Source organism: Lelliottia jeotgali, assembly GCF_016771845.1.
Classification (GTDB): Bacteria; Pseudomonadota; Gammaproteobacteria; order Enterobacterales; family Enterobacteriaceae; genus Enterobacter; species Enterobacter jeotgali.
In genome coordinates this window covers 403,413-460,017 of sequence record NZ_JAENMQ010000002.1, presented here as the reverse complement: position 1 = coordinate 460,017, position 56,605 = coordinate 403,413, and the positions used below count along the sequence as shown (strand labels likewise).

The 56,605-nt window shown below is 54.8% G+C and carries 55 protein-coding genes (1 of these 55 running past the window's edge); 35 read left to right on the top strand and 20 right to left on the bottom strand.

Features of this window, described 5'->3' with window-relative positions; all coding sequences use genetic code 11:
* The 9 genes from hfq to rlmB form a co-directional block, all read left to right on the top strand.
* Window positions 1-232, top strand: partial view of an RNA chaperone Hfq gene (hfq, locus tag JBO43_RS08580; RefSeq protein WP_095280480.1) — the 3' portion only. Its footprint begins 80 nt before the window's first position; the window shows 232 of its 312 coding nt (coding positions 81-312); its start codon lies off the left edge, out of view; its stop codon occupies window positions 230-232.
* 75 nt (window positions 233-307) lie between these two features.
* Entirely contained in the window at window positions 308-1,588 is a 1,281-nt protein-coding gene (gene hflX, locus JBO43_RS08575) for a ribosome rescue GTPase HflX (RefSeq protein ID WP_095280481.1), read from the top strand.
* Window positions 1,589-1,648: 60 nt separating this feature from the next.
* Window positions 1,649-2,911, top strand: a complete 1,263-nt coding sequence (hflK, locus tag JBO43_RS08570) for an FtsH protease activity modulator HflK (RefSeq protein WP_103947871.1) — start codon at window positions 1,649-1,651, stop codon at window positions 2,909-2,911.
* A gap of 2 nt (window positions 2,912-2,913) precedes the next feature.
* Complete coding sequence (hflC, locus tag JBO43_RS08565; RefSeq protein ID WP_095280483.1) at window positions 2,914-3,918, top strand: protease modulator HflC; 1,005 nt, start codon at window positions 2,914-2,916, stop codon at window positions 3,916-3,918.
* A 71-nt stretch (window positions 3,919-3,989) separates the two neighbouring features.
* Window positions 3,990-4,187 (top strand): DUF2065 domain-containing protein, encoded by a 198-nt coding sequence (locus tag JBO43_RS08560; RefSeq protein WP_095280484.1) that lies wholly within the window; start codon window positions 3,990-3,992, stop codon window positions 4,185-4,187.
* A gap of 101 nt (window positions 4,188-4,288) precedes the next feature.
* Window positions 4,289-5,587, top strand: coding sequence for an adenylosuccinate synthase (locus JBO43_RS08555; RefSeq protein ID WP_095284157.1), 1,299 nt, complete (start codon window positions 4,289-4,291; stop codon window positions 5,585-5,587).
* A gap of 201 nt (window positions 5,588-5,788) precedes the next feature.
* Window positions 5,789-6,214, top strand: a complete 426-nt coding sequence (nsrR, locus tag JBO43_RS08550) for a nitric oxide-sensing transcriptional repressor NsrR (protein WP_095280485.1) — start codon at window positions 5,789-5,791, stop codon at window positions 6,212-6,214.
* A 38-nt stretch (window positions 6,215-6,252) separates the two neighbouring features.
* Complete coding sequence (gene rnr / locus JBO43_RS08545; RefSeq protein WP_103947872.1) at window positions 6,253-8,700, top strand: ribonuclease R; 2,448 nt, start codon at window positions 6,253-6,255, stop codon at window positions 8,698-8,700.
* Window positions 8,701-8,771: 71 nt separating this feature from the next.
* A complete protein-coding gene (rlmB, locus tag JBO43_RS08540) occupies window positions 8,772-9,503 on the top strand; it encodes a 23S rRNA (guanosine(2251)-2'-O)-methyltransferase RlmB (protein ID WP_095280487.1) in 732 nt (243 codons plus the stop codon).
* A gap of 115 nt (window positions 9,504-9,618) precedes the next feature.
* Here the strand turns inward: rlmB and JBO43_RS08535 are convergent, their stop codons facing one another.
* Window positions 9,619-10,908: an MFS transporter gene (locus JBO43_RS08535; protein ID WP_103947873.1), complete on the bottom strand. Its 1,290-nt coding sequence runs from the start codon at window positions 10,906-10,908 to the stop codon at window positions 9,619-9,621.
* A gap of 191 nt (window positions 10,909-11,099) precedes the next feature.
* Between JBO43_RS08535 and JBO43_RS08530 the strand changes: the two genes are divergently transcribed.
* On the top strand, window positions 11,100-12,722 hold the full coding sequence (locus tag JBO43_RS08530) for an isovaleryl-CoA dehydrogenase (RefSeq protein WP_202674117.1): 1,623 nt from the start codon (window positions 11,100-11,102) through the stop codon (window positions 12,720-12,722).
* Here the strand turns inward: JBO43_RS08530 and JBO43_RS08525 are convergent.
* From JBO43_RS08525 to bsmA, 3 genes are all read right to left on the bottom strand, one after another.
* Window positions 12,719-14,650, bottom strand: a complete 1,932-nt coding sequence (locus JBO43_RS08525) for a methyl-accepting chemotaxis protein (RefSeq protein ID WP_202674116.1) — start codon at window positions 14,648-14,650, stop codon at window positions 12,719-12,721. The two genes, JBO43_RS08530 and JBO43_RS08525, sit on opposite strands and share 4 nt — an antisense overlap.
* A gap of 172 nt (window positions 14,651-14,822) precedes the next feature.
* Window positions 14,823-15,110: a DUF1471 family protease activator YjfN gene (gene yjfN, locus JBO43_RS08520; protein ID WP_095280491.1), complete on the bottom strand. Its 288-nt coding sequence runs from the start codon at window positions 15,108-15,110 to the stop codon at window positions 14,823-14,825.
* 136 nt (window positions 15,111-15,246) lie between these two features.
* Window positions 15,247-15,576 (bottom strand): biofilm peroxide resistance protein BsmA, encoded by a 330-nt coding sequence (gene bsmA, locus JBO43_RS08515; protein ID WP_095284158.1) that lies wholly within the window; start codon window positions 15,574-15,576, stop codon window positions 15,247-15,249.
* A 138-nt stretch (window positions 15,577-15,714) separates the two neighbouring features.
* Between bsmA and yjfP the strand changes: the two genes are divergently transcribed.
* The gene (gene yjfP / locus JBO43_RS08510; protein WP_202674115.1) at window positions 15,715-16,443 is read left to right on the top strand and encodes an esterase; all 729 of its coding nucleotides are present in this window, start codon (window positions 15,715-15,717) and stop codon (window positions 16,441-16,443) included.
* Here the strand turns inward: yjfP and ulaR are convergent.
* A complete protein-coding gene (gene ulaR, locus JBO43_RS08505) occupies window positions 16,440-17,195 on the bottom strand; it encodes an HTH-type transcriptional regulator UlaR (RefSeq protein ID WP_103947877.1) in 756 nt (251 codons plus the stop codon). The two genes, yjfP and ulaR, sit on opposite strands and share 4 nt — an antisense overlap.
* 112 nt (window positions 17,196-17,307) lie before the next feature.
* Window positions 17,308-18,372 carry an L-ascorbate 6-phosphate lactonase gene (ulaG, locus tag JBO43_RS08500; protein WP_095280494.1) on the bottom strand — a complete coding sequence of 355 codons (1,065 nt, stop codon included), beginning with the start codon at window positions 18,370-18,372 and terminating at the stop codon, window positions 17,308-17,310.
* Window positions 18,373-18,732: 360 nt separating this feature from the next.
* On the opposite strand from ulaG, the gene ulaA reads away from it, so the two are divergent.
* From ulaA to JBO43_RS08470, 6 genes are read left to right on the top strand one after another with little or no spacing between them, the layout of a single operon-like run.
* Window positions 18,733-20,130, top strand: coding sequence for a PTS ascorbate transporter subunit IIC (ulaA, locus tag JBO43_RS08495; protein ID WP_103947878.1), 1,398 nt, complete (start codon window positions 18,733-18,735; stop codon window positions 20,128-20,130).
* Window positions 20,131-20,145: 15 nt separating this feature from the next.
* Window positions 20,146-20,451, top strand: coding sequence for a PTS ascorbate transporter subunit IIB (gene ulaB, locus JBO43_RS08490; RefSeq protein ID WP_095280496.1), 306 nt, complete (start codon window positions 20,146-20,148; stop codon window positions 20,449-20,451).
* Window positions 20,452-20,460: 9 nt separating this feature from the next.
* Complete coding sequence (gene ulaC, locus JBO43_RS08485; protein ID WP_095280497.1) at window positions 20,461-20,928, top strand: PTS ascorbate transporter subunit IIA; 468 nt, start codon at window positions 20,461-20,463, stop codon at window positions 20,926-20,928.
* Between the two features lie 13 nt (window positions 20,929-20,941).
* Window positions 20,942-21,592 carry a 3-keto-L-gulonate-6-phosphate decarboxylase UlaD gene (gene ulaD / locus JBO43_RS08480; RefSeq protein ID WP_095280498.1) on the top strand — a complete coding sequence of 217 codons (651 nt, stop codon included), beginning with the start codon at window positions 20,942-20,944 and terminating at the stop codon, window positions 21,590-21,592.
* 9 nt (window positions 21,593-21,601) lie between these two features.
* Window positions 21,602-22,468 (top strand): L-ribulose-5-phosphate 3-epimerase, encoded by an 867-nt coding sequence (locus tag JBO43_RS08475; RefSeq protein ID WP_095280499.1) that lies wholly within the window; start codon window positions 21,602-21,604, stop codon window positions 22,466-22,468.
* On the top strand, window positions 22,455-23,141 hold the full coding sequence (locus JBO43_RS08470) for an L-ribulose-5-phosphate 4-epimerase (RefSeq protein ID WP_202674114.1): 687 nt from the start codon (window positions 22,455-22,457) through the stop codon (window positions 23,139-23,141). The genes JBO43_RS08475 and JBO43_RS08470 overlap by 14 nt, the downstream gene beginning before the upstream one ends.
* Before the next feature lie 79 nt (window positions 23,142-23,220).
* Here JBO43_RS08470 and yjfY read toward each other — a convergent pair whose 3' ends face one another.
* Window positions 23,221-23,496: a DUF1471 family protein YjfY gene (yjfY, locus tag JBO43_RS08465; RefSeq protein ID WP_095280501.1), complete on the bottom strand. Its 276-nt coding sequence runs from the start codon at window positions 23,494-23,496 to the stop codon at window positions 23,221-23,223.
* Between the two features lie 343 nt (window positions 23,497-23,839).
* On the opposite strand from yjfY, the gene rpsF reads away from it, so the two are divergent.
* The 5 genes from rpsF (at window position 23,840) to JBO43_RS08440 (ending at window position 26,368) form a co-directional block, all read left to right on the top strand.
* Window positions 23,840-24,235: a 30S ribosomal protein S6 gene (gene rpsF / locus JBO43_RS08460; protein WP_011915632.1), complete on the top strand. Its 396-nt coding sequence runs from the start codon at window positions 23,840-23,842 to the stop codon at window positions 24,233-24,235.
* Window positions 24,236-24,241: 6 nt separating this feature from the next.
* The gene (priB, locus tag JBO43_RS08455) at window positions 24,242-24,556 is read left to right on the top strand and encodes a primosomal replication protein N (RefSeq protein ID WP_014068638.1); all 315 of its coding nucleotides are present in this window, start codon (window positions 24,242-24,244) and stop codon (window positions 24,554-24,556) included.
* Between the two features lie 4 nt (window positions 24,557-24,560).
* Window positions 24,561-24,788, top strand: a complete 228-nt coding sequence (gene rpsR / locus JBO43_RS08450) for a 30S ribosomal protein S18 (RefSeq protein ID WP_000135199.1) — start codon at window positions 24,561-24,563, stop codon at window positions 24,786-24,788.
* A 41-nt stretch (window positions 24,789-24,829) separates the two neighbouring features.
* On the top strand, window positions 24,830-25,279 hold the full coding sequence (rplI, locus tag JBO43_RS08445) for a 50S ribosomal protein L9 (RefSeq protein WP_095280502.1): 450 nt from the start codon (window positions 24,830-24,832) through the stop codon (window positions 25,277-25,279).
* Window positions 25,280-25,432: 153 nt separating this feature from the next.
* Window positions 25,433-26,368 (top strand): DMT family transporter, encoded by a 936-nt coding sequence (locus tag JBO43_RS08440; protein ID WP_103949833.1) that lies wholly within the window; start codon window positions 25,433-25,435, stop codon window positions 26,366-26,368.
* Window positions 26,369-26,403: 35 nt separating this feature from the next.
* On the opposite strand, the gene JBO43_RS08435 is transcribed toward JBO43_RS08440, so the two are convergent.
* Window positions 26,404-27,048, bottom strand: coding sequence for an OapA family protein (locus tag JBO43_RS08435; RefSeq protein WP_095280504.1), 645 nt, complete (start codon window positions 27,046-27,048; stop codon window positions 26,404-26,406).
* 233 nt (window positions 27,049-27,281) lie between these two features.
* On the opposite strand from JBO43_RS08435, the gene fklB reads away from it, so the two are divergent.
* Together fklB and cycA are read left to right on the top strand one after the other, a co-directional pair.
* Window positions 27,282-27,902, top strand: a complete 621-nt coding sequence (gene fklB / locus JBO43_RS08430) for a BamJ family beta-barrel-assembly machinery protein (RefSeq protein ID WP_174348693.1) — start codon at window positions 27,282-27,284, stop codon at window positions 27,900-27,902.
* A 307-nt stretch (window positions 27,903-28,209) separates the two neighbouring features.
* Window positions 28,210-29,619, top strand: coding sequence for a D-serine/D-alanine/glycine transporter (cycA, locus tag JBO43_RS08425; RefSeq protein WP_095280506.1), 1,410 nt, complete (start codon window positions 28,210-28,212; stop codon window positions 29,617-29,619).
* Between the two features lie 97 nt (window positions 29,620-29,716).
* On the opposite strand, the gene ytfE is transcribed toward cycA, so the two are convergent.
* A complete protein-coding gene (gene ytfE / locus JBO43_RS08420; protein ID WP_095280507.1) occupies window positions 29,717-30,379 on the bottom strand; it encodes an iron-sulfur cluster repair protein YtfE in 663 nt (220 codons plus the stop codon).
* Between the two features lie 248 nt (window positions 30,380-30,627).
* Between ytfE and JBO43_RS08415 the strand changes: the two genes are divergently transcribed.
* On the top strand, window positions 30,628-32,277 hold the full coding sequence (locus JBO43_RS08415) for a methyl-accepting chemotaxis protein (RefSeq protein ID WP_202674113.1): 1,650 nt from the start codon (window positions 30,628-30,630) through the stop codon (window positions 32,275-32,277).
* Window positions 32,278-32,396: 119 nt separating this feature from the next.
* On the opposite strand, the gene JBO43_RS08410 is transcribed toward JBO43_RS08415, so the two are convergent.
* The 4 genes from JBO43_RS08410 to JBO43_RS08395 form a co-directional block, all read right to left on the bottom strand.
* Window positions 32,397-33,359 carry a DMT family transporter gene (locus tag JBO43_RS08410; RefSeq protein ID WP_202674112.1) on the bottom strand — a complete coding sequence of 321 codons (963 nt, stop codon included), beginning with the start codon at window positions 33,357-33,359 and terminating at the stop codon, window positions 32,397-32,399.
* 75 nt (window positions 33,360-33,434) lie between these two features.
* The gene (locus tag JBO43_RS08405; protein WP_202674111.1) at window positions 33,435-34,259 is read right to left on the bottom strand and encodes an AraC family transcriptional regulator; all 825 of its coding nucleotides are present in this window, start codon (window positions 34,257-34,259) and stop codon (window positions 33,435-33,437) included.
* Between the two features lie 81 nt (window positions 34,260-34,340).
* Window positions 34,341-35,189, bottom strand: a complete 849-nt coding sequence (locus JBO43_RS08400; protein ID WP_202674110.1) for an SDR family oxidoreductase — start codon at window positions 35,187-35,189, stop codon at window positions 34,341-34,343.
* 90 nt (window positions 35,190-35,279) lie between these two features.
* The gene (locus JBO43_RS08395) at window positions 35,280-35,837 is read right to left on the bottom strand and encodes a hypothetical protein (protein WP_202674109.1); all 558 of its coding nucleotides are present in this window, start codon (window positions 35,835-35,837) and stop codon (window positions 35,280-35,282) included.
* A 220-nt stretch (window positions 35,838-36,057) separates the two neighbouring features.
* On the opposite strand from JBO43_RS08395, the gene JBO43_RS08390 reads away from it, so the two are divergent.
* From JBO43_RS08390 to JBO43_RS08370, 5 genes are read left to right on the top strand one after another with little or no spacing between them, the layout of a single operon-like run.
* On the top strand, window positions 36,058-36,417 hold the full coding sequence (locus JBO43_RS08390; protein ID WP_095280513.1) for a copper resistance protein: 360 nt from the start codon (window positions 36,058-36,060) through the stop codon (window positions 36,415-36,417).
* Window positions 36,418-36,465: 48 nt separating this feature from the next.
* Window positions 36,466-38,514 carry a protein-disulfide reductase DsbD family protein gene (locus JBO43_RS08385; protein ID WP_202674108.1) on the top strand — a complete coding sequence of 683 codons (2,049 nt, stop codon included), beginning with the start codon at window positions 36,466-36,468 and terminating at the stop codon, window positions 38,512-38,514.
* Between the two features lie 2 nt (window positions 38,515-38,516).
* Complete coding sequence (locus JBO43_RS08380) at window positions 38,517-39,101, top strand: DsbA family protein (RefSeq protein WP_202674107.1); 585 nt, start codon at window positions 38,517-38,519, stop codon at window positions 39,099-39,101.
* Window positions 39,091-39,594 (top strand): protein disulfide oxidoreductase, encoded by a 504-nt coding sequence (locus JBO43_RS08375; RefSeq protein ID WP_202674106.1) that lies wholly within the window; start codon window positions 39,091-39,093, stop codon window positions 39,592-39,594. The genes JBO43_RS08380 and JBO43_RS08375 overlap by 11 nt, the downstream gene beginning before the upstream one ends.
* Before the next feature lie 49 nt (window positions 39,595-39,643).
* Entirely contained in the window at window positions 39,644-40,030 is a 387-nt protein-coding gene (locus tag JBO43_RS08370) for a winged helix-turn-helix transcriptional regulator (protein ID WP_095280517.1), read from the top strand.
* A 103-nt stretch (window positions 40,031-40,133) separates the two neighbouring features.
* Here the strand turns inward: JBO43_RS08370 and JBO43_RS08365 are convergent, their stop codons facing one another.
* The gene (locus JBO43_RS08365) at window positions 40,134-42,077 is read right to left on the bottom strand and encodes a bifunctional 2',3'-cyclic-nucleotide 2'-phosphodiesterase/3'-nucleotidase (protein WP_095280518.1); all 1,944 of its coding nucleotides are present in this window, start codon (window positions 42,075-42,077) and stop codon (window positions 40,134-40,136) included.
* 190 nt (window positions 42,078-42,267) lie between these two features.
* Here JBO43_RS08365 and cysQ point away from each other — a divergent pair, with 190 nt between their 5' ends.
* Window positions 42,268-43,008 (top strand): 3'(2'),5'-bisphosphate nucleotidase CysQ, encoded by a 741-nt coding sequence (cysQ, locus tag JBO43_RS08360; protein ID WP_202674105.1) that lies wholly within the window; start codon window positions 42,268-42,270, stop codon window positions 43,006-43,008.
* Here the strand turns inward: cysQ and JBO43_RS08355 are convergent.
* Window positions 43,002-43,559 (bottom strand): YtfJ family protein, encoded by a 558-nt coding sequence (locus JBO43_RS08355; RefSeq protein WP_095280520.1) that lies wholly within the window; start codon window positions 43,557-43,559, stop codon window positions 43,002-43,004. The genes cysQ and JBO43_RS08355 overlap by 7 nt on opposite strands.
* Window positions 43,560-43,886: 327 nt before the next feature.
* On the opposite strand from JBO43_RS08355, the gene JBO43_RS08350 reads away from it, so the two are divergent.
* Entirely contained in the window at window positions 43,887-44,093 is a 207-nt protein-coding gene (locus JBO43_RS08350) for a stringent response modulator YtfK (protein ID WP_012015808.1), read from the top strand.
* Window positions 44,094-44,166: 73 nt separating this feature from the next.
* Here JBO43_RS08350 and JBO43_RS08345 read toward each other — a convergent pair whose 3' ends face one another.
* Entirely contained in the window at window positions 44,167-45,504 is a 1,338-nt protein-coding gene (locus JBO43_RS08345; RefSeq protein ID WP_095280521.1) for a polyamine export protein PaeA, read from the bottom strand.
* 207 nt (window positions 45,505-45,711) lie between these two features.
* Window positions 45,712-46,353, bottom strand: a complete 642-nt coding sequence (gene msrA / locus JBO43_RS08340) for a peptide-methionine (S)-S-oxide reductase MsrA (RefSeq protein ID WP_095280522.1) — start codon at window positions 46,351-46,353, stop codon at window positions 45,712-45,714.
* A 225-nt stretch (window positions 46,354-46,578) separates the two neighbouring features.
* Here msrA and tamA point away from each other — a divergent pair, with 225 nt between their 5' ends.
* From tamA to JBO43_RS08325, 3 genes are read left to right on the top strand one after another with little or no spacing between them, the layout of a single operon-like run.
* Window positions 46,579-48,312, top strand: a complete 1,734-nt coding sequence (tamA, locus tag JBO43_RS08335) for an autotransporter assembly complex protein TamA (protein ID WP_202674104.1) — start codon at window positions 46,579-46,581, stop codon at window positions 48,310-48,312.
* Window positions 48,309-52,085: an autotransporter assembly complex protein TamB gene (gene tamB / locus JBO43_RS08330; protein ID WP_202674103.1), complete on the top strand. Its 3,777-nt coding sequence runs from the start codon at window positions 48,309-48,311 to the stop codon at window positions 52,083-52,085. The genes tamA and tamB overlap by 4 nt, the downstream gene beginning before the upstream one ends.
* Before the next feature lie 2 nt (window positions 52,086-52,087).
* Window positions 52,088-52,432, top strand: coding sequence for a gamma-glutamylcyclotransferase family protein (locus tag JBO43_RS08325; protein WP_095280525.1), 345 nt, complete (start codon window positions 52,088-52,090; stop codon window positions 52,430-52,432).
* A 187-nt stretch (window positions 52,433-52,619) separates the two neighbouring features.
* On the opposite strand, the gene JBO43_RS08320 is transcribed toward JBO43_RS08325, so the two are convergent.
* From JBO43_RS08320 to ppa, 3 genes are all read right to left on the bottom strand, one after another.
* Window positions 52,620-54,602 carry a TonB-dependent receptor domain-containing protein gene (locus JBO43_RS08320; protein WP_095284159.1) on the bottom strand — a complete coding sequence of 661 codons (1,983 nt, stop codon included), beginning with the start codon at window positions 54,600-54,602 and terminating at the stop codon, window positions 52,620-52,622.
* A 72-nt stretch (window positions 54,603-54,674) separates the two neighbouring features.
* Entirely contained in the window at window positions 54,675-55,745 is a 1,071-nt protein-coding gene (yncE, locus tag JBO43_RS08315; protein WP_202674102.1) for a 7-bladed beta-propeller protein YncE, read from the bottom strand.
* Window positions 55,746-55,930: 185 nt separating this feature from the next.
* Window positions 55,931-56,461, bottom strand: coding sequence for an inorganic diphosphatase (gene ppa / locus JBO43_RS08310; RefSeq protein WP_064324598.1), 531 nt, complete (start codon window positions 56,459-56,461; stop codon window positions 55,931-55,933).
* Between the last annotated feature and the right edge of the window lie 144 nt (window positions 56,462-56,605).

The following is a 56,605-nucleotide window of genomic DNA, read 5'->3' as shown; positions in this document are numbered from 1 at the left end:
GAATGGTATTAAGCTGCAAGGCCAGATTGAGTCTTTCGATCAGTTCGTGATTCTGTTGAAAAACACGGTCAGCCAGATGGTGTATAAGCACGCTATTTCTACTGTTGTTCCGTCCCGTCCAGTATCTCATCACAGCAACAACGCTGGCGGCGGCACCGGTAGTAATTTCCATCATGGCAGCAACGCACAGGGCTCTTCTGCACCTGCGCAGGACAGCGAAGAAACCGAGTAAGGTAACGGGCTGTTTTTCCACACGGGGAGCCAGGTTTTCTGCGTTCCCCGCTGATTTATTTTGAGGATAATACGCTTGTTTGACCGTTATGATGCTGGTGAGCACGCGGTACTGGTACACATCTATTTTACGCAAGACAAAGATATGGAAGACCTCCAGGAGTTTGAAGCTCTGGTCTCTTCCGCCGGTGTCGAAGCATTGCAGGTGATTACCGGTAGTCGTAAAGCACCGCACCCAAAGTTTTTTGTTGGTGAAGGTAAAGCAATCGAAATTGCGGAAGCCGTAAAAGCAACTGGCGCGTCAGTCGTGCTCTTTGACCATGCGCTATCTCCGGCTCAAGAGCGTAACCTGGAAGCTCTGTGCGAATGTCGTGTTATCGATCGTACAGGACTGATATTAGATATTTTTGCTCAGCGTGCACGTACCCACGAGGGGAAATTGCAGGTTGAGCTGGCGCAATTGCGTCATCTTGCCACACGCCTTGTGCGTGGCTGGACCCACCTTGAAAGGCAAAAAGGCGGGATTGGTTTGCGCGGTCCGGGTGAAACCCAGCTCGAAACCGACCGTCGACTGCTGCGTGGCCGTATTACCCAGATCCTCTCACGTCTGGCAAGAGTTGAAAAACAGCGTGAGCAAGGACGTCGTTCGCGAACCAAAGCTGACATCCCAACGGTGTCGCTGGTGGGGTATACCAACGCCGGTAAATCCACCCTGTTTAACCAGATTACTGAGGCCAAGGTTTATGCCGCAGACCAGTTGTTTGCGACCCTTGATCCTACGCTGCGTCGCATTGATGTCGCAGATGTCGGTGAAACAGTGCTGGCGGATACCGTAGGGTTTATTCGTCATTTGCCGCACGACCTGGTGGCTGCGTTTAAAGCAACCTTGCAGGAGACGCGTCAGGCGACGCTGCTGCTGCACATTATCGATGCTGCGGATGTACGCGTGCAGGAGAACATCGACGCGGTCAATACCGTGCTTGAAGAGATCGAAGCGCATGAAATCCCTACGCTTCTGGTGATGAATAAAATCGATATGCTGGAAGATTTTGAACCACGTATCGACCGAGATGAAGAGAACAAACCGATTCGGGTCTGGCTTTCTGCCCAGACCGGGGCCGGTGTGCCACTGCTTTTCCAGGCTTTGACAGAACGTCTTTCTGGTGAGGTGGCTCAGCATACGCTGCGTCTGCCGCCACAGGAAGGCAGGCTGCGCAGCCGGTTTTATCAGCTTCAGGCGATAGAAAAAGAGTGGATGGAGGAGGACGGCAGCGTGGGGATGCAGGTGCGTATGCCGATCGTTGACTGGCGTCGCCTCTGTAAACAAGAACCTGCGCTGGTGGACTACGTCGTCTAACCAGGTAAAGGTGCACGAGCCTGAAAATTCGCCCTTGCATAACAAATATGGAGCATATACATGGCGTGGAATCAGCCCGGTAATAACGGACAAGACCGCGACCCGTGGGGAAGCAGCAATAATCAAGGCGGCAACTCTGGGGGAAATGGCAACAAAGGTGGTCGCGAGCAGGGTCCTCCTGATCTGGACGATATCTTTCGCAAACTGAGCAAAAAGCTGGGTGGTTTTGGCGGAGGTAAAGGTTCTGGCTCGGGTGGGAATTCCACTCCAGGGCCGCGCCCGCACATGGGTGGTCGCGTAGTGAGCATTGTTGCCGCTGCCGTGGTCATCATTTGGGCTGCCAGCGGGTTCTACACCATTAAAGAAGCCGAGCGCGGTGTGGTCACTCGTTTCGGTAAGTTTAGCCATCTGGTTGAGCCAGGTCTGAACTGGAAGCCAACCTTCGTCGACAACGTGACGGCCGTTAACGTCGAATCGGTACGTGAACTGGCAGCGTCCGGTGTGATGCTGACTTCTGACGAGAACGTAGTGCGCGTTGAGATGAACGTCCAGTACCGCGTGACCGATCCGGAACACTATTTGTTTAGCGTCACCAGCGCCGATGACAGTCTTCGTCAGGCAACCGACAGCGCCCTGCGTGGTGTGATCGGTAAATACACCATGGACCGTATTCTGACTGAAGGTCGTACCGTTATCCGTAGCGATACCCAGCGCGAGCTGGAAGAGACCATTCGTCCATACAACATGGGTATTACTTTGCTGGACGTCAACTTCCAGGCCGCTCGTCCGCCAGAAGAAGTGAAAGCCGCATTTGATGATGCGATTGCCGCGCGTGAAAACGAACAGCAATACATCCGTGAAGCCGAAGCCTACACCAACGAAGTTCAGCCACGTGCTAACGGCCAGGCGCAGCGTATTCTCGAAGAGGCGCGTGCGTATAAGACACAGACCATCCTGGAAGCACAGGGTGAAGTTGCTCGCTTTGCGAAGCTCCTGCCGGAATATAAAGCCGCACCGGAAATCACCCGTGAGCGTCTGTATATCGAGACTATGGAGAAAGTGCTGAGCCACACCCGTAAAGTGCTGGTGAACGACAGCAAAGGCGGCAATCTGATGGTGCTGCCACTGGACCAGATGCTGAAAGGCGGTAATGCGCCTGCGGCAAAACAGGATACCAGCGGAGCAAACAATCTGCTGCGTCTACCACCGGCATCCAGCAGCAATTCCAGCGCCAATACCACGTCTTCTTCAAACGATGGTGACATCATGGACCAACGCCGTGCCAACGCACAGCGTAACGACAGCCAGCGTCAGGGGGAATAACGATGCGTAAGTCAGTTATTGCGATTATCATCATCGCGCTGGTCGTACTTTATACCTCCATCTTTGTGGTGAAAGAGGGCGAGCGCGGGATCACCATGCGCTTCGGTAAAGTTCTGCGTGACGATGAAAACAAACCACTGGTCTTCGAGCCGGGCCTGCACTTTAAGCTCCCGATGATTGAATCAGTGAAAATGCTCGACGCCCGTATCCAGACTATGGATAACCAGGCCGATCGTTTCGTTACCAAAGAGAAAAAAGACCTGATCGTTGATTCCTACATCAAATGGCGTATCAGTGACTTCAGCCGTTACTATCTGGCGACCGGCGGCGGTGATGTCTCCCAGGCAGAAGTGCTGCTGAAACGTAAGTTCTCTGACCGTCTGCGTTCTGAAATTGGTCGTCTGGATGTGAAAGACATCGTGACCGATTCCCGCGGTCGTCTGACTCTTGAAGTGCGTGATGCGCTGAACTCCGGTACAGCGGGCACGGAAGATGAAGTCGCCACGCCAGCAGCGGACGATGCAATCGCTAAAGCGGCTGAACGCGTTCAGGCTGAAACCAACGGCAAAGTGCCGGTGATGAACCCGAACAGTATGGCTGCGTTAGGTATCGAAGTGGTCGATGTGCGTATCAAGCAGATCAACCTGCCTGCCGAAGTGTCTGAAGCGATTTATAGCCGTATGCGCGCTGAGCGTGAAGCGGTTGCTCGTCGCCACCGTTCACAAGGTCAGGAAGAGGCTGAAAAGCTGCGCGCGACAGCAGATTACGAAGTGACAAAAACGCTGGCAGAATCTGAACGTCAAGGCCGCATTATGCGCGGTGAAGGCGATGCAGAAGCGGCGAAACTGTTTGCCGATGCCTTCAGCCAGGACCCGGATTTCTACGCCTTTATTCGTAGCCTGCGTGCGTACGAAAACAGCTTCCAGAGCAATCAGGATGTGATGGTGCTCAGCCCTGACAGCGATTTCTTCCGTTATATGAAGACGCCAGGCAACGCCACGCGATAAACTCATTCTCGTTTGAGTTATCAAACCACCGCTCTCAACGGAGCGGTGGTTTTCTTTTATAGGGAGCTAAAATGAATTCCACTATCTTGCTAGCATTAGCCTTGGTTTTGGTGCTCGAAGGGTTGGGGCCAATGCTTTATCCACGCGCCTGGCGTCGAATGATCGCCACCATGACCCAACTGCCGGATAATATTTTACGTCGTTTTGGCGGGGGTCTAGTGGTTGCTGGAGTGGTGATCTACTACATGTTGAGGAAAACGATTGGCTGATCAAAAAGTGGTCGGATTTGCCTTATATTGAGGCCAAAAAGTGCTGTAACTCTGAAAAAGCGGTGGTAGAATCCATTTTTAAGCAATCGGTGATTTTTAAAATGGGTAACAACGTTGTCGTACTGGGCACCCAATGGGGTGACGAAGGTAAAGGGAAGATCGTCGATCTTCTGACTGAACGTGCTAAATATGTTGTACGCTATCAGGGTGGTCATAACGCTGGCCATACTCTCGTAATCAACGGTGAAAAGACCGTCCTCCATCTTATTCCATCAGGTATTCTTCGTGATAATGTGACCAGCATCATCGGTAACGGTGTTGTGCTGTCTCCTGCTGCGCTGATGAAAGAGATGAAAGGCCTGGAAGACCGTGGTATCCCGGTTCGTGAGCGTCTGCTGCTCTCCGAAGCCTGCCCGCTGATCCTCGACTATCACGTCGCACTGGACGTAGCGCGCGAAAAAGCACGCGGTGCAAAAGCTATCGGCACCACCGGCCGTGGCATCGGCCCTGCTTACGAAGATAAAGTTGCTCGTCGCGGTCTGCGCGTTGGCGACTTGTTCGACAAAGCCACCTTCGCTGAAAAACTGAAAGAAGTGATGGAATATCACAACTTCCAGCTGGTGAATTTCTACAAAGCTGACGCCGTTGACTACCAGAAAGTGCTGGATGATGTCATGGCGGTAGCGGATATCCTGACCGGTATGGTTGTGGATGTGTCCGACCTGCTGGACCAGGCGCGCAAACGTGGCGATTTCGTCATGTTCGAAGGCGCACAGGGTACGCTGCTGGATATCGACCACGGTACCTATCCGTACGTGACTTCCTCTAACACCACCGCGGGTGGCGTGGCAACGGGCTCCGGCCTGGGTCCACGTTATGTGGATTACGTTCTGGGTATCATCAAAGCTTACTCCACTCGCGTGGGTGCAGGTCCATTCCCTACCGAACTGTTTGATGACATCGGTGAGTTCCTGTGCAAACAAGGTAACGAGTTTGGCGCGACCACTGGTCGTCGTCGTCGTACCGGTTGGCTGGATGCTGTTGCTGTGCGTCGTGCAGTGCAGATTAACTCCCTGTCTGGCTTCTGCCTGACCAAGCTGGACGTGCTGGACGGCCTGAAAGAAGTGAAAATCTGCGTCGGTTACCGTATGCCAGATGGCCGCGAAGTGACCACCACTCCGCTGGCAGCTGACGACTGGGAAGGTATCGAGCCGATTTACGAATCCATGCCTGGCTGGTCCGAAACCACCTTTGGTGTGAAAGAGCGTAGCGGTCTGCCGAAAGCCGCGCTGGACTACATCAAGCGTATCGAAGAACTGACCGAAGTGCCGATCGACATTATCTCTACCGGCCCTGACCGTACTGAAACCATGATCCTGCGCGACCCGTTCGACGCATAATTCAGGTTTTGCCCGGCGGCGCTACGCTTGCCGGGCCTACAAAACACTTCTTAAGCCGGATAAGCAACGTGTATCCGGCTTTTTAGTTCCTCTTTCCCCCTTTCAGTCAAATAAATTAGCCGCTAAGTATCTGGCTGGTTTATCATCAATAGTGAATATCTCTGCGGTTTGACCGCGTTTTTCCCTTTTCCTGAGGTTGATGTGCAGTTAACGAGTTTCACCGATTACGGTTTGCGTGCGCTGATTTACATGGCGTCGTTGCCACAAGGACAGATGACCAGTATCTCTGAGGTGACAGAGGTCTACGGCGTGTCCCGTAATCATATGGTCAAAATAATCAATCAACTTAGCCGTGCGGGATACGTGACTGCCGTCCGCGGGAAAAACGGGGGGATTCGTCTCGGTAAACCAGCGCAGAGTATTCGTGTTGGGGATGTGGTACGTGAACTGGAGCCGCTGACTCTGGTGAATTGCAGCAGCGAGTTCTGCCACATCACTCCCGCTTGCCGCCTGAAACAGGCGCTTTCTAAGGCTGTGCAAAGTTTTCTCAAGGAACTGGATAACTACACGCTGGCCGATTTGGTTGAAGAGAATCAACCGCTGTATAAATTATTGCTGGTGGAATGAAGAAAATTTCCACCGGAGCTGACAACGGAGGAACCGACATGTCACATGATCCTTTCCAGGAACGCGAAGCAGAAAAGTACGCGAATCCTATCCCAAGCCGCGAGTTCATCATCGAACACTTAACTAAACGCGAAAAGCCCGCTAATCGTGAAGAACTTGCCGTTGAATTAAACATTGAAGGCGAAGAGCAAATTGAAGCCCTTCGCCGCCGCCTGCGCGCTATGGAGCGCGACGGCCAGCTGGTCTTTACCCGCCGCCAGTGCTATGCCCTGCCGGAACGTCTCGACCTGCTGAAAGGCATCGTTATCGGTCATCGCGATGGCTACGGCTTCCTGCGCGTCGAAGGACGCAAGGATGACCTGTACCTGTCATCCGAACAGATGAAAATGTGCATCCACGGCGATCAGATCCTGGCGCAGCCGTTAGGGGCTGACCGCAAGGGCCGCCGTGAGGCACGCGTGGTTCGCGTACTGGTGCCGAAAACCAGCCAGATTGTCGGGCGTTACTTCACCGACGCGGGCGTTGGCTTTGTGGTGCCGGACGACAGCCGTCTTAGCTTCGACATCCTGATCCCGCCGGAAGAAGTGATGGGCGCGCGCATGGGCTTCGTGGTGGTGGTTGAACTCACCCAGCGTCCAACGCGTCGCACCAAAGCGATTGGTAAGATCGTGGAAGTGCTGGGCGATAACATGGGTACCAGCATGGCCGTGGATATGGCGTTGCGTACGCATGAAATTCCACACGTCTGGCCAACCGCTGTTGAAGAGCAGGTCAAAGACCTGAAAGAACAGGTGCCGGAAGAGGCCAAAGTGGGCCGCGTGGATCTGCGCGATCTGCCGCTGGTCACTATCGATGGCGAAGATGCCCGCGACTTTGATGACGCCGTCTTCTGCGAGAAAAAACGCGGCGGCGGCTGGCGTTTGTGGGTGGCGATTGCGGACGTGAGCTATTACGTGCGCACTAACACCCCGCTGGACAGTGAAGCCCGCAGCCGTGGTACGTCGGTGTACTTCCCGTCGCAGGTGGTCCCAATGCTGCCAGAAGTGCTCTCCAACGGCCTCTGCTCCCTGAACCCACAGGTCGATCGCCTGTGTATGGTCTGCGAAATGACCATCTCCACCAAAGGGCGTTTAACCGGCTACAAATTCTATGAAGCGGTGATGAGCTCGCATGCGCGCCTGACGTACACCAAAGTCTGGCACATGCTGCAGGGCGATCAGGAACTGCGCGAGCAGTACGCGCCGCTGGTGAAACACATTGAAGAGCTGCATAGCCTCTACAAAGTGCTGGATCAGGCGCGCGAAGAGCGCGGCGGGATCTCCTTTGAGAGCGAAGAAGCGAAGTTTATCTTCAACGCCGAGCGCCGCATCGAACGTATCGAGCAGACGCAGCGTAACGATGCGCACAAACTGATTGAAGAGTGCATGATCCTGGCGAACATTTCGGCGGCGCGTTTCGTTGAGAAAGCCAAAGAGCCTGCGCTGTTCCGTATTCATGATAAACCAACCACCGAAGCGATCACCGCATTCCGTTCTGTGCTGGCGGAGCTGGGTCTGGAACTGCCGGGCGGCAGCAAACCAGAACCGCGCGACTACGCCGAGCTGCTGGAATCGATTGGCGATCGCCCTGACGCAGAAATGCTGCAAACCATGCTTCTGCGCTCGATGAAACAGGCGATTTACGACCCAGAAAACCGTGGTCACTTCGGCCTGGCGCTACAGTCTTACGCGCACTTTACCTCTCCGATCCGTCGTTACCCGGATCTGTCACTGCACCGCGCCATTAAGTATCTGTTGGCACAAGAGCAGGGGCACAAAGGAAATACCACCGAAACCGGCGGCTACCATTATTCTATGGAAGAGATGCTCCAGCTCGGTCAGCACTGTTCGATGGCGGAGCGTCGTGCAGACGAAGCGACGCGTGACGTGGCTGACTGGCTGAAGTGTGATTTCATGCTGGATCAGGTGGGCAACGTCTTTAAAGGCGTCATTGCCAGCGTCACCGGCTTTGGTTTCTTCGTGCGTCTCGACGAGCTGTTCATCGACGGTCTGGTTCACGTCTCGTCTCTGGACAACGATTACTATCGCTACGACCAGGTCGGACAGCGTCTGACGGGTGAATCCGGTGGCCAGACTTACCGTCTGGGCGATCGTGTGGAAGTCAAAGTTGAAGCCGTCAACATGGACGAGCGTAAGATTGATTTCAGCCTGATCTCCAGCGAACGTGCGCCGCGTAACGTCGGTAAAACCGAACGTGAAAAGGCCAGAAAAGGGCCGAACGGTAAAACCAGCGGCAAACGTCGCCAGGCAGGTAAGAAGGTGAACTTCGAGCCAGATGCCGCTTTCCGTGGTGATAAAGGCAAACCAGCGCCGAAACCACCGAAAGCCAAGAAAGAGAAAGGCGCGAAAAAACCGTCGGCTAAGACTCAGAAAATAGCGGCCGCGACTAAAGCGAAGCGTGCGGCGAAGAAAAAAGTGGCGGAGTGATTTCCCCTCACCCTGACCCTCTCCCCATTGGGGAGAGGGGAAAAAGCAAAAGCAATTAACGAGAACCATCAATGAGTGAAATGATTTACGGCATCCATGCGGTGCAGGCCCTGCTGGAGCGCGCACCGGAGCGTTTTCAGGAAGTTTATATTCTGAAAGGGCGTGAGGATAAACGTCTGCTGCCGCTGATCCATGCTCTGGAAGCCCAGGGCGTGGTGATTCAGCTGGCGAGCCGCCAGTTCCTCGACGAGAAAAGCGAGGGTGCCGTTCACCAGGGGATTATCGCCCGTGCGAAGCCGGGTCGTCAGTATCAGGAAAACGATCTGCCGGATCTGATTGCCCAACTGGATAACCCGTTCTTCCTGATCCTCGACGGCGTGACCGATCCACACAACCTCGGCGCATGCCTGCGTAGCGCAGATGCGGCAGGTGTTCATGCGGTGATTGTGCCGCGTGACCGTTCTGCACAGCTGAACGCCACGGCGAAGAAAGTGGCCTGCGGCGCGGCGGAAAACGTACCGCTGATCCGCGTGACCAACCTGGCGCGCACCATGCGTCAGCTACAGGAAGAGAACATCTGGATCGTCGGCACCGCTGGCGAAGCCGATCACACCCTGTACCAGAGCAAAATGACCGGCCGTATGGCGCTGGTGATGGGTGCAGAAGGCGAAGGGATGCGTCGCCTGACGCGTGAGCATTGCGACGAGCTGATCAGCATTCCGATGGCGGGCAGCGTTTCGTCTCTGAACGTGTCTGTGGCAACGGGCATCTGCCTGTTCGAAGCGGTGCGTCAGCGCGGGTAATAAACAGCAAGGCCTTCCGCAGGAAGGCCTTTAGTGTTTTCTCCCTCTCCCGTGGGAGAGGGCCGGGGTGAGGGCATCAGACGGTGAAGGACTGAAGCGCCACCGGGCGCAAAGGCTACTCCTCCAGCGACCGAAGATGGTCGTCTTTCTTGAGCGTCATCAGCGCGACAATACTCACCACCGCCGTCGCCATTACGTAATACGCCGGAATATCCAGATTCCCGGTCTGCTTAATCAACCCCGTAATAATCAAACCCGCGCAGCCTGAGAAGATCGCGTTCGACAGCGAATAGGCCAGCCCAAGGCCGGTGTAACGAACACGCGTCGGGAACATCTCCGACAGCATCGCCGGGCCAGGACCCGCCAGCATTCCCACCAGACCGCCCGCAATCAACACTACAATCGCTTTGACCGCCAGCGTGCTGGATTCCGCCTGCAAAATCTTCAGTAAAGGCAGGGCGAGGATCAGCAGCAGCGCAGTCGCAATCACCATTACCGTACGCCGCCCGATGCGGTCGCTCAGTATCCCCGACGGGATAATCGTCAGCGCAAAGCCAATATTTGAAATCACCGCAATCAGCAGCGCCTGGTTAAAACCGGTGTGCAGTGCGGATTGTAAATAGGTCGGCATAATCACCAGATAGGTATACCCGGCGGCAGACCACACCATTACGCGGGCAATCCCCATCACAATCGCCTTGAGGGTGGCAGCGGTTTGCGCCTGGGCGACGACTGGCTTTTCCTTTTGCTGCACAAAGCTCGGCGTCTCTTCCATGCTCACCCGCAACCACAGGGCGACCACACCCATCGGTAGGGCGAGGAAGAACGGGATGCGCCAGCCCCAGTCATGTAGCGCTTCTGGCGTTAGCACGGCGGAGAGCAAAGCGACAATCCCTGCGCCTGCCAGCAGGCCGAGCGCAACGGTAAAGGATTGCCACGCGCCGTACAGACCGCGTTTCCCGCGTGGGGCAAACTCGGTCATCAGCGACACCGCACCGCCATATTCCCCCCCGGCAAACAAGCCCTGCAGAATGCGCAGCCCGGTGATGATCAGCGGTGCCGCAATGCCGATACTGGCGTAGACCGGCACGATACCAATGGCAGCAGTGGCGAGCGTCATCAGCACCAGCACAATAATCAGCGTTGGCTTGCGACCGATTCGGTCGCCAATGCGTCCGAAGACAACCGCGCCAAGCGGACGGAAGAAAAAAGCCACGGCAAATGAGGCGTAGGTGAGGATCAGGCTGGTCATCCCGGCTTCGCCTTCAAGCTGGAAAAAGTTCTTCGCAATGACGGTCGCCATAAACCCGTACACCGCGAATTCATACCATTCGATGAAGTTACCAATCGAGCCTGCAATTAAAGCGCGCTTGTGCGCGTCCGGCGCACGTTGGGAAGAGTGCATAATGATTCTCTCATGGGATGTGAGAATAAATTATTCAACAGAATGGTCCGTGTGAAATAGTTTATTCTTATGTTGTGTGACCTGATTCACGAATGATTTCAGTTAGTTTGCCACCTTGTGACCCGACTCCCATGCAGCGCTCGCGTGCGCTGTCCATACTTACCTTCATTGCCATTGAAGGAGGGACACACATGCACTGGCAGACACACACGGTTTTTAATCAGCCTGTACCGCTGTCGAACAGTAATCTGTTTTTGTCCGATTGCGCCTTGCACGAGGCAGTGGCGCGTGAAGGGGCCGACTGGGACAGCGAATTTCTCGCCAGCATTGGTCAGCAGCTTGGCACGGCAGAATCCCTGGAGCTGGGGCGTCTCGCCAACACCAATCCACCGGAGTTGTTGCGTTACGATCCGCGAGGAGAACGACTTGATGATGTGAGATTCCATCCAGCCTGGCATTTGCTGATGCAGGGACTGTGCGCTAACCGAGTCCATAATCTGCCCTGGGAAGATGAGGCCCGCAAAGGTTCGTTTGTCGCTCGCGCTGCGCGATTTGTGCTCCATGCGCAGGTAGAAGCGGGAACACTTTGCCCAATAACAATGACGTTCGCCGCCACGCCGCTACTACAGCAGGCGCTTCCCAAACTTTTCCATGACTGGCTTACGCCTCTGCTGAGCGATCGCTACGATCCACATCTGGCACCCGGCGTGCAAAAGCGTGGGCTGCTGATCGGCATGGGAATGACTGAAAAGCAGGGGGGCTCGGACGTGCTGAGTAACACCACACGGGCGGAAAAATGTAATGACGGGAGCTATCGACTGATTGGGCATAAATGGTTTTTCTCCGTGCCGCAAAGCGATGCCCATCTGGTGCTGGCGCAGGCCAAAGGGGGATTATCATGCTTTTTCCTCCCGCGTATTCTCCCTGATGGGCAGCGTAATAGCGTCCGACTGGAACGCCTGAAAGACAAGCTCGGCAACCGCTCGAACGCCAGCAGCGAAGTCGAATTGATGAATGCCTCAGGCTGGCTGCTGGGTGAAGAGGGCGAGGGTGTAAGACAGATCCTGAAAATGGGCGGACTGACGCGCTTTGATTGTGCGTTAGGTAGCCACGGGCTGATGCGCCGCGCGCTGTCCGTCGCGCTGTACCATGCATATCAGCGCCAGACGTTTGGTAAAAATCTGGTCGACCAGCCGCTAATGCGCGAAGTATTAAGCCGGATGGCGCTGCAGCTCGAAGGACAAACCGCGCTGCTGTTCCGTCTGGCGCGTGCATGGGATCGGCGCGACGATCCGCAAGAATCTGCCTGGGCGCGGCTCTTTACCCCTGCGGCTAAATACAGCGTGTGCAAAGGGGGGATGCCGTTTGTCGCCGAAGCAATGGAAGTGCTTGGGGGCGTCGGTTATTGCGAAGAGAGCGAGCTGCCTCGCATCTACCGTGAGATGCCGGTGAACAGTATCTGGGAAGGCTCGGGCAATATCATGTGCCTGGATGTCCTGCGGGTGCTGGCGAAACATTCTGGAATTATTGATGTTTTGCATGAAGACTTCGCGCAGGTGAAAGGTCAGGATCGCCATTTTGATCGTGGCTGGCGGCAGTTGCAGCAAAAATTACGCAAACCGCAGGAAGCGCAGGGCAGGGAGATCGCTTCGCAACTCTATTTATTGGGAGCCGGTGCGCAAATGTTGCGACACGCATCGCCTCCTGTGGCGCAGGCGTGGTGTCGCATGATGCTGGACCCCCGTGGCGGCTCGCTGTTGAGCGAACAGGTGCAAAACGACCTGCTGCTGCGCGCCACAGGGCGAGTGGGCTAGTTCTTCAGACGGAACAGGCTAACAAGCTCAGTCAGGTGTGAGCCTTTCTCGCGCAGCGTGTGTGCTGTTTGCTCGCTGCGCGAAACCCGGTCGGCGTTGATATGCGACGCTTCACCGATGTGCGACATCGCCAGATTGACCTGACGAATCCCCGCCGACTGTTCGTGCGAGGCATGGTTAATCTCTGTGACCAGTTGGTTGATGTTATCGATGTGAACAATTATCGAGTCCATCGCCTGCCGGGTTTGCTCGGAAAGCTGGTGGCCTTCGGTGACTTTCTTCAGCGTGTCGCCGATGAGTTGTTCGATCTCCTTCACGGCATTTGCACTGCGCGCGGCCAGCGCCCGAACTTCCTGAGCGACCACAGCAAAACCTTTGCCGTGCTCACCTGCGCGCGCGGCTTCGACCGCGGCGTTCAGCGCCAGGATATTGGTCTGGAAAGCGATTGACTCAATCACGCGGGTGATGTCTTCAATACGTTTCGATGCGTCGCGAATATCATCCATCGTCGCGACAGCATTACCGACCGTTTCCCCGCCGTGATGTACCGCGCGAGATGTTTCCCCGACGAGCTGCTGGGTTTGCTGCATGTTCGCTGCATTTTGCGCCACGGAGGCGGCAAGCTGCTCCATACTCGCGGAGGTTTCTTCGACGCTGCTGGCCTGTTTGTTGATCTGCCCGGAGATTTCACCGGTATCGGACGCCAGTGCGTTAGTACCAAGGTGGATTTCACCCGCGGCTTCACGCACCTGCTGAACGATTTTCTGCAGCCCACCGCCGATGCCGTTAATCGCGTCAATCAGCTGGCCCACTTCATCCTGGCGGTTAACAGGCAGCTCTGCGCGAAGATCTCCTGCGGCGTATTGACGGGCAAGATGGATAACATCGCGCAGTGGGCGGGTTAACCAGCGACGAATAATGATAACGAACATGGCTGCGAACAGAATCGACAACACAATGCCCGCCAGCAGGAAGCGATCGCGTAAGGCGTTGACGTGCGCCAACAGTACCGATTTATCCACCTCACCAATAATTGTCCAGTTCCAGCCCGGCAGCGGGGTATAGGCCATTTTGAGTGTGCGTCCATCATCACTGACACGCTCGACGGTGCCCTCTTTGCCGCTCAGCAATTGCTGCTGGAGTGCGCTATCCCATTTCGGCTGCTGCCCCTCTTCGCTGGCATGGAACAGATATTGCCCGCGTGTTTTGCCATTACTGCGATCCAGCACGTAGAAATGACCGCTTTCACCCAAGCGGCGATTGAGGATCTTATCGCGCATCACGTTCCAGGAATGTCCAATGTCGATACCGACAAAAATGATCGCAATCACCTGCCCACTTGCATCTTTCACCGGCTGATACTGCGTGATGTAGCGCTTACCAAACAGCAGAGCCAGGCCGCGATAAACCTCGCCTTTACTGACGGTGCCGAAGGCGGCGCTGGTGTTGTCGAGAACGGTGCCCATCGCTCGTTCACCGTTTTCTTTGCGCAGGGATGTGGCGACGCGGATAAAGTCGTTGCCGCTGCGTACAAACAGAGTCGAGATTGCTCCGGTACGATTCAGAAAATCATCGGAGAAAGTGTTGTTTTCGTGGAGCTCGGTATCGCCGCCTTTCAACAGTGGAGCGTTTTGACCGTTGATTGCGCGGATTTGGCGGGTATCAATATTCAGCGGTTGTGGCAGAAACGTGCTGAAGAGTTTGGTGTAGCTTTCGACTTCTTCGCCAAGGCTGGTATTAAACATCTGCACCATATCCACGACACCAGTGGACTGGTTGTGAAGATCCTCTACCGCCAGTGCTTCTAGCTGTTGGCTGGCTTTGTGACTCAGGAGGAAAGTGAACAGCAGAAACAGTGTTGCGACACTCACGCCGGTCAGTAGCGATAACTTAGCGCCAAGACCTGCACGGCGGAAAAAATTGATCATAAATTGCTCATTGTTGAAAAGGTATGGCTGTTCAACGGCAGAGCGAGGCTAACATTTATCAACTTTATGTAACTAAATGTTACATAACTGTGTCGAGTTAGTAGCGTTAAGGATAATCGATTTGTAAAAAGACAAAAGCCACTAACATTAAGTGGCTTTTATAGGAGGACTATCAGGCGTAGAGAATAGCTTGTACACGCCATTGGTCGGCGTATCGGTCTTCCTGCATCTGGACGATTCGATACCAAGATGCTCCCTGCTCATCCGCTTTTAAGGCAATGACACGTTCAACGTCTTGCGGGCTCCCTGAAATATTATTCACAGAGATTAGGCCAATTTCGTTTAAGCCTGTGACGCAATCAGCACTGGCAAACTCTGCTGACTGTGCGGTTGTGCTCATCAGCCCAGCTGAGAGCAGCAGTGAGGTCAAAGCAAGAGATCGTTTCATTGTCAGCTCCATTTCACATGTCTCCGGTATCCGCCGGGCAATCCTTCGCAAATAAACTCACTTCCATTGTCACAGGCATGGAGTTTATTGTGGACAGGAAAACGTCTATGGACGCAAAGCAGTGTAAATGTCGTTTAAATGCTGACAGTTATTTGCGATACAAAATGGCCTGCGAGTACCACTGTCCGGTAATGATGGTTTCATCCACCATAATAATGACGTAGTAATCTGCTTTTGCGGCGACGGCTTTTGCTCTTATGTCATCCTCTGCATCCGCCGGTGAGCCACGAACTAACGTGCTGACGGTACCCATTCGTTGTAATCCTTCGGTTTGATTACGGCGAATTTCCTGAGGATGATTGGTGGCCGGTGGAGCGGGCTGAGGTGTTCCTTCCAGCACGCTACAGCTTGTTACCAGCAACACCAGCAATAAAGCAGCTAACCTGCGCATAACCATATCTCGTTTCCTGATAGCCATAGTGTAGATGTCTGCGAATTTAGTTTTGGGGGAATGTTCCCAAACTGTTATCTGTGACGTCATTTTCGAATGAAAATAGCGTGAAAGCGTAATCCAGTTCTCAACATTATGAATCACCCATTAGAAAGAGGATCGGCAATGATTGAACTAAAGACGCAGCAGCTTGGTGAGCATGAAATTCTACACGCTTTCCCGGCTGGATTGAGTGAGCATCCATTGCCACTTGTGATTTTTTATCATGGGTTTACCTCATCTAAACTGGTTTACAGCTACTTTGCGGTCGCGCTGGCGCAGGCAGGATTTCGTGTGGTGATGCCCGATGCGCCCGATCACGGTTCGCGTTTTTCGGGTGATGAGCAGACGCGTTTGGGCCAGTTCTGGCAAATCTTACAGGGCAGCCTGGGCGAGTTTTCCGGGCTAAGAGATGCGCTCTATCAGGCGGGGCTGGTGGCCGATGAACGTCTCGCTGTAGCAGGTGCGTCGATGGGGGGAATGACCGCACTCGGGGTTATGGCACGCCATCCGGAAGTGAAGTGCGTGGCGAGCTTAATGGGGTCGGGCTATTTTTCGACGCTTTCTCAGACGCTATTTCCGCCCAAGGCGCAGGATGTCGACGCGGTTCTCGCCTCGCTCGCTGACTGGGACGTGACTCACGCGCTGCCGCGTTTGGCCGACCGCCCACTGTTGCTGTGGCACGGCGAGGCCGATGATATCGTGCCTGCCGCCGAAACGTTGCGTTTGCAGCAGGCGCTTGTGCGAGAGGGGCTGGATAATAACCTGACCTGCCTGTGGGAAGCGGGCGTGCGGCATCGCATTACACCCACGGCGCTGGATGCCACCACTGATTTTTTCCGTAAAAACCTTTAAACGCGCAGGATTTTGACGCCCAGATCCTCAAGTTTTTGCAGGATCTGCGGATTAGCACTTTTACCGGTGATCACCATGTCGATCTGCTCGGCGCGGCTGAACAGCATTCCGGCACGTTCGCCCACTTTGCTGCTGTCGACCAGCACCACCAGTTTCCCGACGACGTTCAGCATATTTTGTTCCGCCATCGCCGTGAGCATATCAGTTTTGTAAAGCCCATCGGCGGTCAGCCCTTTGCCGCTGGTGAACATCCAGTGCCCGGCGTACAGGCTGTTTTCGCTGTCCTGTGGGCTGAGGGTGATGGACTGGCTCTTGTTGTACTGGCCGCCCATGATCACCACGCTTTCGTGCTCCTGGTCGATCAGATAGTTGGCCAGTGGCAAATAGTTTGTGATGATTTGTACCGGTTTTCCGCACATTTCACGGCCCAGTAAAAAAGCCGTCGAACCGCAGTTGATCACCACGCTTTCACCGGGATTCACCAGTTGCGAAGCGGCGCGGGCGATACGCACTTTCTCATCGTGATTCTGCGCCTGATGAATATTCATTGGCGTCCAGCGTGGGCGTTGCTGGCTAATGGCTTCCGCGCCATTGCGCACTTTCTTGAGCTTACCGCTCTCATCGAGCTTATTGATATCGCGGCGCGCCGTGGCAGGGGATATTTCAAGACGATCAATCACTTGTTCGACGGTGACAAAACCTTTTTGTGCCAGGAGTTCCAGTAAGATTTGATGCCGTTGCGCTTCCGTCATGAGCTATTCCGAAAAAAATTGATTTTAAAAGATGATATTTGAAATAGCCTGAAAATACTAAGCAAAAGAGAAAATCGCCAGGCGCACTGGCCTGGCGAAAGCTGTTCTTTGGTTACAGGAACGATTTAAACGGTAGATCCGGCTCAATGGTGAAGCAATCATCAAAGCCACGCGGATAGTGATATTCGAAATTATCTTTATCCAGCGGCCAGGTAAATTTGCCGCCCACCTGCCAGATAAACGGCTTGAATCCGTACTTAAGACGATCTTTTTTCATCTCCCACAGGACCCGAATTTCCTGTGGATCGGCCTGGAAGTTTGACCAGATATCGTGATGGAACGGAATCACCACTTTGGTGTTGAGCGCTTCCGCCATACGCAGCATATCGGCGCTGGTCATTTTATCGGTAATACCGCGCGGGTTCTCTCCGTATGAGCCGAGCGCGACGTCGATCTTGTGTTCGTTGCCGTGCTTAGCATAGTAGTTGGAATAGTGAGAGTCGCCGCTGTGATAAAGCGATCCGCCCGGTGTTTTGAACAGATAATTTACCGCACGTTGGTCCATGCCATCCGGCAGAATACCTGCGGCTTTTTGGTCGGCTGGGAGGGTTATCAATGCGGTACGATCGAACGCATCAAGCGCATGAATTTCCACGTCTTTGATTTTCACCACGTCGCCCGGTTTCATGACGATGCAGCGATCTTTCGGCACGCCCCAGCCAATCCAGAGGTCGACGCAAGTTTGTGGCCCAATAAACGGCACATCGTCCGCGCAGTTTTGCATGACCGCTGCGGCCACGTTGACGTCGATATGATCGTTATGATCGTGAGTCGAGAGCACCGCATCGATTTGACGAATGGCGAACGGATCCAGCACAAACGGCGTGGTGCGCAGGTTTGGCTGTAGTTTTTTGACGCCTGCCATGCGCTGCATCTGATGGCCTGCTTTCATCAGCGGATTACCGTGGCTCTGTTTGCCGGTGCCGCACCAGAAATCGACGCAGATATTGGCACTGCCTTCTGATTTCAGCCAAATACCGGTACAGCCAAGCCACCACATTGCAAAAGTGCCTGTCGCGACCTGCTCTTGTTCAATCTCTTCATTCAGCCAGCTGCCCCATTCCGGGAAGGTGCTCAGAATCCATGATTCACGGGTGATGGATTTCACTTTACTCATTGTTCAACTCCCTTTTTTAATCATAAATAATCATTTGGTGATTTGTTATGATTTATGTTGTCACCATTAAATCAGCATTGCAACGACGATTTTGCAGAATCATTGATGTAACACATCGAAGTAATAGGAAGTGAAGAATGCGATTCTTCTTTCTGGGTTTGTGTTAATTATCTAAATTAAAAGAATAAATTATGATTCATGCGTATGGAATGAAAATCATTATGAAGTGCAGGGAAATAATTTGCGTGACGCGTCACAAATAATCAAATTCAATCTTGTGGTGATTATTTGTGATTACTAGAGTGAGGGCACTTCTCTTACGCAGTTTGTCCTTTGTGCCCTCACTTTCTGGAGTGTGTTATGGAAATCCTCTACAGCGTCTTTACCGTCTTCTTCAATCAGGTAATGACCAACGCGCCGCTGTTGCTGGGTATTGTGACCTGTCTCGGCTATATCCTGTTGCGTAAAAGCGCGAGTGTGATCGTCAAAGGCACCATCAAAACGATTATCGGTTTTATGCTGTTGCAGGCGGGATCGGGTATTTTGACCAGCACGTTTAAGCCCGTTGTCGCCAAAATGTCAGAAGTTTACGGCATTAACGGTGCGATTTCGGATACCTACGCGTCGATGATGGCGACCATAGAACGCATGGGTGATGCTTACAGCTGGGTTGGGTATGCGGTGCTGCTCGCGCTGGCGTTGAATATCACTTACGTGCTGCTGCGCCGGATCACGGGCATTCGTACCATCATGCTGACGGGACATATCATGTTCCAGCAGGCCGGGCTGATTGCCGTCTTTTTCTTTATCTTTGGCTACCCGATGTGGACCACCATTATCTGCACGGCGGTGTTGGTGTCGCTCTACTGGGGCATCACCTCCAACATGATGTACAAGCCGACGCAGGAAGTGACCGACGGCTGCGGTTTTTCCATCGGACATCAGCAGCAATTTGCCTCGTGGATCGCCTATAAAGTCGCGCCATACCTCGGAAAGAAAGAGGAGAGCGTGGAAGACCTCAAACTCCCCGGTTGGCTGAACATTTTCCACGATAACATCGTCTCCACGGCGATTGTCATGACCATTTTCTTCGGCGCGATTCTGCTCTCTTTTGGCATTGACGTGGTGCAGGCGATGGCCGGGAAAACCCACTGGACTATCTACATTCTGCAGACAGGCTTCCAGTTCGCGGTGGCGATTTTCATCATCACTCAGGGCGTGCGCATGTTTGTCGCTGAGCTTTCCGAAGCATTCAACGGTATCTCCCAGCGACTGATTCCCGGTGCCGTTCTGGCCATTGACTGTGCGGCTATCTACAGCTTTGCGCCGAATGCGGTGGTGTGGGGCTTTATGTGGGGCACTATCGGCCAGCTGATTGCGGTTGGCATTCTGGTCGGCTGTGGCTCTTCCATTCTGATCATCCCTGGCTTCATCCCAATGTTCTTCTCTAACGCCACTATTGGTGTCTTTGCTAACCACTTCGGCGGCTGGCGCGCGGCTGTCAAAATTTGCCTGGTGATGGGGATGATAGAAATCTTTGGCTGCGTGTGGGCGGTCAAACTCACCGGTATGAGCGCGTGGATGGGCATGGCTGACTGGTCGATTCTGGCACCACCGATGATGCAGGGCTTCGCCTCTGTCGGCCTGGCCTTTATGGCCGTCATTATCTTGATTGCACTGGTTTATATGGTCTTCGCTGGGCGCACACTGCGCGCTGAAGAAGACGCAGAGAAACAGCTGGCAGAGCACTCTGCCTAACAAGGAGTTTTGATTATGACCGTACGTATTCTGGCAGTGTGTGGTAACGGACAGGGCAGCTCCATGATCATGAAAATGAAAGTGGACCAGTTTCTCACCGGGGAAGGTGTGAGCCACACGGTGAACAGCTGCGCCGTAGGCGAGTACAAAAGCGAGCTAAGCGGGGCGGATATCATTATTGCCTCAACGCATATCGCAGGCGAAATCACGGTGACGGGCAATAAATATGTGGTGGGCGTGCGCAATATGCTCTCTGCCGCCGATTTCGGTCCAAAGCTGATGGACGTCATCAAAGAGCACTTCCCCGGCGACATCAAATAAGGACGCGACATGAAATTACGTGATTCGCTGGCGGAAAACCGTTCCATCCAGCTGCAGGCCGAGGCCAGCACCTGGCAGGAGGCTGTCAAACTGGGCGTTGATTTGCTGGTTAAGGCCGATGTGGTTGAGCCGCGCTACTACCAGGCGATTCTCGACGGCGTGGCGCAGCACGGCCCGTACTTCGTCATTGCGCCGGGCCTTGCCATGCCGCACGGTCGCCCGGAAGAGGGCGTCAAAAAAACTGGCTTCGCGCTGGTGACGTTGAAAACACCGCTGGTGTTTAACCACGAAGACAACGACCCGGTCGATATTCTGATAACGATGGCGGCAGTTGATGCCACCACCCATCAGGAAGTGGGCATCATGCAGATCGTGAATCTGTTTGATGATGAAGCCAATTTCGACCGCCTACGCGCCTGTCGTACCGAGCAGGACGTTCTGGAATTAATCGATAGCGCCAATGCGGCGACAGTTTAAGAGGGAATTGAAAATGTCATTACCAATGTTGCAGGTGGCTCTGGATAACCAAACGATGGCTCACGCGTACGAAACAACGCGTCTGATTGCAGAAGAAGTCGACATCATCGAAGTCGGCACTATTCTTTGCGTCGGGGAGGGGGTGCGCGCGGTGCGTGACCTGAAAGCACTGTATCCGCACAAAATTGTGCTGGCCGATGCCAAAATTGCCGATGCGGGGAAAATTCTCTCCCGTATGTGTTTTGAAGCCAACGCCGACTGGGTGACGGTGATCTGCTGCGCGGATATCAACACCACCAAAGGCGCGCTGGAAGTGGCAAAAGAGTTCAACGGCGATGTGCAGATTGAACTGACCGGCTACTGGACCTGGGAACAGGCGAAAGAGTGGCACGACGCGGGTATTCAGCAGGTGGTTTATCACCGCAGCCGCGACGCGCAGGCCGCCGGTGTTGCCTGGGGCGACGCGGACATCAGCGCCATCAAACGTCTTTCGGATATGGGCTTTAAAGTGACGGTGACGGGCGGTCTGGCGCTGGAAGACTTACCGCTGTTTAAAGGGATTCCAATCCACGTCTTTATTGCCGGTCGCAGCATTCGCGATGCCGCGTCTCCGGTTGAAGCCGCGCGTCAGTTCAAACGCTCCATCGCCCAGCTGTGGGGATAAGGAGCGGGTATGTTGTCTACACAAGCTCCGCTCGGTATCTATGAAAAAGCCCTTCCCGCCGGTGAGTGCTGGCTTGAGCGCTTACAGCTTGCGCAAAAACTGGGATTCGATTTTGTTGAAATGTCCGTGGATGAAACAGATCTACGCCTTTCTCGTCTCGACTGGAGTCGTGAAGAGCGTCTGAAGCTAGTCAACGCGGTGGCGGAAACCGGCGTGCGGGTGCCGTCAATGTGCCTGAGTGCCCATCGTCGTTTTCCACTCGGTAGTGAAGACGATCTGATTCGCGACCAGGGGCTGGAGATCATGCGCAAAGCCATCACGTTTGCGCAGGATGTTGGAATTCGTGTGATCCAGCTGGCAGGCTATGACGTCTATTATCAGAAAGCGAATGATGAAACTCGCCGTCGTTTTCGTGAGGGACTGAAAGAGAGCGTCGACATGGCCAGCCGTGCGCAGGTGACGCTGGCGATGGAGATCATGGATTACCCGCTGATGAACTCGATAAGCAAAGCGCTTGGCTATGCACACTACCTCAATAATCCGTGGTTCCAGCTTTATCCTGATATCGGCAATCTGTCGGCGTGGGATAACGACGTACAAATGGAGTTGCAGGCAGGTCGCGGGCATATCGTGGCGGTTCACGTCAAAGACACACTTCCTGGCGTATTCAAAAATGTCCCGTTCGGCACCGGGGTTGTGGATTTCGAACAATGCTTCCGGACGCTTAAACAGAGTGGCTATTGTGGGCCGTACCTAATTGAGATGTGGAGTGAAACGTCAGACGACCCGCTCGCCGAAGTGGCGAAAGCCCGCGACTGGGTACGCGAGCGGATGGCGCGGGCCGGATTGCTGGAGGCGTCTCATGCAACAGCTTAAACAGCAAGTGTTTGACGCCAATATGGATCTCCCGCGCTACGGTCTGGTGACGTTTACCTGGGGTAATGTGAGCGCGATCGATCGTGAACGCGGGTGGGTGGCGATCAAACCCAGCGGTGTGGCATATGACGTCATGCAGCCAGAGGATATGGTGGTGGTAGATTTGGACGGCAACGTTATCGACGGGAAATGGAACCCCTCTTCGGATACTGCCACCCATCTGGCGCTTTATCGCCGTTATCCTTCCCTCGGCGGCGTGGTGCATACCCATTCGACCCATGCAACGGCTTGGGCGCAGGCGGGGCTGGCCATCCCGGCGCTTGGCACCACGCACGCTGACTATTTCTTTGGTGACATCCCCTGTACCCGCGCGTTAACCGAAGAAGAAGTGCAGGGCGAATATGAGCTAAATACCGGGAAAGTCATCATCGAGACGGTAGGTGAGCGCGAACCGCTACATACGCCGGGAATTGTCGTCTGGCAGCACGGTCCATTCTCGTGGGGCAAAAATGCGCACGATGCGGTGCACAATGCGGTAGTGATGGAAGAGGTGGCGAAAATGGCGTGGATTGCGCGCGGTATCAATCCACAGCTTCAGCCCATCGACAGCTATCTGATGAACAAGCACTATCTGCGCAAACATGGTCTAAATGCCTACTACGGGCAGAAATAAAAAAAGCCCCCGGGCAGGGGGCAAGTCAAACTATGGCTATATTTTCGTTGTTGGCTTTCCTGGTGCTAGCGTCAAAGTCTTATCGATAGATATCTGCGCTGGCGTGCATATTGCCGTTGCTACCGGGCTCGCGGGTCAAAATGACGTGGTAGTACTTTGCGCCCTGTGCATCGGTCTCTTCATTCAGCGCCTGATCTGCTTCACTTTCGGTGGCGAAGTTATGATTGATGTAAATTACGCCCAAGCTCTGCACATCATCCATATTTCTGGCCTGTCGACCGTCGATCTTGATGGCTGCCATCGCGTTTGCACTAAGCAAAAGCGCAGCCAGAATGGCAATTACGATGTTTTTCATGATATGCGCTCCACGACTGCGTGCTGTGTGACGGTTTGTACCTCTCCTGTGCTGTTCGGATGGGGTCTGATTAAAGTGTAATCGTTAATATTGTGGGGAATGGCGACCATTTCTGATGCTGTTGTTCAAAAAAGTAGCGCTACCCGATGTGACTAATTTTAAATCATCTACTTAGACCGGCTTCACGCTTTGTGCGAATTATTTGTGCAATCAGCTTGAGTTTTTTAGGGTTCGCAATTAGAATGACGCGTCAATTTTTCGGCCGCCCTTTAACACGTTCCTTGCCTCCATGGGCCGCGGCTGACCCAGACAGGAGGCTGAATAATCCGTAAGGAGCAATTCGATGCGTCATTACGAAATCGTTTTTATGGTCCATCCTGACCAGAGCGAACAGGTTCCGGGTATGATCGAACGTTACACTGGTGCAATCACTGCAGCAGAAGGTACGATCCACCGTCTGGAAGACTGGGGCCGCCGTCAGCTGGCTTATCCGATCAACAAACTGCACAAAGCTCACTACGTTCTGCTGAACGTTGAAGCTCCGCAGGAAGCGATCGATGAGCTGGAAACTAACTTCCGCTTCAACGACGCCGTTATCCGCAGCATGGTAATGCGTACTAAGAACGCAGTTACCGAAGCATCTCCGATGGTTAAAGCGAAAGACGAGCGCCGTGAGCGTCGCGATGATTTCGCAAACGAAACCGCAGATGATTCTGATGCTGGGGATTCTGAAGAGTAATTTCTGATGACCAACCGTCTGGTGTTGTCCGGTACCGTGTGCAGGACCCCCCTTCGTAAGGTCAGCCCATCAGGAATTCCTCATTGCCAGTTCGTGCTTGAGCATCGTTCTGTGCAGGAGGAAGCCGGGTTTCACCGGCAGGCGTGGTGCCAAATGCCCGTTATTATTAGCGGACACGAAAACCAGGCCATTACTCACAGTATAACGGTCGGTAGCGCAGTAATCGTTCAGGGGTTCATTTCTTGCCACAAGGCAAAGAACGGCCTGAGCAAAATGGTTCTGCATGCCGAGCAGATTGATTTGATAGATTCTGGAGACTAGCCATATGGCACGTTATTTCCGTCGTCGCAAGTTCTGCCGTTTCACAGCGGAAGGCGTTCAAGAGATCGACTATAAAGATATCGCAACGCTGAAAAACTACATCACCGAAAGCGGTAAGATTGTCCCAAGCCGTATCACCGGTACTCGTGCAAAATATCAGCGTCAGCTGGCTCGCGCTATCAAACGCGCTCGCTACCTGTCTCTGCTGCCGTACACTGATCGTCATCAGTAATCGGGCACGGTCCATTAATACGACTTTAAGAGGATAAGGTAATGCAAGTTATTCTGCTTGATAAAGTAGCAAACCTGGGCAGCCTGGGTGATCAGGTTAACGTTAAAGCGGGCTACGCTCGTAACTTCCTGGTTCCACAGGGCAAAGCTGTTCCTGCTACTAAGAAAAACGTTGAGTTTTTCGAAACCCGTCGTGCTGAACTGGAAGCCAAACTGGCTGACGTTCTGGCGGCTGCTAATGCTCGTGCTGAAGCAATCAATGCACTGGGCACCGTTACCATCGCGTCTAAATCAGGCGACGAAGGTAAACTGTTCGGTTCTATCGGTACTCGCGACATCGCTGACGCTGTAACTGCAGCTGGCGTTGAAGTGGCTAAGAGCGAAGTTCGTATGCCGAACGGCGTTCTGCGTACCACTGGTGAGCACGAAGTGGACTTCCAGGTTCACAGCGAAGTGTTCGCTAAACTGGTTGTTAACGTTGTAGCTGAGTAATTTTTTACTCTGTTAGCGTTTAAGCGCCGGCCTTGTGCCGGCGTTTTGTTTTTTTAAGCCCCGCCAAAATCACACCCTGCGTCTTGTATGGTAGCTATTCCTCTCGCATTCCCTGATAATAATTGAAACGCAATTTTATCTTTGAGATTTGCTATGGAAGCCTCTCCTTCAGTCCCCGTTTTCGCCCGAAAGAATATCGCCTACGCAAGCGCTACACTGTGTTGTTTGCTATGGGGTAGCTCTTATCCGGCGATCAAAAGTGGCTATGAACTATTCCAGATTGCTACCGACGATATTCCCTCGAAAGTGGTCTTTGCCGGTTACCGTTTTCTCTTCGCCGGTATGCTGTTGCTGATGTTTGCGCTGGCCCAGCGCAAACCCATTGCCCGGCTCACGCCACGGCAGTTTGGACAGCTGACGTTGTTGGGTCTGACACAAACCACCATCCAGTACACGTTTTTCTATATCGGCCTCGCGTATACGACCGGCGTCAAAGGCTCGATAATGAACGCGACCGGGACTTTCTTCAGCGTGCTGCTGGCGCACTTTATCTATCAGAACGACAAGCTTAGCTATAACAAAACCATCGGCTGTGTTCTCGGTTTTGCAGGCGTGATGCTGGTGAACTTCAACAGTGGATTGATGGATTTTAGCTTTGTCTGGAAGGGTGATGGTTTTGTGGTACTGGCTGCGTTTATCCTTTCTGCTGCCACGCTGTACGGTAAACGTATTTCGCAAACCGTCGATCCAACGGTGATGACCGGCTGGCAGCTGGGGATTGGCGGTGCTGTTCTGGTGGCCGGTGGCTATGCGACGGGCGGAACGCTGGAAGTACACAGTATGGCGGCGGTGGCCGTGCTCGGCTATCTGACCCTGCTGTCGTCCGTGGCCTTTGCCCTGTGGAGTATGCTGCTGAAAGTAAACCGCGTGAGCATGATTGCTCCGTTCAACTTTGTCATCCCCGTCGCGGGGACGGTGCTGTCGGCCATTTTCCTTGGGGAAAACATTCTGGATATCAAATACGCGATCGCGCTGGTGCTGGTTTGCTCGGGGATTTGGTGGGTGAATAAGGCGAAAAAAGCGGTCTGATATGAACGCCCGGCCGGCACGACCGGGCATCTCGGTTATTTCACTCGCATAAAGCTGCCGTTTTGTTCACGCATAAACAGCACCTGCTGGCCGTTGCCGGTATCAATCGTCAGGCCCGTCACCACGCCGCTGGCGTTCTGGCGAATCTGCACCATCTGCCCGTTCTGTAAGTTACTCAGAGGTTTTCCTTCGCCTTCGACCTGCGCCATCGCATAGACATCGGTCGGTGGCAGATTATGGTCGCGGAACAGCTGCGCCATCGTTTTGCCCGGCTCGACGCGATACGCGCGCCACTGCTGATCAATACCTGGCGGCTGTTGCGCCTGCGACCGAACGGGCGCGGCTGCCTGTTCCTGCGGTTGCTCTTCCTGAACGGGCTCCGGCGAGACCGGTGCTACCAGGCCTGGATCGTTAGACGGTGTGACCAGCTGCGTTTGCATCGGTTGTTGATCGGGCTGTGGCCGTGACTGCGACTGAATATCCAGCTGAGCGTTGCGGCTCACGGGCTGCACATCACTGCTGTCATCGCCTGAAGGAAGCAGGAATCCGATCACTACCACCAGCGCCGCAATAATAATGCCTCGGCGGTGCAGCGGCGGCAGCGGGTCCATGATGCGAAAATTGTCCGGCGCGTGCCAGATTTTCGCCAGGGTAGGTTTCAGTTCAAATCGCCCGGGCATGGCTCTCCTCCTGCTCCGCATCATTATAATCCTGTCCTGAGAAGTATAGTCTGCTAACTGCCTGAATGGCGTAGTAAACCCGACTCGTGTGACTCATGTTTAGGAAAACACCTGGTCGCCCCTATTGTTTCTGTTTCGCCGCTGTTTGTCATCTTTACTTCAGACAAAGTTTTACCCATAAGGGCGTGGCTGATATGCTGCCCGCTACTTTAAATGTGATGGAAGGAAAACCCATGACCACCCCGACTTTTGACACTATCGAAGCGCAGGCAAGCTACGGTATCGGTTTGCAGGTAGGACAGCAGCTGAGCGAATCCGGCCTGGAAGGACTGTTACCTGAAGCACTGGTGGCGGGCATCGCTGATGCGCTGGAAGGCAAACACCCGGCTGTACCGGTAGACGTTGTACATCGCGCACTGCGCGAAGTTCACGAGCGTGCGGATGCCGTTCGTCGTGAGCGTTTCGAAGAAATGGCCGCTGAAGGCGTGAAATACCTGGAAGAAAACCGCGAGAAAGAAGGTGTTAACAGCACCGAATCTGGCCTGCAATTCCGCGTGATCACTCAGGGCGAAGGCGCGATTCCTGCGCGCACCAACCATGTACGCGTGCATTACACCGGCAAACTGATCGACGGTACTGTGTTCGACAGCTCCGTTGCGCGCGGCGAACCGGCTGAATTCCCGGTCAACGGCGTGATCCCTGGCTGGATCGAAGCGCTGACGCTGATGCCAGTTGGTTCCAAATGGGAACTGACTATCCCACAGAACCTGGCCTACGGCGAGCGTGGCGCTGGCGCGTCTATCCCGCCATTCAGCACCCTGGTATTTGAAGTCGAGCTGCTGGAAATCCTGTAATCGGCACACGTATTTCCTCTCCCGCTGCGGGGGAGGAAATAGTGAGAAAACCTATAGTTACGCCGATATCAATATTTAATCTTGCAAACAGCCGAGTTGCGTGTATTTTTGTGAGCTGTTTCGCGTTGTATGAGTGATATGACACTCACTTTAAACATATTATTAACATAATATCTATTTCATAGTATTCATCCCGCCGATTCTTACCTACTATCGATGAGTCCTTTTACGGGACCGTCTTTTTTTGACGTATTTAAAGGCCAGAAGAGCCTAACAACACAGACAGGCACAAACAGGAAAAAATCACATGGTAGATCAGGTAAAAGTCGTTGCCGACGAAGAGGCATCGTCTGAACAGTCGCTACGGCGCAATCTCACAAACCGTCACATTCAGCTTATCGCCATCGGCGGTGCCATCGGCACAGGGCTGTTCATGGGGTCAGGTAAAACCATCAGTCTTGCCGGACCGTCGATCATCTTCGTGTATATGATCATCGGTTTTATGCTGTTCTTCGTGATGCGTGCAATGGGTGAATTGCTGCTCTCGAATCTCGAATACAAATCCTTTAGCGACTTCGCCTCCGACCTGCTCGGCCCGTGGGCGGGATACTTTACCGGCTGGACCTACTGGTTCTGCTGGGTGGTCACCGGCATGGCGGACGTCGTCGCCATAACGGCCTACGCACAATTCTGGTTCCCCGGCCTTTCCGACTGGGTGGCATCGCTGGCGGTAATCGTTCTGCTGCTGAGCCTTAACCTCGCCACCGTCAAAATGTTCGGTGAGATGGAGTTCTGGTTCGCGATGATCAAAATCGTCGCTATCGTTGGGCTGATTGTGGTCGGTCTGGTGATGATCCTGACGCACTTCCAGTCGCCGACCGGTGTGCAGGCATCCTTTACGCACCTGTGGAATGACGGCGGTTGGTTCCCGAAAGGGCTGAGCGGCTTCTTCGCGGGCTTCCAGATTGCGGTGTTCGCCTTCGTGGGTATTGAACTGGTGGGCACCACCGCTGCGGAAACCAAAGATCCGGAGAAATCCCTGCCACGTGCGATCAACTCGATTCCGATTCGTATCATCATGTTCTACGTCTTCGCGCTGATCGTGATTATGTCCGTGACGCCGTGGGGCTCCGTTGTCCCAACCAAGAGCCCGTTTGTTGAGCTGTTTGTTCTGGTGGGTCTGCCAGCTGCGGCCAGCCTGATTAACTTCGTGGTACTGACCTCGGCGGCCTCTTCGGCGAACAGCGGTGTGTTCTCCACCAGCCGTATGCTGTTCGGTCTAGCGCAGGAAGGCGTCGCGCCGAGTGCGTTCGCCAAGCTGTCCAAACGCGCGGTTCCGGCGAAAGGGCTGACCTTCTCCTGCATCTGCCTGCTGGGCGGTGTGGTGATGCTGTACGTCAACCCGAGCGTGATTGGCGCATTCACCATGATTACCACGGTGTCCGCGATTCTGTTCATGTTTGTCTGGACGATTATTCTGTGCTCGTACCTGGTGTACCGCAAACAGCGTCCGCAGTTGCATGAAAAATCAATCTACAAAATGCCGCTTGGCAAGCTGATGTGCTGGGTTTGCATGGCGTTCTTCGTGTTTGTACTGGTTCTGCTGACGCTGGAAGATGACACCCGTCAGGCGCTGATCGTCACGCCGCTGTGGTTCATCGCGCTGGGGTTAGGCTGGCTGTTTATCGGTAAGAAACGTATGGCAGGCGTGCGTTAAGTCTGTTGCCGGATGGCGCTAGCGCTTATCCGGCCTACGAAGACAAAAAATGCACGAAATGTAGGCCCGGTAAGGCGAAGCCGCCACCGGGCTTTTTTTATTCCCCGGATAGGGCGCGCGGGAACAGGACGTTGTTTTCCAGACTGATGTGTTCCATCAAATCGTCGATCAATACGTTGATCCCGTTGTACATCGCTTTCCAGGTGGTGCAAGCATCCGCCGGTGGCGTGACGTTATTGGTGGTGTGTTTGATCACTTCCAGCAGCTCGCCCGCGTCGTCGTGCTCACTTTCCATGACGCTGATCGGCCCCATCGCCTGGCTGCCCATGCCTTGTTTGATCATCGGGAACAGGATCTGCTCCTCTTTCATCATGTGGCTTGAAAGCTCTTGATGCAGCATGGTCAGGTATTTCGCCAGGCCGCGCGGTACGGAGGCCTTATCCGCATGTACGCGCTCGACTTTCGTCGCCTGAAGAATTAATTCCGGCAGCTGTTCACGGTGGCGATCGTGATAACGCACGATGATGTGGTCAATGATTTCTGCCAGCGCCACGCTGCGCCAGTCTTTCTCTATCGGTTGCTCGGCCAGTTGCGCCAGTTCGGCTTCAATCGCGTCAACATCCAACTCTTTACGCAGAGCCGCACGCGCCAGCGTTTGCTTCCCGCCACAGCAGTAATCCATATCGTATTTACGAAACAGCGCAGATGCGCGTGGAATGGAGAGCGCCAGCTCGCCTAAAGGTTGGTCGCGAAAGGCCATAGCAGTTACCTCATCATGAAGAATATAAGATGCATTTTAAATGCATCTTTAAGGCGAAGCTATAACCCTTTAGTGGCAACGGTAAAAACGAGAGGTGCGTCACAATTATTTTGAAGTTTTAAGCTGCTGAATGGCTTTAATAAATTCCGAAAATGACACGCTTATGCCCGTCCCTACGTTAAACAACCCCGCGCGTCTGCCGATAGATACACGTCAAACACTATCCTGCATATAACTAAAGGCATCGCATGTTTAAACGTATAAAAGTCATTACCCTATTGATCTCGGTGTTGCTCGGGCTGGGCGCAGTCCAGCTGATCTCCGCCGGGGTGTTCATCAATGCTCTGAATAACGACAAAGATAACTTTACCGTCTCCCAGCTTTCCAGCCAGAACGTGGCTGAATTTACTGACGCCTGGATCAGCCTCAACCAGGCACGTGTCACGCTCAACCGTGGCATGCTCCGTTTGCAGAGCAGCGTCGCAAGCCAGATTAACGGCGGACAGCTGAACGAGTTGGTCGCCACGGCCAAAAATCTGCTGGCCGAAGCGCAAGGTCATTACGATAAATACTACGCTTTGCCAGAAACACCGGGGATGGACGAGAACCTGTCCAAAGAGCTGGAAGAACAATATCGCGTTTATTCATCCACACTGACGCAAATGAACACCTTGCTGGCGCAGGGTAATCTGGAAGATATGTTCAAGCAAAATGCCGAGCAGAAGCAGACTGGGATGCAAAAGGTGTATCGCGAGTGGCGCGAGGCGCAGGCGAAACTGACCAGCAGAGGCATTCAGGACAATGAAAGCGACTACAACCGCATCCTCTGGATCCTCTCCGCCATTATGCTGGTGGTTTTGGCGGTGATTATCACCAGTTGGATTGCGATGCGCCGCGTGCTGTTGCTGCCGCTGCATGACGTGATCAGCCATATCCGCGCGATTGCGGCGGGCGACCTGACGCAGCCGATCGATGCCCAGGGCAAGAACGAAATGGCGGTTCTGGCGCGTAACGTGCAGGAGATGCAAACCGCATTGGCAAACACCGTTGGTGTGGTGCGTGAAGGGGCTGACACTATTTATACCGGCGCGGGCGAAATTTCTGCCGGCAGCAACGATCTCTCCTCCCGTACCGAGCAGCAGGCCGCATCGCTGGAAGAGACCGCCGCAAGCATGGAACAGCTGACCGCGACCGTGAAGCAAAACGCCGACAACGCCCGTCAGGCGTCCCGTCTGGCGCTGGACGCTTCGACTACCGCCAAAAAAGGCGGCAGCGTGGTGGAAGGCGTGGTGCGCACAATGGATGAAATCGCCACCAGCTCCAGCAAAATTGCCCAGATAACCAATGTGATTGACGGCATTGCGTTCCAGACCAATATTCTGGCGCTGAACGCAGCGGTAGAAGCCGCGCGCGCAGGCGAGCAAGGCCGTGGCTTTGCCGTGGTGGCTGGCGAAGTTCGCACGCTGGCGCAGCGCAGCGCCCAGGCGGCGAAAGAGATCAAAGGGCTGATTGATGATTCGGGCGATCGCGTCAACGCCGGTTCGGCGCTGGTCAATCAGGCCGGGGAAACGATGGCCGAAATCGTTAACGCCGTAACGCGCGTGACCGACATCATGGGCGAAATCGCCTCGGCGTCCGATGAGCAGAGCCGCGGTATCGACCAGGTCGGCCAGGCGGTGGCGGAGATGGATCGTGTGACGCAGCAAAACGCCTCGCTGGTAGAAGAATCCGCCGCAGCGGCAGCCGCGCTGGAAGATCAGGCCGCGCGCCTGAACGAAGCGGTCGCAGCGTTTAAAATCACCCGCGGCCAAGCGGTAAAAGCGGCTCCGGTAAAAACGTACGCAGCGAAGGCTAAGCCAGCGGCGACGGTCAACGAAGCTCACTGGGAAACCTTCTGACAGATGCCGGATGGCGCTTGCGCTTATCCGGCCTACATAAACCGCGCCGGATGGTGCAAATTCATCATTGTGGTTTTGTAGGCCCGGTAAGCGCAGCGCCACCGGGCTTTTTTTTACATTTAGGCTACCGGAACCACCGTCGGTTTTTCCGGTTTCGCTCTGACAGCAATCACCACCCCCACCACCAGCAGCGCGATTCCACACCCTGTTAACAGCGGCGGCACGCTCTGGCGCATCAGGAAGGTATAAAGCAATCCGGCCAGAGTTTCGAAGACAATCAGTGGCCCCAGAATCACCGTTGGCAATTTTTGGCTGGCGATATTCCAGCACAGCGCTCCCACCCACGAGCACAGCACCGCAATTGCCACCATCAGGCCGACAAACACCCACGGACGCGGGCCGAACGGCAGGGCAAATTCGGGCTGTTGCAGATCCAGCCACCAGCAAGATGCCGCATACCCCAGCAGCGAAACCGGCAGCGTCACCAGCGCCTGGGCGGTCGCCCACATCATCGGATGCTTATCCGGATTCTCCCGCAGCCAGCGGGCGTTGCGCAGGGCATACCACGCCCAGCAGACGACGGAAACCGACGCCAGCAAAATTCCCGACCCGTAGCGCCATCCGTCAAACTCGCCAACGCCCGCGTGGTGTAATTCAGCAATGTTCACCAACGCCAGGCCGATGGCGATACACACCAGCGCAGGGACCATTTTTGACCACGCCAGTTTGCCGTCGCGCTGGCTATACAGCAGGTTAGCAAATACCGGAATGACCACTGGCAACGTCCCGATAATCATCGTCGAGACTGGCGCACCGGTGCGCTGAATGGCACTTGCCAAACACACGTAATAGATAATATTGCCCATCATGGTCAGCGCCAGTGCGGTTTTCCAGTCATGGTGAGTGAGTTGGCGAAGGCGTGCGCGGCCCAGCCACGCCAGCGGCAGGGCGATCAGCCCCAGCGCCAGATAGCGCCCCATCGACTGCAACACCGCCGGGTATTCTGGAACCATTAACGGGCCGACAAAAATCAGTCCCCACATCAAACCCGCCAGCAGAGCATACAACACGCCGATAATCATTTTGCCATCCACATCAAAGAAACCTGCGTGCAGTGTAGAAAAGCAATGGGAGGGAATATTGTATGAGGTTGCGCATTAGCGCCGGACGACCTGCTTTTGATAGCGAACGGGCGTAATGCCGTAGCGATGAGTAAAGGCGCGGGTGAGATGCGACTGATCGGTCAGGCCGGTGGCGGCGGCCACTTCGGCGGCGGGCATACCGAGGGTCAGAAAGGCTTTGGCACGCCACAGGCGGATCGCCATCAGCATCTGATGCGGCGTGACGTGAAAGTGAGCTTTAAACTGGCGCTGGAAATGGTAAGGACTGAGCGACACCACACGCGCCAGTTCGTCCAGCGTCACTGGATGCATATAGTTGTCGTGCAGATACTCGCGCGCCCGCTCGAAGCGATGTGCCCCTTCCTGAATCACCGGTGCATGGCGCGCCAGCGGTTGAAAAGTGTCGATCAAATCCAGCAGCAACCCCTTCTGCGCCAGCGGATCGTCCGTATGCCACAGACCATAAATCAGCTGACAGATCTGCTGCGAGCGCAGCGGGTCGTGGCGCGTTACATCGCTAAACCACCAGTGGCGAATGCCAGTGACGTCTTCGAGCAGGTCGGGATCGAGATACACCATCCGGTAGCGCCAGCCGTCGTCGGTTGCGGCTTCGCCGGTGTGCAGCTCGTCAGGATTCATGGTGACAACAGAATGGACGGGAGCGACGTACTGGGTGCCGCGATAGCGAAAGCGCTCGGCACCGGCTTCGATTGCGCCGATCCCGAAGGCTTCGTGGGTATGTGGTTCAAAGGCGTAGCGTGAGATATGCGCGTGATACAGTTCGACGCCCGGCACTTGCGCCAGATGGCGAAAGCGCGCGCTGTCTCTCTCATCGATGAACTGTTCGGGTACGCCTTGCACGGTGAGCCTCCGGGTGGGTCATCTTTTCATTATCAGAGATGACCCACGGGGATGCCACAAAAATTAACCACCGCGTAACCGTTACAGAATGCCTTTTACGCTTTCAGCCAGCGGCGTGGTTGGGCGACCAATCAGTTTGCTTAAGGTATGGCTGTCGTCGAACAAACCGCCTTTGGACGCGCCCGTATCGGAGTCAGCCAGCATGTCTGCCAGCCCGGCCGGTAAGCCCACGCCTTTCAGTGCGGCGGCGAAATCGGCTTCGCTCAGATTCTGGTACGTCACCGGTTTTCCGCTCTGTTTGCTCAGCTCGGCGGCCAGCTCGCTCAGCGTCCAGGCGTTGTCGCCCGCCAGTTCGTACACTTTGCCCGCATGACCTTCTCCGGCGACAACGATAGCCGCTGCCGCCGCGTAATCTTCGCGCGTGGCCGAGGCGATTTTGCCTTCACCCGCCGCGCCAATAAACACGCCGTGCTCAATTGCAGGTGGTGCACTGGCGAGATAGTTTTCCGTGTACCAGCCGTTACGCAGCAGGGCGTAAGGAATGCCAGAATCGGCCAGCGCTTTTTCAGTCTGAACGTGTTCAACGTGCAGGCCAAGCGGGGATTTATCCGCATGCAGCAGGCTGGTGTAAGCAATGAATTTCACGCCTGCCGCTTTGGCCGCGTCAATGACGTTTTGATGTTGAGTGGCACGTTGGCCGACTTCGCTGGAGGAGATCAGCAGCAGTTTATCCACGCCGCTTAAGGCAGCGGTGAACGCCGCCCGATCGGTGTAATCGGCCTGACGCACAACAATACCTTGCTGGCTTAGGGCGTCGGCTTTCGCCGGATTGCGCACAATTGCCACGATCTGGCTGGCAGGAACGGTTTTCAGCAGATTTTCGATAACGTGTTGGCCAAGCTGGCCGGTAGCGCCGGTAATTGCGATCATCAGGGAACTCCTTCGTGTTTGTCTGGTGTTGTAAAACACTAACACCTAAGCTTACTTTTAGTAAGTACGTACAAAAAGGTAAGTATTAAATCATTCATTCCGGCTCACTTCCTGACTCAACAACCGGGCTTCTTGTGCCGAAATCGTGGCTGCCGATTTAAAAGCTATAAACACCAGCAGGGCGCAGGCGATAAACCCCCACCAGAAATGACCGTTCAACAGTAGCAGACTGGCCACAGCGACATACGACACCGCCGTCACGGCGCTGACGAGCGCGACTTTAATGGCAATTTCTTCATTACGTTTGAGGGATGTGCCGATGAGTACCGCGATTAAAATCATGCCGATCGCGGCACCGATAACCGGAAGGGCGCAAATCATGGCGGCAACCAGGAAAATTAACGTCTGGTATTTACGTAAACCGGGATGATGCGCAAAGAAATCAGTTTCAAAGACCGTTTGCGTGGAGCGGTTAAATATCCGCACCAGGCAATTTTTCCTGAAAAGCAGGTGCAGGTGCTGTCCTGTTTCCAGTTGAGACAGAACCCGTGCAGGGATCGCAATAGTGTCTTTCGTGTCACCCCGTTTCAGGACAATAGAATTCCATGAGATGCGTTCAATCTGACCTGCCAGTAGTTTCTTTTCCATTTGTCATCATCGTTGAGTGACTGGATAACAGAGGCGCATCTTAGACTACGCGGAGTTAAGTAGTGTAAAGTTGGCTGCTGACTCAATAAGGTATTGTACAGATTGTTAAAGTGCAGATTATTGGACGAGGATTTTTCTGCTGCTTGTCTCTCGACGTTTCTTTACAGCACGCCGCGATTTTTGCCGCTAAGATAACCTCCTGAACTTTATCGAGGCGTTTATGATCCCCCGTCAGCGGAAAGCTTTTCTTCTTGTCGCTCTGGCATGTCTGGTAGTGCTTGTTTGCACCACGCAGCGCATGGCGGGGCTGCACGCGCTGCTGATGAACGTCTCGCCTGTTGCTCAGCAAACGGTACAGCAAAGCGGTGAAGCCGACGCTCCGGTCACACCCTGCGAGCTGAGCGCCAAATCTCTGCTGGCGACACCGCCGATCATGTTTGAAGGCGCGCTATTTGCCATCACGCTGATACTGGCTGTGCTGGCCGTTGTGCCGCCTCGTCCGGTGCGCCGTTGGCCGCCTCGCGTTATCTCTCCGCCCCGATTGCGGGTGCATCTGCGACTCTGCGTCTTCCGTGAATGATTGATTGCCTGGGAATTTAGGTTAATCAATTATTTATGGAGAAAATAAATGCATGCATTTTTAAGGCAGCTTGTGCTCTGCCTGTTTTGGCTATGGCTGCCCGTCAGTCAGGCCGCCGACAGCGGCTGGCTCCGCGCTGCGGATAACAATCACGCCAGCGTTCGCCTGCGGGCAGACGCTCAGGAAAAGGGTGATACGCGCCTGCGGGCAGACGCTCAGGAAAAGGGTGATACGCGCCTGCTGCTGGACGTTACGCTGGAGAAAGGCTGGAAAACCTACTGGCGATCGCCGGGAGAAGGCGGTATTGCGCCCGCCATCAAATGGCAAACCCCGCTGGAGATGGACTGGCGCTGGCCCGTGCCGCAGCGTTTCGAAGTAGCAGGCATCACCACGCAGGGTTATGACGGCAAGGTGTCGTTCCCGATAACCCTACGCGGTCAACTGCCGGGTAAACTGGCGGGTGTGCTGACGCTCTCCACCTGCAGCAACGTCTGCATCCTGACGGACTATCCCTTTGCGCTGGATCTCAGTGCGCCCGCCGATCCGCAGTTCAACTACGACTTCAGCCGCGCGCTGGGCACACTGCCGCTTTCTGAAGGGCTGACTTCCCAGATCACAGCCGGTTTCGGCGCAGAAAAGCTAACTGTCACCGCCACCCGCGAGGCGGGCTGGCAAAACCCCGAGCTGTTTATCGACACTTTGGCAGACACAGATTTTGGCAAACCGGTTTACCAGGTTGACGGCCAAACCCTGACCGCCAGCGTGCCTGTCAGCGACGGCTGGGGAGAAGCGGCTCCGGATCTGCGGGGCAAAACCCTGTCGCTGGTGCTGGCAGATAAGGGGCAGGCGCAGGAAAGCCGGGTGATAGTGGGGGAAACTCAATCCAGCGACGCGCCGCTCTCGCTTGGCTGGATCATACTGATGGCACTGGTCGGAGGGCTGATCCTCAACGTCATGCCGTGCGTGCTCCCGGTGCTGGCGATGAAACTGGGCAGCATCGTACAGACCTCTTCGGTCAACCGCCGTAGCGTTCGCCAGCAATTTATGGCCTCGGCCGCCGGGATCGTAACCTCCTTCCTCGCCCTGGCCCTGATGATGACCGTACTGCGCCTCGGCAATCAGGCACTCGGCTGGGGCATTCAGTTCCAGAACCCGTGGTTTATCGCCGCGATGGCGCTGGTGATGGTGATATTCAGCGCCAGTCTGCTGGGTCTGTTTGAAATCCGGCTCTCCTCGGGGCTGTCGACGTTTCTCGCCACGCGGGGTGGCAATGGACTGCTCGGGCATTTTTGTCAGGGCGCTTTTGCAACGCTGCTGGCGACACCCTGTACCGCGCCGTTTCTTGGCACGGCGGTTTCTGTCGCACTGGTCGCGCCCTTGCCGCTGCTGTGGGGAATCTTCCTGATGATGGGGGTTGGCATGAGTTTGCCGTGGCTGTTGATCGCCGCCTGGCCGGGACTGGCATTGCACATGCCGCGTCCAGGGCGCTGGATGAACGTAGTGCGGGTGATTCTGGGGCTGATGATGCTCGCTTCGGCGCTGTGGCTGAGTAGCCTGCTCGCGGTGCATATCGGGCCAATCCCAACGCTGACGTTGACCGCCTTCATCATCATTGGGCTATTGCTTGCGACGTTATGGCGCTGGGGCTGGCGGACAGCTTTATCCTGGGCAGTGGCTGCGACAGTAGCGCTTGCCATTCTCTTTTCGCTCTTACGTCCCGGCAGCGCTGCGCTGGTGGAGGATCGCGTTGCCTGGCAACCGCTCAGCGAAGAGGCCATCACCGCTGCCCTTGCTCAGAATAAGCGGGTATTTGTGGATGTCACCGCCGACTGGTGCGTGACCTGTAAAGCGAACAAATACAACGTGCTGCTCCGCGATGAGGTGCAAGACGCCCTGAGTGCGCCGGACGTGATAGCACTGCGCGGCGACTGGAGCCGTCCGTCCACGACGATTAGCCAGTTCCTCCACGCTCGCCAGAGCGCCGCCGTCCCCTTCAATCAAATTTATGGCCCAGGGCTTGATCAAGGCCGCGTATTGCCGCCATTGCTGGAAAGAGACTCTCTCCTTCAGACCCTGAACGACGCCAAAGGAAAATAACGATGCGTATTATGACTTTCATTATGCTGATGTGCTTTTCAGCCCTGAGCTTCGCCGCTGAACCCGATCTGGAAAATTTACTGTGGAACGATCCAAATACCCCGGCGATGGGGGCAGAAAAACCGCGCCTGACGCTGGTGTCATTTACTGATTACAACTGCCCGTACTGCAAACAATTCGACCCGGAGCTGGAAAAAATCGTGCAAAAGTATCCGGACGTCAAACTGGTGGTGAAACTCCTGCCGTTTCGCAGTGAAAGCTCTGCCCATTCAGCGCGTATCGCGATGACCGCGTGGCGACAGCAGCCTCAGCAGTTCTGGGATTTGCACCATCGGCTGATGTCGAAGAAGGGCTATCATGACGATGCCTCTATCCTGGCTGCTCAGCAGAAAACGGGTACTGCGGCCATCAAAGCGGACGAGAAAAGCGGCGAAACGCTGCAGATGAATTTGATTCTCTCGCAGGTGTTGGGTGTGCAAGGTACTCCGGCAACGCTTGTTGGCAAAACAATGGTGGCGGGCGCCATTCCTTACGACGAACTTGAGGCGCTGGTAAAGCAAGAGCTGGCGAATCCTAATGCGCAGTAAATACATGCGCTGGCTGCGCGAAGGTATCGTCTGGCTGCTGATTGCGGCAGCCACTGTGCTGGTTGTGGATCAGTTTCGCAAACCGGCGCTCCCGGCGACATTTATCAGCACGCCGTTGCAGACGCTGGACGGCGAATCGGTTGATCTGGCGCAGAAGAGCCACGAACGACCGCTGCTGGTTTACGTCTGGGCAACCTGGTGCGGCGTGTGCCGGTACACCACTCCCTCGGTGGCAGAAATGGCGGAGGAGGGGAAAAACGTCATCACCGTTGCGCTGCGATCCGGCGAAGACCCAGCTCTAAGCCAGTGGCTGGCGAAAAAGGGTTATGCGATGCCGACGGTCAATGATCCTCAGGGCCTGCTCGCGAGGAGCTGGCAAGTGCAGGTCACGCCGACGGTACTGATTGTGTCGCAGGGAGAAGTGAAATCCATCACCACGGGTTACACCAGCGGCTGGGGCATGAAGCTGCGGCTCTGGTGGGCGGGGGTGTGATGTGGCACACTGGAGCTAACTTTTAGTAAGTACCGTCAGAAAGGTGAGTATGAAAACGTCAATTCCGACGCTCAGTGAGCAAATGCGCGACGGCAATCTGTTTGCCGAACAGTGTCCGTCCAGAGACGTGCTCAAGCACGTGACCAGCCGCTGGGGCGTGCTGATTCTGGTGGCGCTGCGTCAGGGGACACATCGTTTTAGCGACCTGCGCCGCAAAATGGGTGGCGTCAGCGAGAAAATGCTGGCTCAGTCGTTGCAGGCGCTGGAGCAGGACGGCTTTGTCGATCGCGTTTCATATCCGGTGGTACCACCGCACGTGGAGTACAGCTTAACGCCGCTGGGCGTTCAGGTGAGCGAGAAGGTGGCCGATCTGGCGGACTGGATTGAGGTGAATACGCCGCAGGTGTTGGCCCATCGGGACGACCGTGCGGCGTGATGATTTGCCGGGTGGCGCTGACGCTTACCCGGCCTACAGTTTCGGTGCGATTTGCGGGTTTTGTAGGCCGGGTAAGGCGTAGCCGCCACCCGGCACAACCACGCTACTTACTCAAATCCACCTGATAAATCGCGAACCCAATGTCATCACTTCCGACGTTTTTCATCGGATACTGCGCTTTGTCTTTGATAAACGCCGCCGCTTTTGCAGACGGTGACGTTTCAAAGCGAATATCCAGTTTGGTGTCGCTCTGAATCGGGGCCAGACGCCAGTTATTGTCTGCCGCCGGATGCACTGCTCCGGCCTTTTTAGACTGCTCACCAATCCACGCCGCCAGCACCGAGCGGTTCTCGTCCGGTGATGCAAACGCGATATGGCTATCGCCAGTTCCGGCAAATTTACCGCCGTAGGCGCGATAGTTATTGGTTGCCACCAGGAACACCGCGTTCGGATCGATCGGCTTACCGTTAAAAGTCAGGTTTTTAATGCGTTCAGCCTGCGGATTTACCGTCTGGCATTCGCCGTCATATTTCGCGGGCTGCGACACATCAATCTGATAATCCACGCCGTCGATCACGTCGAAGTTATAGGTGCGGAAACCGTCCCAGTTAATCAGCGACTGCGGTTTACTGCTGTGAACGTCGATTTGGTTAAACTGACCGGCAGAACACTCCAGCCACTCTTTCACCTCTTTGCCCGTCGCTTTCACCACCACCAGCGTGTTCGGGTAGAGATAAAGATCCGCCGCGTTGCGGAAGGTGAGCTGGCCTTTTTCCACTTCGACATAGCTTGCCGGGTCGTTCTTGCGCCCACCCACTTTGAACGGGGCCGCAGCAGACAGGACCGGCAGTTTTGCGAGGTCTGGATCGCCCTGAATAAAGCGCTCGACGTAGGCTTTCTGCGCCATGTTGACGATCTGCACCGTCGGATCGTCCTGCACCAACGCCAGGAAGCTGTACATATTGTCGGAGGATTTCCCGACCGGCTTGCTGACAAATTCGCGGGTCGCGTCGTGATCGTGTTTCAGTACGTTCAGAATGTTTTTATCTTCTGCTGCCAGCGATTTTTTGGCTGCCGCGTCGTAAATCGGACGCGCTTCGGCTTTCGACTGCGTGACCTGCCATTTCCCGCCGTCGTTGTTCAGCACCAAATCTACCACGCCCAGATGATCGCCCCACATGCCCGGCATCACCGACGGTACGCCGTTCAGCGTGCCTTTCTCGATATCCGCGCCCTTGATGCTGGCGAAATCTTTGCCTGGGAACACCGCGTGCGCGTGGCCAAACAGAATGGCGTCGACGCCCGGCACTTCACTAAGATAGTAAACGGAGTTCTCGGCCATCGCCTGATACGGATCGGCAGACAGACCGGAGTGTGCGACCACCACCACCAGATCGGCGCCTTTCTCACGCATTTCCGGCACGTATTTGCGCGCCGTTTCGGTGATGTCGTTGACGGTCACTTTGCCGGAGAGATTCGCTTTGTCCCAGGTCATGATCTGCGGCGGCACAAAACCGATATAGCCGATTTTAAGCGTCTGCTTTTTACCGTCCTTATCGACCACCTCAGTCTCTTTAATCAGATATGGCGTAAACAGCGGCTTTTGCGTCTTAACGTCGATGATATTGGCGTTAACGTACGGGAATTTTGCCCCGGAAAGGGCCATGTGGAGATAATCCAGGCCGTAGTTAAATTCATGATTTCCAAGGTTGCCGACGGCGTAATCCAGGGTATTCAACGCCTTGTAGACCGGGTGGATATCACCCTTTTTCAGCCCTTTCGCCGCCATGTAGTCGCCGAGCGGACTACCCTGAATTAAGTCGCCGTTATCGACCAGCACGCTATTTTTCACTTCGCCACGCGCGGCGTTAATCAAACTGGCGGTGCGCACCAGCCCGAATTTTTCGGTTGGGGTATCTTTGTAGTAATCGAAATCCATCATATTGCTGTGCAGGTCAGTCGTTTCCAGAATACGGAGATCGACCGTTGCTGCCTGAACGCTCGCGGCAATCAGCGTCGCCAGAAGCGTTGCGCTAAACTTAATCATCAGAGGAGTCCTTTTTACGATCCAAGCCACAAAAGAATATGTATGTATATTTTGTTGCTTACAGAAGTGTGAATCCTGCCAGAAAAAAGTGTCGTGAAACCAGAATTGCCTCACAGATAGCGGAATTGTTTACAATACGATATAACTAAAACAAATACTTATGCCCACTGCGTTAACAAAGAGGTGGAGAATGTTAGATAAAATTTGTCAGCTCGCACGGGATGCGGGTGATGCCATTATGCAGGTGTACGATGGCGCGAAGCCGATGGATGTTGTCAGTAAAGCAGACGACTCCCCGGTAACAGCGGCCGATCTCGCGGCCCACGAGGTGATCCTCAAAGGGTTGCAGACCCTGACGCCGGAGATTCCGGTGCTGTCTGAAGAGGACCCACAGAGCTGGGATGTTCGCCAGCACTGGCAGCGCTACTGGCTGGTAGATCCGCTGGACGGCACCAAAGAGTTCATCAAGCGTAACGGTGAGTTCACCGTCAACATCGCGCTGATTGAGAAAGGCAAAGCAGTGCTGGGCGTGGTCTATGCCCCGGTGCTGAAAGTGATGTACAGCGCGGCGGAAGGCAAAGCCTGGAAAGAAGAGTGCGGGACGCGGAAGCAAATTCTGGTGCGCGACGCGCGGCCACCGCTGGTGGTGATCAGCCGCTCGCACAGCGATTCCGAATTGCAGGAATATCTGCAACAGCTGGGTGAACACCAGACGACGTCGATTGGATCGTCGCTGAAATTCTGTCTGGTGGCAGAAGGACAGGCGCAGCTGTATCCGCGCTTTGGGCCGACCAACGTCTGGGATACGGCGGCAGGCCATGCGGTGGCATCAGCGGCGGGCGCACACGTTCACGACTGGCAGGGTAAGCCGCTGGACTATACCCCGCGTGAGTCGTTCTTAAATCCGGGCTTTCGGGTCTCGATTTACTGACCGAGTAATTTATGCAGCAGGGCGACCACCTGCTGCACCTCTTCCTGCGTCAATGCACCGTCTTTCGCCCATTGCACGCGCCCCTCTTTATCCAGCACCACAATCGCGGAACTCTCCTCTTCCAGCCCCCAGGCTTTGCGCGTCACGCCGTCGCTGTCGACAATAAACTGCGACCACGGATAGAGTTTTTTGTTGCTCTCAAGGCTTGAGCGCACAAACATGCCGGAGCCTGGAATCGCATCGTCGGTGTTCACAATGGTGGTGGTCTGATAGCGGTCATGAGGGAATTTTGCGGACTTGATCGCTTCAACAAGAGTGGCATTTTTCTCTTTTGCCGAGGTACGACCGGCAATATGTTGCACCACTCGCACTTTGCCCGCGAGCTGCGCGCTATTCCAGGGTTTATAGCTAAACTTATCATTGTCGAGAATCAATTCTCCCCGATCGGCAATACCGATCGGTGGCACACGCTGTCCATTTTCAATGTTATGTGCGCTGGCCATCATCGGCAGTAACAGGCAGGCTACGGCCAGGATGTTACGAAGGGTCATGGTGTTTCCTTATCATTATCGTTGCAGGTGATCCGACCACTTGGTCTTACGGTTTAAGCATAAGTGCGATCGTCAGGCTTTTCCCGCAATCCGAATGCCAGTTTGCGGGCGAACGCACATATCCGTAAAAAAACGAAGGCTTATACTGTTTTCAGAAACGCTATGCAAAGAATGTTCTGAATAATTGTAATCAAACGGTAAATAAACTTATGCATACTGGGTATCAACGTTTTTCTGGTCTATAGTCATTGAGCAATAAATTTGCGCTCAGGACAGTCGGCCCGATTGTGGCGCCGCAAGAGCGTATGATTCGCAGGAGATACAAGAATGAAAATTTTCCAACGCTACAACCCGCTTCAGGTGGCGAAGTACGTGAAGATCCTGTTCCGAGGACGGTTGTACATCAAGGACGTTGGCGCTTTCGAATTTGATAAGGGCAAAATTCTTATCCCGAAAGTGAAGGACAAACAGCACTATTCTGTGATGTCCGAAGTCAACCGACAGGTTATGCGTCTGCAAACTGAGATGGCTTAACTGCGTGCTATGCAGTAATTAAAGCAGTATAAAAAAACGGCTCCCAAGGGAGCCGTTGATGTTTGTGCAGCGCTTACGCTGACACTTTTTCTTCCGCGTCTGGTAGTTTTGGCACCAGCACTGTCGGTTTGTTATCAATGCGCGTCACCAGCAGCTGGTCGATGCGGTAGTTATCGATATCTACGACTTCAAACTTGTAGCCGGAGAACTTCACCGAGTCGGTCCGTTTCGGGATTTTACGCAGCATAAACATCATGAAGCCGCCAATGGTCTCGTAGTTGCCTGACTGCGGGAATTCATCGATATCCAGCACGCGCATCACGTCTTCAATCGGCGTGCCGCCGTCCACCAGCCATGAGTTCTCATCGCGCGCCACAATCTGCTCTTCCAGACCCTGACCGACCAGATCGCCCATCAGGGTGGTCATCACGTCGTTCAGTGTGATGATGCCCACCACCAGCGCGTATTCATTCATGATCACCGCGAAGTCTTCACCGGCGGTTTTGAAACTTTCCAGCGCTTCAGAGAGCGTTAGGGTGTCCGGCACAATCAGCGTATTGCGGATCTGCACGCCGCTGTTCAGCGCCAGGCTTTGGTTCGCCAGCACGCGGTTCAGCAGGTCTTTAGAATCGACGTAACCGATGATGTGGTCGATATCTTCGTTACACACCAGGAACTTGGAGTGCGGATGCTCGGCCACTTTGTTTTTCAGGCTCTGCTCGTCTTCGTGCAGGTCGAACCAAATCACGTTTTCACGTCCGGTCATGGAGGACGGCACGGTACGGGATTCGAGTTCAAACACGTTCTCGATCAGTTCATGTTCCTGCTTACGCAGCACACCCGCCAGCGCACCGGCCTCAAACACGGCGTAAATATCATCGGAAGTGATGTCGTCTTTACGCACCATCGGCAGTTTGAACAGACGGAAAATGGTATTCGCCAGGCCGTTAAAGAACCAGACCAGCGGGCGGAACACGTACAGACAGAAGCGCATCGGGTTGATGATGCGCAAAGCCACAGCTTCTGGCGCAATCATACCGATGCGTTTCGGGGTTAAATCTGCGAACAGAATGAACAGACCCGTGACCAGCGAGAAGGAGAGAATAAAGCTCAGCTGCTCGGACAGTTCAGGCGCGAAGTACTTTGAAAACAGGCTGTAAAAGGCCGGAGAAAAGGCCGCGTCGCCCACGATACCGCCGAGAATGGCGACCGCGTTAAGACCGATTTGCACCACGGTAAAGAACATACCGGGATTTTCCTGCATTTTCAGGATGCGTTGGGCGTTGAGGTTGCCATCGTCGGCAAGCAGTTTAAGTTTGATCTTGCGGGAGGCGGCCAGCGAAATCTCTGATATCGAGAAAAATGCACTGACAGCAATAAGGCAAAGTATTACTAAAATACTGTTTAACATAGTTTATCCGGCCTAACGCCAGATCCTCGGAAGGGAGTTGATTTCATTCGTGTGAAGACACATTGAACATCGGCTCGTAGCGTTGAGCCGATTATTTCAGCGGGTAGTATAGCGTAAACGAGTGTAAATCCGCCAGAGGTCACATTTTTACTAAAAAAAGGGCGGGCAGAGGCGCGCCACGCGGCTCGCGTGGCGCGGGAGAGATAATCAGGCCAGCTGTGGCGGCAGGCAAACGCCGATTCCGCCGATACCGCAATAGCCGTACGGGTTTTTGTGCAGATACTGCTGGTGGTCGTCTTCCGCATAGTAGAACGGTGTTGCGGTGGCGATTTCGGTGGTGACCTGGCGTGTATCGCCCGCGGCCTGCATCGCCTCCTGGAAGCGGGTCAGGCTGGCGCGCGCGGCGGCGTCCTGCTCTGGCGTCAGCGGATAAATGGCGGAACGATACTGAGTTCCGTGATCGTTACCCTGCTGCATGCCCTGGGCCGGGTCGTGGTTTTCCCAGAAAACCTGCAATAATTGTTCGTAGCTGATGACCGCCGGATCGTAGACCACGCGCACGGCTTCCGCATGACCAGTGTCACCCGAGCACACTTCGCGATAGGTTGGGTTAGGCGTGTAACCGCCGGTATAACCCGCAGCCGTGCTGTAGACGCCCGGTAATTGCCAGAAGAGGCGTTCGACGCCCCAGAAGCATCCCATCGCGAACAGGGCGATCTCCATCCCGTCCGGGACATTGGTCATCGAATGATCGTTAACGGCGTGTAATGTGGCGACCGGCATTGGCGTATTACGTCCCGGCAGTGCATCTGCTTGAGAAACAAGATGCTTTTTGTCGAATAAACTCACGGTTGGGCCTCCGGGGCAGCGATGTTTCAGTTAAGGTTGTCATGGAGCGTTTAATTGAACACAATAAATACGCTGAATGAGTCTAGATTTAAACATAAGAAATATTAGGCCTGTCGGCCATTTTTCAACCCAGTGAATGGGTTTTGGGCTTTTATGCCGTGAAACGCCGCGGAGCGGCACTTCAATTGCTTCCAGGGGTGGAAACAAGGATATTCAGGAGAGAACGTGCCAAAGATCCGCCAGTTATGTTTGGTCAGTTTATTGCTGACAAGCGGAGTCGCCAGCGCGGCGAATGTCCGTTTGCAGGTTGAGGGGTTATCCGGGACGCTGGAAAAAAACGTGCGTGCACAGCTTTCAACGATTGAGAGTGATGAAGTGACGCCGGACCGGCGCTTTCGCGCACGCGTGGATGATGCGATCCGCGAAGGGCTGAAAGCGCTCGGTTATTACGAACCTACCATTGATTTCGATTTACGTCCGCCTCCGGCCAAAGGTCGTCAGGTGCTGATTGCTCGTGTATCCAAAGGCGAGCCGGTGCTGATCGGCGGCACCAACGTGGTGCTGCGCGGCGGTGCGCGTACTGACCGCGATTATCTGGATCTGCTGGGCACGCGCCCAAAGGTCGGCACTGTGCTGAATCACGGTGACTACGACCACTTCAAAAAAGAGCTCACCAGCGTTGCGCTGCGTAAGGGCTATTTCGACAGTCAGTTCAACAAAAGCCAGCTCGGGGTTGCCCTCGACCGCCGTCAGGCGTTCTGGGATATCGATTACGACAGCGGCGAGCGCTATCGTTTTGGTGATGTCACCTTCGAAGGCTCGCAAATCCGTGGCGAGTATCTGCAAAACCTGATCCCTTTCAAAGAGGGCGACTATTACCAGTCAAAAGATTTGGCCGAGCTGAACCGTCGTCTGTCGGCAACCGGCTGGTTTAACTCCGTCGTCGTGGCACCCGAATTTGACAAGGCGCGCAAAACCAAAGTCTTACCGCTGCACGGCGTCGTTTCGCCGCGCACCGAAAACACCATCGAAACCGGTGTGGGTTACTCAACGGACGTCGGTCCGCGCGTGAAAGCAACGTGGAAAAAGCCGTGGATGAACTCCTACGGCCACAGTCTCACCACCAGCGCCAGTATCTCCGCGCCGGAACAGCAGCTCGATTTCAGCTACAAAATGCCGTTGCTGAAGAACCCGCTGGAGCAGTATTACCTGGTGCAGGGCGGCTTTAAGCGCACCGACTTGAACGATACGGAATCCGACTCCACCACGCTTGCCCTGTCGCGCTTCTGGGACCTTTCCAGCGGCTGGCAGCGGGCGATTAATCTGCGCTGGAGCCTCGACCACTTTACCCAGGCTAACGTTACCAACACCACCATGCTGCTCTATCCGGGCGTGATGATCAGCCGCACCCGCTCGCGCGGCGGCCTGATGCCAACCTGGGGCGATTCCCAGCGCTATTCCATTGATTACTCCAACACCGCCTGGGGCTCGGACGTCGATTTCTCGGTGGTGCAGGCGCAAAACGTCTGGATTCGTACCCTTTACGACAAACACCGCTTCGTGACGCGCGGCAACCTCGGCTGGATTGAAACCGGCGACTTTGAACGCGTGCCTCCGGACCTGCGTTTCTTCGCGGGCGGCGACCGCAGTATTCGCGGCTATAAGTACAAATCGATCTCCCCGAAAAATGACAAAGGCCAGCTGATGGGGGCCTCTAAACTGGCGACCGGATCGCTGGAGTACCAGTACAACGTCAGCGGAAAATGGTGGGGCGCGGTGTTCGTGGACGGCGGCGAAGCGGTGAGTGATATCCGCAAAAGTGATTTCAAAACAGGCGCAGGCGTCGGCGTGCGCTGGCAGTCACCGGTCGGGCCGATCAAGCTCGACTTCGCCGTTCCTGTCGGCGATAAAGACGAACACGGTTTACAGTTTTACATCGGTCTGGGGCCTGAATTATGAGTTTATGGAAGAAGATAAGCCTCGGCGTGTTGATTTTTATCGTGCTGCTGCTCGGCACGGTAGCGTTCCTGGTGGGGACCACCACAGGTCTGCATCTGCTGTTTAACGCGGCGAACCGCTGGGTGCCAGGGCTTGAGATCGGCCAGGTGACGGGCGGCTGGCGCGATTTGCGCCTCAAGAATATCCGCTATCAACAGCCTGGCGTGGCGGTGAACGCGGGCGAGTTCCACCTGGCGGTGAAGCTTAGCTGCCTGCGCGACAGCAGCCTGTGCGTCAACGATCTGTCGTTAACCGACGTGAACGTGGCGATTGATTCGAAGAAAATGCCGAAATCTGCGCCGGTGGAGGAAGAGGAGAGCGGTCCGCTCAATCTCTCTACGCCTTATCCGATCGCGCTGTACCGCGTGGCGCTCAACAACGTCAATATCAAAATCGACGACACCACCGTTTCGGTGATGGATTTCACCTCCGGCCTGCGCTGGCAGGAGAAGAACCTGACCCTGACGCCAACTTCCCTGCAGGGGCTGCTGATTGCCCTGCCGAAAGTCGCCAAAGTGGCGCAGGAAGAGATCGTCGAACCGAAAATTCAGAACCCACAGCCGGAAGAAAAACCGCTCGGCGAGACGCTGAAAGACTTGTTCTCGAAGCCGGTGCTGCCGGAGATGACCGACGTTCATCTGCCGCTTAACCTCAACATCGAAGAGTTCAAAGGCGAACAGCTGCGCCTGACGGGCGACACAGATTTGACCGTGTTCAACATGCTGCTGAAAGTGAGCAGTATCGACGGCACCATGAAGCTCGACGCGCTGGATATTGATACCAACCAGGGGAGCGTTAACGCGACCGGACAGGCGCTGCTGCGCGACAACTGGCCGGTGGATATTACCCTCAACAGCGCCCTCAACATCGACCCGCTGAAAGGCGAGAAAATGAAGGTCAAAGTGGGCGGCGCGCTGCGCGAGCAACTGGAGTTCGGCGTCAATCTCTCCGGCCCGGTGGATATGGTGCTGCGCGGGCAGACAAAGTTAGCGGAAGCGGGTTTACCGCTGAATCTGGAGCTAGTGAGCGAACAGCTTTACTGGCCGTTTACCGGCGAAAAACAGTTCCAGGCCGATAAGCTGAAGCTCAAGCTGAGCGGCAAAATGACCGATTACACCCTGTCGTTCCGCACCTCGGTGAAGGGCGAAGGCCTGCCGCCAGCGGATATTACCCTCGATGCGAAGGGTAACGAGCAGCAGATTAATCTCGATAAACTCACCGTGGCGGCGCTGGAAGGTAAAACTGAACTGACCGCGCTGCTCGACTGGCAGAAAGCGATCAGCTGGCGCGGCGAGCTGAACCTGAAAGGGATCAACACAGCGAAAGAGGTGCCTGACTGGCCGTCGAAGCTCGACGGAACCATCAAAACGCGCGGCAGTCTGTACGGCGAAAGCTGGCAGATGGACGTGCCGGAGATCAAACTCACCGGCAACGTGAAGCAGAACAAAGTCAATGTCGAAGGCTCCCTGCGCGGGAACAGTTATTTACAGTGGATCATCCCGCATCTGCACGTGGCCCTGGGGCGCAATACGGCGGATATCAAAGGTGAGCTGGGGGTGAAGGATCTCAATCTGGATGCCACCATCGATGCGCCGAATCTCGACAACGCCCTGCCGGGTCTCGGCGGAACGGCGAAAGGCTTAGTGAAAATTCGCGGAACCGTTGACGCACCGCAGCTGCTGGCGGATATCACCGCCAACAATCTGCGCTGGCAGGAGCTGTCCGTCGCACGCGTGCTGGTGAAAGGTGACGTCAAATCCACCGACCAAATCGCGGGCAACTTAAATCTGCGCGTTGAGCGTATTTCCCAGCCGGACGTGAACATCAGCCTCGTGACGCTGGATGCCAAAGGCAGCGAGAAGCAGCACGATCTCCAGCTGCGCGTGCAGGGCGAGCCGGTTTCTGGTCAGCTGCATCTGACGGGCAGTTTCGACCGCAAAGAGGAGCGCTGGAAAGGGGTTCTGGATAATACCCGCTTCACCACGCCGGTGGGGCCGCTTACGCTCTCCCGTTCCATCGCGCTGGATTACCGCAACGCCGAGCAGAAAATCAGCATCGGGCCGCACTGCTGGACCAACCCGAACGCCGAGCTGTGCGTGCCGCAGACTATTGATGCGGGCGCGGAAGGGCGCGCGGTGGTGAATCTCAACCGCTTCGATCTGGCGATGCTGAAACCGTTTATGCCGGAGACCACCGAAGCCAGCGGCGTCTTCAGCGGTAAAGCCGATGTATCGTGGGACACCACCAAAGAAGGGCTTCCGCAGGGCAACGTCACGCTCTCTGGACGTAACGTAAAAGTGACCCAGACGGTGAACGACGCGCCGCTGCCGGTAGCGTTCGAGACCCTGAATCTGACGGCGGATCTGCATAACAACCGGGCAGAGCTAGGCTGGCTGATTCGTCTGGCCAACAACGGTCAGTTCGACGGCCAGGTGCAGGTTACCGATCCGCAAGGGCGACGTAATCTGGGCGGCAACGTCAATATCCGCAATATGAACCTGGCGATGGTCAACCCAATCTTCTCGCGCGGTGAAAAGGCAGCCGGGATGCTCAGCGCTAATCTGCGTCTGGGTGGCAATGCCCAAAGCCCGCAGCTGTTTGGTCAGATGCAGCTCAACGGCGTGGATATCGACGGCAACTTTATGCCATTTGATATGCAGCCGAGCCAGATTTCTATGAACTTCAACGGCATGAGTTCGACGCTCGCGGGCGTGGTGCGTACCCAGCAGGGGCAGATCAACCTGAGCGGCGACGCAGACTGGAGTCAGATTGATAACTGGCGCGCGCGCGTGGCGGCGAAAGGTAGCCGGGTGCGCATCACCGTGCCGCCGATGGTGCGCCTCGACGTTTCCCCGGATGTGGTCTTCGAAGCGACACCAAGCCTGTTTACCCTCGATGGCCGCGTCGATGTGCCGTGGGCGCGCATCGTGGTTCATGACGTGCCGGAAAGCGCCGTTGGTGTCTCCAGCGATGAGGTGATGCTTAATAATGATCTGAAGCCGGTCGAGACTAAAAGCGCTGGGATTCCGATTAACAGTAATCTGACTATTCACGTCGGCAACAACGTGCGGCTTGACGCGTTTGGTCTGAAAGCGCGACTGACCGGCGACCTGAAAGTAGCGCAGGACCAGCAGGGGCTGGGCCTGAACGGACAGATCAATATACCGGAAGGGCGCTTCCACGCTTACGGGCAGGATCTGATTGTGCGTAAAGGCGAGTTGCTGTTCTCCGGCCCGCCGGATCAGCCGCTGTTGAATATCGAAGCGATTCGTAACCCTGAATCCACCGAAAACGACGTGATTGCCGGGGTACGCGTCACCGGAACAGCCGACGAGCCGAAAGCGGAAATCTTCTCCGATCCGGCGATGTCGCAGCAGGAAGCGCTTTCTTATCTGCTGCGCGGGCAGGGTCTGGACAGCCAGCAGAGCGATAGTGCGGCGATGACGTCAATGTTAGTTGGCCTGGGGGTTGCACAAAGTGGGCAGGTTGTGGGTAAAATCGGCGAGACGTTTGGCGTAAGCAATCTGGCGCTGGACACCCAGGGAGTCGGTGACTCTTCGCAAGTGGTGGTCAGCGGCTATGTACTGCCAGGTCTACAGGTGAAATACGGCGTGGGGATCTTTGACTCACTGGCAACTCTCACGTTACGCTATCGGCTGATGCCTAAGCTATATCTGGAAGCGGTGTCTGGCGTAGACCAGGCGCTCGATCTGCTCTATCAGTTTGAGTTTTAGCAATGCGAATATTTGTATACGGCAGTTTACGAACCAGGCAGGGCAACAGTCACTGGATGACCAACGCCCAGTTACTGGGAAATTACAATATCGAGAACTACCAGTTGTACAGTCTGGGCCACTATCCAGGCGCGGTTCCGGGGAACGGAACGGTACAGGGTGAAGTTTATCGTATTGATAACGCGACGCTTGCCGAACTTGATGCCTTGCGCACCAGGGGCGGGGAATATGCACGCCAGTTGATCCAGACCCCGTATGGCAGTGCATGGATGTACGTGTACCAGCGTCCGGTCGATGGATTGAAACTGATTGAAAGCGGTAACTGGTTAGACAGAGACCAGTACTGATATGAACAACGCCACCTTCGGGTGGCGTTGTTTTTTGCGAGATGCTACGCATTCTGTTCTGCAATTATGCTGAACAGCTGCCGGCTGGCGCTACGCTTATCCGGCCTACGGTTTTGTAGGCCCGTGCAAACGAAGTGCCGCCGGGCGGTTTCCTGGCAGCATGCTGTCAGCTATTAGAAGCGCAGAATTAAAACTCAATCCTTGCCCCAAGATTGTATCGACGTCCTTCGAGCTGCCCGTAATCGCCCCACGAGGTGGTGCGTTTCGGGTCTGCATCAAACAGGTTATAAATTCCCGCCAACAGTTGGGTGTTTTTATTCAGCTTATAGCGCGCGCCGATATCGACCAGCGTGTAAGCCTCATATTCCGTGCCGCTGTTGCTGTCACGGTTGCTGCTGCGGTAGTTCGCGTTACTCCACAGGTCCAGAGACTGCGTGGTTGCCCAGGTCAGTGACACGTTCGCCATGTGACGTGGGAAATCATTCAGCGCGTAACCCTTATCCACGCCGGATTTCTGCTCGCTGTGGTTATAGGTGTAGTTCGCGTTCGCTTTCAGGTCGGCGGTAATCTGCCAGTCGCCATTCAGCTCGATACCGTAAACGTCGGCTTTGCTGACGTTAAAATATTTATCCACGGAATCCGCTTTGTAGCCGTTCACTTCGCACTGGTGAGTGGACGTGGTTTCGCAGATGGTCTGCTCGGAGATTTTGTCCTTGAACTGGGTATAGAAGACGGTGCCGTCCAGCGACACGGATTCTCCGGTCCAGTACAGGCCCGTTTCGGCGTTGATGCTTTTCTCAGGTTTCAGATCGTCGTTACCCACGGTCAGGAACGGATACGGCGGCGTTGACCCGTGCGGGGTGACGAATTGATCCGAGGTAGCGCGCAGCTCCGGTTTTTTATAGCCCGCCGAGAGGCCGCCTTTCAGCGCCCAGGCATCGGTGATTGCCCAGTTACCGTACAGTTTTGGCGTTACGTGCGCGCCGAAGTAGCTGTCGTAATCGCCACGCGCGGAAGTGGTCAGGGTAAAATCATTGATCGTCCACGCATCTTCTGCAAACAGCGCCCAGCCGTTACGCGTCACTTTGGTTACCGGCTCCACGCCCGGCAGGGTTTTGCCCGACTCGTAGAAATGGTCGTTTAACTCTTCGCGCGTAAAGTTGGCCCCGACGGTGAGCTTGTGGTTATCCAACGTGAACGTAGTTTGCGAGTTGGCAACGGTGTTTTCCGTCTGCACATATTCGGGCGAGGTGTTGTCCAGCAGATACTTCGAACGCCCTTTTTCGTAATTGATGTAGTTGGTTGTGGCAATGGTGTCATCTGCATACCAGCCGGTATGCGTGAGGGTCACCGCGTCGCGATCGAATTTCCACATCCACGGCGTACCGCGTTTTTTGGTGCGATTTTTTTCCTGCTCGCCCACAACCACATTCAGATCGAAGAGGTTATTTTCGCTGGCCTTCAGGCCGAGCGTGGCATCCACCGATTTGCGGTTGTGCTTGCCGAAGTAATTCTGGCGCTCGTCGTCGCGGCGATCCAATCCGTCAGCGGCAATGCTTAAACCCAGTTTGTCCTGAATGAGTGGCCCCATCGCAAACAGGTTCAGCTGGCTGGTGTTGCCGAGATCTTTATGTTCCTGCAGCCAGGTGTTGGCGGCGATAGCGCCGGTCCAGTCTGCTACGCCGTAGGGTTTTTTGGTGATCACGTTGACCACCCCGCCGATGGCATCAGAGCCGTACAGGGAGGACATCGGGCCGCGAATCACTTCGATGCGCTCGATGGCTTCCATCGGCGGTAAAAAGCCCGCTTCTGCACCGATATCCTGGCCGTAAGGCCGCGATTCGCTGGTGTTTTGCTTTACGCTGTTGACCATAAACGCCGTATAGCTTGAGTCCATCCCGCGCATCATAATGCTGCCGTTGGCCATATCGCTGCCGCCGTTAGAGACCGATACGCCGGGGATATTTTTAATCGCATCGCCGATGGTCTGGTCGGGCTGAATATCCAGTGTTTTGCGATCGATACTGGAAATCGTGGCGGGGGCTTCTTTTTTCTGCTGTGCAAAGCCGGTCGCGGTGACCACCATTTCATCATCCGCCTGTGCGGGTAAAACCAGTGTGCCGGTTAACGCCACCATGCCTGTGAACGTAATTAATTGACGCGTTTTCATAGCCATAAACCCAAAAGGAAAAATAAAAAACACCCGACGGTCTTACGCCGCAGGGTGTGGTTGGTGAAGGAATCAGAGCTTATCGAGGGCGATTCTGATGACGTAATCCGGCTTCTCTTTGGCCTCTTTCTCGTCTTGTTTAACGCTGGCGTACAGCACGTTACCGTCGGTAGAGAGGGCGAGACTGTTCGGCATTGCGCTGGTCGCGATGCTGTTTTTCACCTGATACGTTTTGCTGTCGATAATGCTGATGAGTTTTCCGTTGCGGTGCGTGACGTAAATCTCGTTACGCTTTTCGTTGTAAAGCACCGCCAGAGAATTGGTGACGTCGATATGATCAAGCACTTTGCCGGTCGTGATATCCACCACCAGAACGTTCGGTAAATCCGGATCAGTCAGGAAAGCGCGGTTATTTTTGCTGTCCAGCGCGATGTTCAGGAAGAAGTGTTTTTTCTCTGGTTCGACGTTGAAGCGGCTGACGATTTTGTCGGTTTGGGTATCCACGACAATCAGCCCATTTTTGCCGTTAACCACATACAGACGATTTTTCTCAGCGTCTACCGCCAGCCCGGTCGGGTATTCGCCCATGTCAGTCAGGGTGTTAACCCGCTGGCGCTTTTCGGTGTCGATCACCCAGACAATGCCTTTCTCCACCACGGCGGTGACGTACAGGCGGTGATGCTGTTTATCGAGCACCATTTCGCGGGTGTGGGCGATATCTTTCGGGTTGCTGGTGTCGGCGAGCTGGATAACCGCCAGCTCTTTGCCGGTCTGGGTATCGATGACGGTGACGGAGCCTTCCAGCGTGTTGCCCACGTAGAGAAGGTGATTTTCTTCGTCAAGCGCGGTGGCGAACGCGCGGCGCGTGGTTTCAATCACGCCCGTTCCCGTCAGGTCTTCCAGGTCCAGCTTGTAAATTTTGCCTGTGGTTTTGTCTTTATCAAACGAAGGGGCGCTGGCGGCGAACAGCACTTTCGCCTGTCCGTCGTAGGCCAGTTCATAAACACCGTGGCCCACGGGCTGGGTGACAAAGTCTTTCTCCGGCAGCGGGGTCGCGTAACCAGACACGCTGGTCAGCATGAAAGCCGCAGCAACGGCGAGTGCGAGGGAGGCTTTAAGGGTCTTCACATTGTGTAGGGTCATTGACGTTTATTCACAGTTATTTACGAAGTGCAAATGATAATGATATCTACTCTCATTATCAAATGAGTAATGTGAACTGCGACTACCTTTTCTGGTAGGTCAATAACCGGTCAGATATTAAGGGGATACAGAATGACAGACACAAAAAAGCCCCGACTCGCGGGGCTTAGCATAGGGCGTAAGAATTACTTCTTAGCGGCGCGCTCGAAGGACGCAACGATTTCAGCTTTCGCTGCTTCAGCGTTGTCCCAGCCGTCAACTTTAACCCATTTGCCTTTTTCGAGATCTTTATAGTGCTCGAAGAAGTGAGTGATCTGCGCTTTCAGCAGTTCTGGCAGGTCGTTCACATCTTTGATGTGATCGTACTCTTTGCTCAGTTTGGTGTGCGGAACGGCAACCAGTTTCGCATCTTCACCGGCTTCGTCGGTCATTTTCAGTACGCCAACCGGACGGCAGCGAACCACAGAACCTGGGGCCAGTGGGTACGGAGTTGGGACCAGAACGTCTACCGGGTCACCGTCCAGAGACAGGGTGTGGTTGATGTAACCGTAGTTGCACGGATAGAACATCGCGGTGGACATGAAACGGTCAACGAACAGCGCACCGGTGTCTTTGTCGATTTCGTATTTGATAGGATCTGCGTTGGCCGGGATTTCGATAACAACGTAGATGTCTTCCGGCAGTTCTTTACCCGCAGGGACGTTGAGTAAGCTCATGTGAGTGTCCTATGTGTATGCTAAACAAGTGGCGAGTATTATAGCCAACTCGCGCTGAAAGTCTCCGCCTGTTTTCATTCTCATCCGCATCCCCGCGCCATTTTCAGAACCTTTCCATGACAGGAAAATCCATAAACTCAGCCG

Excerpts from the sequence above, each read along its gene's own strand:
- hflK (WP_103947871.1), top strand. The coding sequence starts at position 1,649 with ATGGCGTGGAATCAGCCCGGTAATAACGGACAAGACCGCGACCCGTGG.
- hflC (WP_095280483.1), top strand. The coding sequence starts at position 2,914 with ATGCGTAAGTCAGTTATTGCGATTATCATCATCGCGCTGGTCGTACTT.
- JBO43_RS08560 (WP_095280484.1), top strand. The coding sequence starts at position 3,990 with ATGAATTCCACTATCTTGCTAGCATTAGCCTTGGTTTTGGTGCTCGAA.
- JBO43_RS08555 (WP_095284157.1), top strand. The coding sequence starts at position 4,289 with ATGGGTAACAACGTTGTCGTACTGGGCACCCAATGGGGTGACGAAGGT.
- rnr (WP_103947872.1), top strand. The coding sequence starts at position 6,253 with ATGTCACATGATCCTTTCCAGGAACGCGAAGCAGAAAAGTACGCGAAT.
- rlmB (WP_095280487.1), top strand. The coding sequence starts at position 8,772 with ATGAGTGAAATGATTTACGGCATCCATGCGGTGCAGGCCCTGCTGGAG.
- JBO43_RS08535 (WP_103947873.1), bottom strand. The coding sequence starts at position 10,908 with ATGCACTCTTCCCAACGTGCGCCGGACGCGCACAAGCGCGCTTTAATT.
- JBO43_RS08530 (WP_202674117.1), top strand. The coding sequence starts at position 11,100 with ATGCACTGGCAGACACACACGGTTTTTAATCAGCCTGTACCGCTGTCG.
- JBO43_RS08525 (WP_202674116.1), bottom strand. The coding sequence starts at position 14,650 with ATGATCAATTTTTTCCGCCGTGCAGGTCTTGGCGCTAAGTTATCGCTA.
- yjfN (WP_095280491.1), bottom strand. The coding sequence starts at position 15,110 with ATGGAGCTGACAATGAAACGATCTCTTGCTTTGACCTCACTGCTGCTC.
- bsmA (WP_095284158.1), bottom strand. The coding sequence starts at position 15,576 with ATGGCTATCAGGAAACGAGATATGGTTATGCGCAGGTTAGCTGCTTTA.
- yjfP (WP_202674115.1), top strand. The coding sequence starts at position 15,715 with ATGATTGAACTAAAGACGCAGCAGCTTGGTGAGCATGAAATTCTACAC.
- ulaR (WP_103947877.1), bottom strand. The coding sequence starts at position 17,195 with ATGACGGAAGCGCAACGGCATCAAATCTTACTGGAACTCCTGGCACAA.
- ulaG (WP_095280494.1), bottom strand. The coding sequence starts at position 18,372 with ATGAGTAAAGTGAAATCCATCACCCGTGAATCATGGATTCTGAGCACC.
- ulaA (WP_103947878.1), top strand. The coding sequence starts at position 18,733 with ATGGAAATCCTCTACAGCGTCTTTACCGTCTTCTTCAATCAGGTAATG.
- ulaB (WP_095280496.1), top strand. The coding sequence starts at position 20,146 with ATGACCGTACGTATTCTGGCAGTGTGTGGTAACGGACAGGGCAGCTCC.
- ulaC (WP_095280497.1), top strand. The coding sequence starts at position 20,461 with ATGAAATTACGTGATTCGCTGGCGGAAAACCGTTCCATCCAGCTGCAG.
- ulaD (WP_095280498.1), top strand. The coding sequence starts at position 20,942 with ATGTCATTACCAATGTTGCAGGTGGCTCTGGATAACCAAACGATGGCT.
- JBO43_RS08475 (WP_095280499.1), top strand. The coding sequence starts at position 21,602 with ATGTTGTCTACACAAGCTCCGCTCGGTATCTATGAAAAAGCCCTTCCC.
- JBO43_RS08470 (WP_202674114.1), top strand. The coding sequence starts at position 22,455 with ATGCAACAGCTTAAACAGCAAGTGTTTGACGCCAATATGGATCTCCCG.
- yjfY (WP_095280501.1), bottom strand. The coding sequence starts at position 23,496 with ATGAAAAACATCGTAATTGCCATTCTGGCTGCGCTTTTGCTTAGTGCA.
- rpsF (WP_011915632.1), top strand. The coding sequence starts at position 23,840 with ATGCGTCATTACGAAATCGTTTTTATGGTCCATCCTGACCAGAGCGAA.
- priB (WP_014068638.1), top strand. The coding sequence starts at position 24,242 with ATGACCAACCGTCTGGTGTTGTCCGGTACCGTGTGCAGGACCCCCCTT.
- rpsR (WP_000135199.1), top strand. The coding sequence starts at position 24,561 with ATGGCACGTTATTTCCGTCGTCGCAAGTTCTGCCGTTTCACAGCGGAA.
- rplI (WP_095280502.1), top strand. The coding sequence starts at position 24,830 with ATGCAAGTTATTCTGCTTGATAAAGTAGCAAACCTGGGCAGCCTGGGT.
- JBO43_RS08440 (WP_103949833.1), top strand. The coding sequence starts at position 25,433 with ATGGAAGCCTCTCCTTCAGTCCCCGTTTTCGCCCGAAAGAATATCGCC.
- JBO43_RS08435 (WP_095280504.1), bottom strand. The coding sequence starts at position 27,048 with ATGCCCGGGCGATTTGAACTGAAACCTACCCTGGCGAAAATCTGGCAC.
- fklB (WP_174348693.1), top strand. The coding sequence starts at position 27,282 with ATGACCACCCCGACTTTTGACACTATCGAAGCGCAGGCAAGCTACGGT.
- cycA (WP_095280506.1), top strand. The coding sequence starts at position 28,210 with ATGGTAGATCAGGTAAAAGTCGTTGCCGACGAAGAGGCATCGTCTGAA.
- ytfE (WP_095280507.1), bottom strand. The coding sequence starts at position 30,379 with ATGGCCTTTCGCGACCAACCTTTAGGCGAGCTGGCGCTCTCCATTCCA.
- JBO43_RS08415 (WP_202674113.1), top strand. The coding sequence starts at position 30,628 with ATGTTTAAACGTATAAAAGTCATTACCCTATTGATCTCGGTGTTGCTC.
- JBO43_RS08410 (WP_202674112.1), bottom strand. The coding sequence starts at position 33,359 with ATGATTATCGGCGTGTTGTATGCTCTGCTGGCGGGTTTGATGTGGGGA.
- JBO43_RS08400 (WP_202674110.1), bottom strand. The coding sequence starts at position 35,189 with ATGATCGCAATTACCGGCGCTACCGGCCAGCTTGGCCAACACGTTATC.
- JBO43_RS08395 (WP_202674109.1), bottom strand. The coding sequence starts at position 35,837 with ATGGAAAAGAAACTACTGGCAGGTCAGATTGAACGCATCTCATGGAAT.
- JBO43_RS08390 (WP_095280513.1), top strand. The coding sequence starts at position 36,058 with ATGATCCCCCGTCAGCGGAAAGCTTTTCTTCTTGTCGCTCTGGCATGT.
- JBO43_RS08385 (WP_202674108.1), top strand. The coding sequence starts at position 36,466 with ATGCATGCATTTTTAAGGCAGCTTGTGCTCTGCCTGTTTTGGCTATGG.
- JBO43_RS08380 (WP_202674107.1), top strand. The coding sequence starts at position 38,517 with ATGCGTATTATGACTTTCATTATGCTGATGTGCTTTTCAGCCCTGAGC.
- JBO43_RS08375 (WP_202674106.1), top strand. The coding sequence starts at position 39,091 with ATGCGCAGTAAATACATGCGCTGGCTGCGCGAAGGTATCGTCTGGCTG.
- JBO43_RS08370 (WP_095280517.1), top strand. The coding sequence starts at position 39,644 with ATGAAAACGTCAATTCCGACGCTCAGTGAGCAAATGCGCGACGGCAAT.
- JBO43_RS08365 (WP_095280518.1), bottom strand. The coding sequence starts at position 42,077 with ATGATTAAGTTTAGCGCAACGCTTCTGGCGACGCTGATTGCCGCGAGC.
- cysQ (WP_202674105.1), top strand. The coding sequence starts at position 42,268 with ATGTTAGATAAAATTTGTCAGCTCGCACGGGATGCGGGTGATGCCATT.
- JBO43_RS08355 (WP_095280520.1), bottom strand. The coding sequence starts at position 43,559 with ATGACCCTTCGTAACATCCTGGCCGTAGCCTGCCTGTTACTGCCGATG.
- JBO43_RS08350 (WP_012015808.1), top strand. The coding sequence starts at position 43,887 with ATGAAAATTTTCCAACGCTACAACCCGCTTCAGGTGGCGAAGTACGTG.
- JBO43_RS08345 (WP_095280521.1), bottom strand. The coding sequence starts at position 45,504 with ATGTTAAACAGTATTTTAGTAATACTTTGCCTTATTGCTGTCAGTGCA.
- tamB (WP_202674103.1), top strand. The coding sequence starts at position 48,309 with ATGAGTTTATGGAAGAAGATAAGCCTCGGCGTGTTGATTTTTATCGTG.
- JBO43_RS08325 (WP_095280525.1), top strand. The coding sequence starts at position 52,088 with ATGCGAATATTTGTATACGGCAGTTTACGAACCAGGCAGGGCAACAGT.
- JBO43_RS08320 (WP_095284159.1), bottom strand. The coding sequence starts at position 54,602 with ATGAAAACGCGTCAATTAATTACGTTCACAGGCATGGTGGCGTTAACC.
- yncE (WP_202674102.1), bottom strand. The coding sequence starts at position 55,745 with ATGACCCTACACAATGTGAAGACCCTTAAAGCCTCCCTCGCACTCGCC.
- ppa (WP_064324598.1), bottom strand. The coding sequence starts at position 56,461 with ATGAGCTTACTCAACGTCCCTGCGGGTAAAGAACTGCCGGAAGACATC.